The organism is Streptomyces sp. NPDC053079, assembly GCF_044546695.1.
Lineage (GTDB): Bacteria > Actinomycetota > Actinomycetes > Streptomycetales > Streptomycetaceae > Streptomyces.
This window is the reverse complement of sequence record NZ_JBITZJ010000005.1, coordinates 619,626-675,826: the sequence shown is the minus strand read 5'-3', so window position 1 is coordinate 675,826 and position 56,201 is coordinate 619,626. Positions and strand designations below refer to the sequence as shown.

At 72.5% G+C, this 56,201-nt stretch carries 49 protein-coding genes (1 of these 49 only partly in view); 27 read left to right on the top strand and 22 right to left on the bottom strand.

Annotation, left to right across the window (positions count from 1 at the left end; genetic code table 11):
• Nucleotides 1-93 precede the first annotated feature (93 nt).
• The 6 genes from ACIGXW_RS22110 (at nt 94) to ACIGXW_RS22085 (ending at nt 6,988) form a co-directional block, all read left to right on the top strand.
• Nucleotides 94-1,395, top strand: coding sequence for an extracellular solute-binding protein (locus ACIGXW_RS22110; RefSeq protein ID WP_399574611.1), 1,302 nt, complete (start codon nt 94-96; stop codon nt 1,393-1,395).
• 6 nt (nt 1,396-1,401) lie between these two features.
• Nucleotides 1,402-2,346, top strand: coding sequence for a carbohydrate ABC transporter permease (locus tag ACIGXW_RS22105; RefSeq protein WP_071962741.1), 945 nt, complete (start codon nt 1,402-1,404; stop codon nt 2,344-2,346).
• The gene (locus tag ACIGXW_RS22100; protein ID WP_399574610.1) at nt 2,343-3,197 is read left to right on the top strand and encodes a sugar ABC transporter permease; all 855 of its coding nucleotides are present in this window, start codon (nt 2,343-2,345) and stop codon (nt 3,195-3,197) included. Before ACIGXW_RS22105 ends, ACIGXW_RS22100 begins: the two co-directional genes overlap by 4 nt.
• A 75-nt stretch (nt 3,198-3,272) precedes the next feature.
• Nucleotides 3,273-4,922 (top strand): glycoside hydrolase family 13 protein, encoded by a 1,650-nt coding sequence (locus ACIGXW_RS22095; RefSeq protein WP_399574609.1) that lies wholly within the window; start codon nt 3,273-3,275, stop codon nt 4,920-4,922.
• Nucleotides 4,923-4,947: 25 nt separating this feature from the next.
• Nucleotides 4,948-6,024 (top strand): LacI family DNA-binding transcriptional regulator, encoded by a 1,077-nt coding sequence (locus tag ACIGXW_RS22090; protein ID WP_399574608.1) that lies wholly within the window; start codon nt 4,948-4,950, stop codon nt 6,022-6,024.
• Nucleotides 6,025-6,079: 55 nt separating this feature from the next.
• Entirely contained in the window at nt 6,080-6,988 is a 909-nt protein-coding gene (locus tag ACIGXW_RS22085; protein WP_071962740.1) for a phosphatase PAP2 family protein, read from the top strand.
• Here ACIGXW_RS22085 and ACIGXW_RS22080 read toward each other — a convergent pair.
• The 6 genes from ACIGXW_RS22080 to ACIGXW_RS22055 form a co-directional block, all read right to left on the bottom strand.
• Nucleotides 6,976-10,071, bottom strand: coding sequence for a bifunctional [glutamine synthetase] adenylyltransferase/[glutamine synthetase]-adenylyl-L-tyrosine phosphorylase (locus ACIGXW_RS22080; RefSeq protein ID WP_399574607.1), 3,096 nt, complete (start codon nt 10,069-10,071; stop codon nt 6,976-6,978). The genes ACIGXW_RS22085 and ACIGXW_RS22080 overlap by 13 nt on opposite strands.
• A gap of 44 nt (nt 10,072-10,115) precedes the next feature.
• Complete coding sequence (glnA, locus tag ACIGXW_RS22075; protein ID WP_071962738.1) at nt 10,116-11,477, bottom strand: type I glutamate--ammonia ligase; 1,362 nt, start codon at nt 11,475-11,477, stop codon at nt 10,116-10,118.
• Between the two features lie 260 nt (nt 11,478-11,737).
• Nucleotides 11,738-13,132 carry a cytochrome P450 gene (locus ACIGXW_RS22070; RefSeq protein ID WP_071962737.1) on the bottom strand — a complete coding sequence of 465 codons (1,395 nt, stop codon included), beginning with the start codon at nt 13,130-13,132 and terminating at the stop codon, nt 11,738-11,740.
• Between the two features lie 234 nt (nt 13,133-13,366).
• Nucleotides 13,367-13,846: a hypothetical protein gene (locus tag ACIGXW_RS22065; RefSeq protein WP_071962735.1), complete on the bottom strand. Its 480-nt coding sequence runs from the start codon at nt 13,844-13,846 to the stop codon at nt 13,367-13,369.
• 120 nt (nt 13,847-13,966) lie between these two features.
• The gene (locus ACIGXW_RS22060) at nt 13,967-14,839 is read right to left on the bottom strand and encodes an alpha/beta fold hydrolase (RefSeq protein ID WP_399574606.1); all 873 of its coding nucleotides are present in this window, start codon (nt 14,837-14,839) and stop codon (nt 13,967-13,969) included.
• A 49-nt stretch (nt 14,840-14,888) separates the two neighbouring features.
• A complete protein-coding gene (locus tag ACIGXW_RS22055) occupies nt 14,889-16,364 on the bottom strand; it encodes an APC family permease (protein WP_399574604.1) in 1,476 nt (491 codons plus the stop codon).
• 161 nt (nt 16,365-16,525) lie between these two features.
• Between ACIGXW_RS22055 and ACIGXW_RS22050 the strand changes: the two genes are divergently transcribed.
• The 3 genes from ACIGXW_RS22050 to ACIGXW_RS22040 all read left to right on the top strand — a co-directional run bounded on the left by ACIGXW_RS22050 (nt 16,526) and on the right by ACIGXW_RS22040 (nt 20,680).
• Nucleotides 16,526-17,116 carry a hypothetical protein gene (locus ACIGXW_RS22050; RefSeq protein ID WP_399574602.1) on the top strand — a complete coding sequence of 197 codons (591 nt, stop codon included), beginning with the start codon at nt 16,526-16,528 and terminating at the stop codon, nt 17,114-17,116.
• Between the two features lie 89 nt (nt 17,117-17,205).
• Nucleotides 17,206-18,813, top strand: coding sequence for a multicopper oxidase family protein (locus ACIGXW_RS22045; RefSeq protein WP_399574600.1), 1,608 nt, complete (start codon nt 17,206-17,208; stop codon nt 18,811-18,813).
• 112 nt (nt 18,814-18,925) lie between these two features.
• On the top strand, nt 18,926-20,680 hold the full coding sequence (locus tag ACIGXW_RS22040) for an NAD+ synthase (RefSeq protein ID WP_399574598.1): 1,755 nt from the start codon (nt 18,926-18,928) through the stop codon (nt 20,678-20,680).
• Nucleotides 20,681-20,707: 27 nt separating this feature from the next.
• Here the strand turns inward: ACIGXW_RS22040 and ACIGXW_RS22035 are convergent, their stop codons facing one another.
• The 4 genes from ACIGXW_RS22035 to ACIGXW_RS22020 all read right to left on the bottom strand — a co-directional run bounded on the left by ACIGXW_RS22035 (nt 20,708) and on the right by ACIGXW_RS22020 (nt 24,450).
• The gene (locus tag ACIGXW_RS22035) at nt 20,708-20,929 is read right to left on the bottom strand and encodes a DUF2277 domain-containing protein (protein WP_071962727.1); all 222 of its coding nucleotides are present in this window, start codon (nt 20,927-20,929) and stop codon (nt 20,708-20,710) included.
• 31 nt (nt 20,930-20,960) lie between these two features.
• Nucleotides 20,961-21,857: an endonuclease/exonuclease/phosphatase family protein gene (locus ACIGXW_RS22030; RefSeq protein ID WP_399574668.1), complete on the bottom strand. Its 897-nt coding sequence runs from the start codon at nt 21,855-21,857 to the stop codon at nt 20,961-20,963.
• Between the two features lie 224 nt (nt 21,858-22,081).
• The gene (locus ACIGXW_RS22025) at nt 22,082-22,837 is read right to left on the bottom strand and encodes a TetR/AcrR family transcriptional regulator C-terminal ligand-binding domain-containing protein (protein WP_399574596.1); all 756 of its coding nucleotides are present in this window, start codon (nt 22,835-22,837) and stop codon (nt 22,082-22,084) included.
• A complete protein-coding gene (locus ACIGXW_RS22020; RefSeq protein ID WP_399574594.1) occupies nt 22,834-24,450 on the bottom strand; it encodes an MFS transporter in 1,617 nt (538 codons plus the stop codon). The genes ACIGXW_RS22025 and ACIGXW_RS22020 overlap by 4 nt, the downstream gene beginning before the upstream one ends.
• Nucleotides 24,451-24,623: 173 nt before the next feature.
• On the opposite strand from ACIGXW_RS22020, the gene panB reads away from it, so the two are divergent.
• From panB to ACIGXW_RS22005, 3 genes are all read left to right on the top strand, one after another.
• Nucleotides 24,624-25,493, top strand: coding sequence for a 3-methyl-2-oxobutanoate hydroxymethyltransferase (gene panB / locus ACIGXW_RS22015; RefSeq protein WP_071962724.1), 870 nt, complete (start codon nt 24,624-24,626; stop codon nt 25,491-25,493).
• A gap of 147 nt (nt 25,494-25,640) precedes the next feature.
• Nucleotides 25,641-26,669 (top strand): ATP-binding cassette domain-containing protein, encoded by a 1,029-nt coding sequence (locus ACIGXW_RS22010; RefSeq protein WP_071962723.1) that lies wholly within the window; start codon nt 25,641-25,643, stop codon nt 26,667-26,669.
• A complete protein-coding gene (locus ACIGXW_RS22005; protein ID WP_071962722.1) occupies nt 26,666-27,490 on the top strand; it encodes an ABC transporter permease in 825 nt (274 codons plus the stop codon). The genes ACIGXW_RS22010 and ACIGXW_RS22005 overlap by 4 nt, the downstream gene beginning before the upstream one ends.
• 32 nt (nt 27,491-27,522) lie before the next feature.
• On the opposite strand, the gene ACIGXW_RS22000 is transcribed toward ACIGXW_RS22005, so the two are convergent.
• Nucleotides 27,523-30,990 carry an AfsR/SARP family transcriptional regulator gene (locus ACIGXW_RS22000; protein WP_399574592.1) on the bottom strand — a complete coding sequence of 1,156 codons (3,468 nt, stop codon included), beginning with the start codon at nt 30,988-30,990 and terminating at the stop codon, nt 27,523-27,525.
• A 126-nt stretch (nt 30,991-31,116) separates the two neighbouring features.
• Here ACIGXW_RS22000 and ACIGXW_RS21995 point away from each other — a divergent pair, with 126 nt between their 5' ends.
• On the top strand, nt 31,117-31,926 hold the full coding sequence (locus ACIGXW_RS21995) for a site-2 protease family protein (protein ID WP_399574590.1): 810 nt from the start codon (nt 31,117-31,119) through the stop codon (nt 31,924-31,926).
• Nucleotides 31,927-31,971: 45 nt separating this feature from the next.
• Here ACIGXW_RS21995 and ACIGXW_RS21990 read toward each other — a convergent pair whose 3' ends face one another.
• Together ACIGXW_RS21990 and npdG are read right to left on the bottom strand one after the other, a co-directional pair.
• Complete coding sequence (locus ACIGXW_RS21990) at nt 31,972-32,163, bottom strand: hypothetical protein (protein WP_399574588.1); 192 nt, start codon at nt 32,161-32,163, stop codon at nt 31,972-31,974.
• 132 nt (nt 32,164-32,295) lie between these two features.
• Entirely contained in the window at nt 32,296-33,009 is a 714-nt protein-coding gene (gene npdG, locus ACIGXW_RS21985) for an NADPH-dependent F420 reductase (RefSeq protein ID WP_399574586.1), read from the bottom strand.
• Nucleotides 33,010-33,143: 134 nt separating this feature from the next.
• On the opposite strand from npdG, the gene ACIGXW_RS21980 reads away from it, so the two are divergent.
• Both ACIGXW_RS21980 and ACIGXW_RS21975 read left to right on the top strand, forming a co-directional pair.
• On the top strand, nt 33,144-33,755 hold the full coding sequence (locus ACIGXW_RS21980) for a hypothetical protein (RefSeq protein ID WP_399574584.1): 612 nt from the start codon (nt 33,144-33,146) through the stop codon (nt 33,753-33,755).
• A 111-nt stretch (nt 33,756-33,866) separates the two neighbouring features.
• Entirely contained in the window at nt 33,867-35,180 is a 1,314-nt protein-coding gene (locus ACIGXW_RS21975; RefSeq protein ID WP_399574582.1) for an MFS transporter, read from the top strand.
• 78 nt (nt 35,181-35,258) lie between these two features.
• Here ACIGXW_RS21975 and ACIGXW_RS21970 read toward each other — a convergent pair whose 3' ends face one another.
• Nucleotides 35,259-35,477, bottom strand: coding sequence for a hypothetical protein (locus ACIGXW_RS21970; protein WP_399574581.1), 219 nt, complete (start codon nt 35,475-35,477; stop codon nt 35,259-35,261).
• Between the two features lie 66 nt (nt 35,478-35,543).
• Here ACIGXW_RS21970 and map point away from each other — a divergent pair, with 66 nt between their 5' ends.
• Nucleotides 35,544-36,401, top strand: coding sequence for a type I methionyl aminopeptidase (map, locus tag ACIGXW_RS21965; protein ID WP_399574579.1), 858 nt, complete (start codon nt 35,544-35,546; stop codon nt 36,399-36,401).
• 149 nt (nt 36,402-36,550) lie between these two features.
• Nucleotides 36,551-37,213, top strand: a complete 663-nt coding sequence (locus ACIGXW_RS21960) for a heme oxygenase (biliverdin-producing) (RefSeq protein ID WP_399574578.1) — start codon at nt 36,551-36,553, stop codon at nt 37,211-37,213.
• 69 nt (nt 37,214-37,282) lie between these two features.
• Here the strand turns inward: ACIGXW_RS21960 and ACIGXW_RS21955 are convergent, their stop codons facing one another.
• Complete coding sequence (locus ACIGXW_RS21955; protein WP_399574577.1) at nt 37,283-38,941, bottom strand: HtaA domain-containing protein; 1,659 nt, start codon at nt 38,939-38,941, stop codon at nt 37,283-37,285.
• 133 nt (nt 38,942-39,074) lie between these two features.
• On the bottom strand, nt 39,075-40,487 hold the full coding sequence (locus ACIGXW_RS21950; protein ID WP_399574576.1) for an HtaA domain-containing protein: 1,413 nt from the start codon (nt 40,485-40,487) through the stop codon (nt 39,075-39,077).
• Nucleotides 40,488-40,571: 84 nt separating this feature from the next.
• Between ACIGXW_RS21950 and ACIGXW_RS21945 the strand changes: the two genes are divergently transcribed.
• The 7 genes from ACIGXW_RS21945 (at nt 40,572) to ACIGXW_RS21915 (ending at nt 48,140) form a co-directional block, all read left to right on the top strand.
• Entirely contained in the window at nt 40,572-41,627 is a 1,056-nt protein-coding gene (locus tag ACIGXW_RS21945; protein WP_399574575.1) for a hemin ABC transporter substrate-binding protein, read from the top strand.
• A 1-nt stretch (nt 41,628) separates the two neighbouring features.
• The gene (locus ACIGXW_RS21940; RefSeq protein WP_399574573.1) at nt 41,629-42,780 is read left to right on the top strand and encodes a FecCD family ABC transporter permease; all 1,152 of its coding nucleotides are present in this window, start codon (nt 41,629-41,631) and stop codon (nt 42,778-42,780) included.
• A gap of 34 nt (nt 42,781-42,814) precedes the next feature.
• A complete protein-coding gene (locus ACIGXW_RS21935; RefSeq protein ID WP_399574571.1) occupies nt 42,815-43,663 on the top strand; it encodes a heme ABC transporter ATP-binding protein in 849 nt (282 codons plus the stop codon).
• Between the two features lie 125 nt (nt 43,664-43,788).
• Nucleotides 43,789-44,919 carry an iron uptake system protein EfeO gene (gene efeO, locus ACIGXW_RS21930; RefSeq protein WP_399574569.1) on the top strand — a complete coding sequence of 377 codons (1,131 nt, stop codon included), beginning with the start codon at nt 43,789-43,791 and terminating at the stop codon, nt 44,917-44,919.
• 18 nt (nt 44,920-44,937) lie between these two features.
• Entirely contained in the window at nt 44,938-46,242 is a 1,305-nt protein-coding gene (gene efeB, locus ACIGXW_RS21925) for an iron uptake transporter deferrochelatase/peroxidase subunit (RefSeq protein ID WP_399574567.1), read from the top strand.
• Between the two features lie 37 nt (nt 46,243-46,279).
• A complete protein-coding gene (efeU, locus tag ACIGXW_RS21920) occupies nt 46,280-47,257 on the top strand; it encodes an iron uptake transporter permease EfeU (RefSeq protein ID WP_399574565.1) in 978 nt (325 codons plus the stop codon).
• Complete coding sequence (locus ACIGXW_RS21915; RefSeq protein WP_399574563.1) at nt 47,244-48,140, top strand: hypothetical protein; 897 nt, start codon at nt 47,244-47,246, stop codon at nt 48,138-48,140. The genes efeU and ACIGXW_RS21915 overlap by 14 nt, the downstream gene beginning before the upstream one ends.
• 10 nt (nt 48,141-48,150) lie before the next feature.
• Here ACIGXW_RS21915 and ACIGXW_RS21910 read toward each other — a convergent pair whose 3' ends face one another.
• Both ACIGXW_RS21910 and ACIGXW_RS21905 read right to left on the bottom strand, forming a co-directional pair.
• Nucleotides 48,151-48,879: a bifunctional DNA primase/polymerase gene (locus tag ACIGXW_RS21910; RefSeq protein ID WP_071964285.1), complete on the bottom strand. Its 729-nt coding sequence runs from the start codon at nt 48,877-48,879 to the stop codon at nt 48,151-48,153.
• Nucleotides 48,880-49,000: 121 nt separating this feature from the next.
• Complete coding sequence (locus tag ACIGXW_RS21905; RefSeq protein WP_399574561.1) at nt 49,001-49,594, bottom strand: TetR/AcrR family transcriptional regulator; 594 nt, start codon at nt 49,592-49,594, stop codon at nt 49,001-49,003.
• A gap of 128 nt (nt 49,595-49,722) precedes the next feature.
• On the opposite strand from ACIGXW_RS21905, the gene ACIGXW_RS21900 reads away from it, so the two are divergent.
• Together ACIGXW_RS21900 and ddaH are read left to right on the top strand one after the other, a co-directional pair.
• Nucleotides 49,723-49,908 (top strand): DUF6243 family protein, encoded by a 186-nt coding sequence (locus ACIGXW_RS21900; RefSeq protein ID WP_071964283.1) that lies wholly within the window; start codon nt 49,723-49,725, stop codon nt 49,906-49,908.
• A 125-nt stretch (nt 49,909-50,033) separates the two neighbouring features.
• The gene (ddaH, locus tag ACIGXW_RS21895) at nt 50,034-50,855 is read left to right on the top strand and encodes a dimethylargininase (protein WP_399574559.1); all 822 of its coding nucleotides are present in this window, start codon (nt 50,034-50,036) and stop codon (nt 50,853-50,855) included.
• 60 nt (nt 50,856-50,915) lie between these two features.
• On the opposite strand, the gene ACIGXW_RS21890 is transcribed toward ddaH, so the two are convergent.
• From ACIGXW_RS21890 to ACIGXW_RS21880, 3 genes are all read right to left on the bottom strand, one after another.
• Nucleotides 50,916-51,926 carry a small ribosomal subunit Rsm22 family protein gene (locus ACIGXW_RS21890; RefSeq protein WP_399574557.1) on the bottom strand — a complete coding sequence of 337 codons (1,011 nt, stop codon included), beginning with the start codon at nt 51,924-51,926 and terminating at the stop codon, nt 50,916-50,918.
• Between the two features lie 10 nt (nt 51,927-51,936).
• On the bottom strand, nt 51,937-53,250 hold the full coding sequence (locus ACIGXW_RS21885) for a multidrug effflux MFS transporter (protein ID WP_399574555.1): 1,314 nt from the start codon (nt 53,248-53,250) through the stop codon (nt 51,937-51,939).
• Between the two features lie 129 nt (nt 53,251-53,379).
• A complete protein-coding gene (locus ACIGXW_RS21880) occupies nt 53,380-54,864 on the bottom strand; it encodes an alkaline phosphatase D family protein (RefSeq protein ID WP_399574553.1) in 1,485 nt (494 codons plus the stop codon).
• 199 nt (nt 54,865-55,063) lie between these two features.
• On the opposite strand from ACIGXW_RS21880, the gene ACIGXW_RS21875 reads away from it, so the two are divergent.
• Nucleotides 55,064-55,684 carry a hypothetical protein gene (locus ACIGXW_RS21875; RefSeq protein ID WP_399574551.1) on the top strand — a complete coding sequence of 207 codons (621 nt, stop codon included), beginning with the start codon at nt 55,064-55,066 and terminating at the stop codon, nt 55,682-55,684.
• 55 nt (nt 55,685-55,739) lie between these two features.
• Here ACIGXW_RS21875 and ACIGXW_RS21870 read toward each other — a convergent pair whose 3' ends face one another.
• Nucleotides 55,740-56,201: the 3' end of a PIG-L family deacetylase gene (locus ACIGXW_RS21870; protein ID WP_399574549.1), read on the bottom strand. Its footprint extends 1,731 nt past the window's final position; only the last 462 of its 2,193 coding nucleotides appear in the window; its start codon lies off the right edge, out of view; the stop codon is at nt 55,740-55,742.

Genomic DNA, 56,201 nt, shown 5'->3' with positions numbered 1-56,201 from the left:
AAGGTCTTTCGCAAGAGATTTCAGCCTGTTAGCTTCCTCCTCAGCTCGGGCCGCCCTGCCCCCTCCAGGCGGCCTTCTGAAAGAGGAGTCCATATGCGAAGAGGCATATCGGTCGCCGCCGTCGTCGGCGTGCTGGCCCTGACCGCGACCGCGTGCGGCGGTGGCGGCGACAGTGGGAGCGACGGCTCCAAGGCGGCGGCGGACCCGGGCAGTGTGAGCGGGACCGTCACCTGGTGGGACACCTCGGACGCCACCAACGAGGCGCCCGCGTTCAAGAAGCTGGTCGCCGCCTTCGAGGCGAAGTACCCGAAGATCAAGGTCGAGTACGTCAACGTGCCGTTCGACCAGGCGCAGCAGAAGTTCAAGACCGCCGCCTCCACCGGCAAGGGCGCACCCGACGTGCTGCGCTCGGACGTGGGCTGGACTCCCGGCTTCGCTCAGCTGGGCTACCTCAAGGACCTCACCGGCACCCCGGCACTCGACAAGTCGGAGGACTTCCTCGAGGGCCCGCTGAAGAACGCGGCGTACCAGGGCAAGACGTACGGCGTTCCGCAGGTCACCGACACCCTCGGGCTCCTCTACAACAAGGAGCTCCTCCAGAAGGCCGGCGTCGACAAGCCGCCGGCCAGCTGGAAGGAGGTCAAGGAGGCCGCCGAGAAGATCAAGGACAAGACGGGCGCCGCCGGCATCGGGCTCAGCCCGGACAGCTACTACTCGCTGCCCTTCCTCTACGGCGAGAACAGCGACATGGTCGACGCCGGCAAGAAGAAGATCACGATCTCCAACGCCGCGTCCCGCAAGGGCATCGAGACCGCCGTCGACCTGGTCAAGTCGGGTGCCGCGCCCAAGCCGGCAGGCACGGACGGGTACAACGCCCTCAAGACCGACTTCAAGAACGGCAAGCTCGCCATGATGATCGACGGTCCCTGGGCGACCAAGGAGATCTTCGGCGGCGACGCCTACAAGTCCCGTGACAACCTGGGCATCGCGCCCGTCCCGGCCGGCTCCACCGGCACCGCCGGCGCCCCGGTCGGCGGCCACAACCTGGTGGTCTACGCGGGTTCGAAGAACTTCGACGCCTCGTACCTGTTCACGAAGTTCATGACCGAGGCCGCGCAGCAGGAGAGCGTCTCGACCGCCATCGGCGTGCTGCCGACCCGCAAGTCGGCCTACACCAAGGACGTGCTGGCCGACCCGGTGCGCAGCGCCTTCCACAGCGCGCTGGACAAGGCCCACCCGCGGCCCCCGATCCCGCAGGGCGGCGACCTGTTCACCGACTGGCTGCAGCACTACACCAAGATCCTCACGCTGAAGGAGGACCCGAAGGAGGGTCTGGACGCCACGGCCAAGGCCTGGCAGTCCGCGCTCCTCAAGGACTACGGCATCGAGGAGTAGGACCTCATGTCCACAGTCGTTTCCCGGGTCAGGCGGTCGTTCGACACCCACTGGTATGCGTGGGCGATGGTGCTGCCGGTGGTCGTGGTGCTGGCGGTGCTCGTCGGCTATCCGCTGGGCAGGGGCATCTACCTGTCCTTCACCGATGCCAACGAGGCGAACGTCGGCCGCACCATCGGCGTCAACCACATCGAGGCCACATATCAGTTCGTCGGACTCGACAATTACTGGAAGGTGCTCTCCGGCCAGGAGGGCCACTTCTACTCCCGGCTGACCTGGACCGTCCTGTGGACCGCGTCCTGCGTCGTCCTGCACTACGCCATCGGCCTGGGCCTGGCGCTGCTGCTCAACCGCCAGGTGCGGTTCCGGGCGCTGTACCGGGTCCTGCTGATCCTGCCGTGGGCGGTGCCGGCGTTCGTCGCCACGTTCTCCTGGCGGCTGATGTTCAACGAGAAGTACGGCGTCCTCAACGCCTTCCTGACCGGTCTGGGGCTCGACCCCGTGGACTGGCTGGGCGACGCCACCCTGCAGAAGGTGTCGGCGGTCGCGGTCAACGTGTGGCTGGGTGTGCCGTTCATGATGGTGGCCATCCTCGGCGGCCTGCAGGCCATTCCGAGCGAGCTGCACGAGGCGGCCGAGATGGACGGGGCCTCCCCCTGGCAGCGGTTCCGGCACGTGACGCTGCCGGGGCTGCGGCCGGTGAGCGGGACGGTGATCCTGCTGGGCGTCATCTGGACGTTCAACATGTTCCAGGTCATCTACCTGCTCATCGGGCAGGGGGCCAGTTCGGAGAGCGAGATCCTGGTGACGTACTCCTACCGGCTCGCCTTCCAGGGCGTGCGCGACTACGCGGGCTCGGCGACCTACGGCATCCTCATCCTCTCCCTGCTGCTGGTCTTCGCCGTCTTCTACCGCCGGATGCTCGCCCGACAGGAGGCCACGTCGCGATGAGTTCCACCACGCCCAAGCCGCGCGAGCGCGGACAGCGCTCGCGCGGGGCCTCCATCGCCCTGCACACGGCGCTGATCTGCGCCTCGGCGATCGCGCTGTTCCCCGTCCTGTTCATCGTCTTCGTCTCGCTGCGCGGGCGGGACGGCTGGCAGGAGCCCACCCGCTTCGTCGGCTTCGACGTCTCCAACTACACCCACATCCTGGGCGAGACCAAGTTCCTGACCTGGTTCGCCAACTCGCTGATCGTGGCGCTGGGCGCGACCGTGCTGGGCGTGCTCATCGCGGCGACCGCCGGCTACGCCGTCTCGCGCATGCGCTTCCCCGGGCACCGGCCGCTGATGTGGACGTTCCTGGTGGTGCAGATGTTCCCGATGGCGGTGCTGATCGTGCCGCTCTACAACATCCTCGGCCAGCTGGAACTGCTGGACTCCTACGCGGGCCTGATCATCACCTACTGCTCGGTGTCCGTGCCGTTCTGCGCGTGGATGCTCAAGGGGTACTTCGACTCGATCCCCGCCGAGATCGACGAGGCGGGCCGGGTGGACGGGCTGACCCCCTTCGGCACCTTCTGGCGGCTGATCGTGCCGCTGGCCCGGCCGGGGCTGGCCGTCACCGGCTTCTACTCCTTCATCACGGCCTGGGGCGAGGTGGCCTTCGCCAGCCAGTTCATGAGCAGCGAGGACCACTACACGCTGGCCGTGGGCCTGCAGACCTTCGTGGGCCAGCAGAAGGCCGAGTGGGGGCTGATGACGGCGGCGGCCGTGCTCATCACGATCCCGGCCGGTCTGGTGTTCTTCATCGCCCAGCGGCACCTGGTCGCCGGGCTCACCGCGGGCGGCACCAAGGGCTGACCTCGAGCCGCCGGCGTCGTTGAGCCCATCGCACGCAACGCCCCCACTACGACACTACGAGCCGATAGGAAGTACATGACCCAGGATCTCGCGCCCTCCGTCCGCCCGGCCGCCGACGCATCCGCCGCGCGCGCCGACGGCTGGTGGCGCAGCGCCGTCATCTACCAGGTGTACGTGCGCTCGTTCGCCGACAGCGACGGCGACGGCATCGGCGACCTGCGCGGGATCCGCGAGCGGCTGCCCTACCTTGCGGACCTGGGCGTCGACGCGGTCTGGCTGACGCCGTTCTACGCCTCGCCGCAGGCGGACGGCGGCTACGACGTGGCGGACTACCGGGCCGTGGACCCGCTGTTCGGTCAGCTGTCGGACGCCGACGACCTGGTGCGGGAGGCCCACCGGCTGGGGCTGCGGGTGATCGTGGACATCGTCCCCAACCACACGTCCGAGCAGCACGCGTGGTTCAAGGCCGCGCTCGCGGACCGTTCTGGGGGGACGGCCCGCGAGCGCTACCACTTCCGTCCCGGCAAGGGCGAGCAGGGCGAACTGCCGCCGAACGACTGGGAGTCCATCTTCGGCGGCCCGGCCTGGACCCGTACGACCGGCCCGGACGGCACCCCGGGCGAGTGGTACCTGCATCTGTTCGCCCCGGAGCAGCCCGACCTCAACTGGGACAACCCCGAGGTGCGGGCCGAGTTCGACTCCGTGCTGCGGTTCTGGCTGGACCTGGGCGTGGACGGGTTCCGCATCGACGTGGCGCACGGCATGGTCAAGGCCGCGGGGCTGCCGGACATCGGCCTGAGCGAGCAGGCCAAGCTGATCGGCGCGCAGGTGCTGCCGTTCTTCGACCAGGACGGGGTGCACGAGATCCACCGCTCCTGGCGGCGGCTGCTGGACTCCTACGAGGGGCAGCGGATCGGGGTGGCGGAGGCGTGGGCGCCCACGTCCGAGCGGCTCGCGCTGTACGTGCGCCCGGACGAGCTGCACCAGGCGTTCAACTTCCAGTTCCTGACCTGCGACTGGGAGGCCGCCGCGATGCGGGAGGTCATCGACGGGTCGCTGGCGGCGACGCTGTCGGTGGGGGCGCCCACGACGTGGGTGCTCTCCAACCACGACGTGGTGCGGCACACCACCCGCTACGGCGGCGGCGACAGCGGGCTCGGCCTGCGCCGGGCCCGGGCCGCGGCGCTGCTGATGCTGGCGCTGCCCGGCTCGGCCTACGTCTACCAGGGCGAGGAGCTGGGGCTGCCGGAGGTGGTGGACCTGCCCGACGAGGTGCGCCAGGACCCGGCGTTCTTCCGGGGCGACGGCCAGGACGGCACCCGCGACGGCTGCCGGGTGCCGCTGCCGTGGTCGGGCGAGACGGCCCCGTACGGCTTCGGGCCGGGCGGCAGCTGGCTGCCGCAGCCCGAGGCGTGGCGGGAGCTGTCGGTGGAGGCGCAGTCCGGGGACCCGCGTTCGACGCTGGAGCTCTACCGCTCGGCGCTGGCGCTGCGCGAGGAGCTGCCGGGGCTGGGCGACGGGGAGATGACGTGGCTGGACGCGCCCGCGGGCGTACTGGCGTTCTCCCGGCCGGGCTTCGTGTGCACGCTGAACACGCTCGGCGACGAGGTGGCGCTGCCGGTGCCGGGCCGCCCGGTGCTGGGGAGCGTTGGGGTAGCAGACTTGGAATTCTCCGGTGGAACGGTCCGGATTCCTTCGGATACGTGCGTGTGGTGGGCAGTCTGAGATGCGACCGGTACAGTCACCTCCTGTGACCGCCCGGCTTGCCGATATCGCAGCTCAGGCGGGTGTCAGCGAAGCAACCGTCAGCCGCGTCCTCAACGGAAAGCCGGGGGTCGCCGCCTCCACCCGCCAGTCCGTGCTGGCCGCGCTCGACGTCCTCGGCTACGAACGACCGGTCCGGCTGCGGCAGCGCAGCGCGGGCCTGGTCGGGTTGATCACCCCCGAGCTGGACAACCCCATATTTCCCGCCTTCGCCCAGGTGATCGGGCAGGCGCTCACGCGCCAGGGCTACACGCCCGTCCTGGCCACGCAGACGCCGGGCGGCTCCACCGAGGACGAGCTGACGGAGATGCTCGTCGACCGCGGCGTCGCCGGCATCCTCTACGTCTCCGGGCTGCACGCCGACACCTCGGCGGACATGCAGCGCTACGAGCGGCTGCGTGCCCAGGGCGTGCCGTTCGTGCTGATCAACGGCTTCTCGCCGGAGGTGCGGGCGCCCTTCGTCTCGCCCGACGACCGGGCCGCGATGGGGCTGGCCGTCACCCATTTGGCCGCACTGGGCCACCGGCGCATCGGCCTGGCCCTGGGGCCCAAGCGGTACGTTCCGGTGCAGCGGAAGATCGAGGGCTTCCTGCTCGCCATGAAGGAGCGGCTCGGGGTGGAGGCCCCGGAGGCCGAGGCACTGATACAGCACTCGCTGTTCACCCTTGAGGGTGGTCAGGCGGCGGCCGGCGCCCTCATCGAACGGGGGTGCACGGCGGTGGTGTGCGCGAGCGACATGATGGCGCTCGGGGTGATCCGGGCGGCGCGTCAGAACGGCCTCGAAGTGCCCCGCGACATCTCGGTGGTGGGCTTCGACGACTCGCCGCTCATCGCCTTCACCGATCCGCCGCTGACGACGATCCGGCAGCCCGTGCAGTCGATGGGGCAGGCCGCGGTGGGCGCGCTGCTGGAGGAGATCGGCGGCACTCCGGCGCCGCACAGCGAGTTCGTCTTCCTGCCCGAACTCGTCGTCCGCGGCTCGACGGCGTCCGCTCCCGCGGAGCGTACGCGGGCTCGTACGGGTGCTCCCCAGGGTGGAGGGGAAGACGGCCGAAAGCGGTGAGGACCAGACCTTGGGATGATCTGCCGTCGGGCGCTTTCTGGCAGACTCTTTCCCTATGGGTGAAGCGACAGTAAGGACCCTGGAAGGCCGTTCGGCCGCTCCGCCACCCACCGAGGAGCGTGCGGCAGCGCCGTCGGCGGACCGTCGTTCCGCGCGCAGTCCGCGCCGCGTCCCACGGCGTCCTCGCCTGTGGTTCGAGGTGCTGCTGATCGCGATCAGTTACTGGACGTATTCGCTCGTCCGTAACGCCGTGCCCGAGCAGAGAGCGGCCGCGCTGCGCAACGCCGACTGGATCTGGCAGGCCGAGCGCACCTTGCACATCGCCGTCGAGCACACCGTCAACCAAGCCGTCAATTCGGTGACGTGGCTGGTCGTGGGCATGAACTACTACTACGCCACGCTGCATTTCGTGTTGACGATCGGTGTGCTCGTCTGGCTCTACCGCTGGCATCCGGGCCGCTACGCGGCGGCCCGGCTGGCGCTGTTCGCCACTACCGCCGTGGCGTTGCTCGGCTACTACCTGTATCCACTGGCCCCACCACGGCTGATGGAGGACCTCGGCTTCGTCGACACCGTCGTGGTGCACCACACCTGGGGCTCGATGGCCTCGGGCAATCTGGCCAATGTCTCGAACCAGTACGCGGCGATGCCGTCGATGCACATCGGCTGGTCGACGTGGTGCGGTCTGACGATCGCCATGCTGGCGCGGCCGGTGTGGGCGAAGGTGCTGGGGGCGCTGTACCCGGTGGTGACGCTGGTCGTGATCGTGTCGACCGCCAACCACTTCTGGCTGGACGCGGTGGGCGGCGTGCTCTGCCTGGGCTTCGGCTTCGTCCTGTCCTTCCTGTGGTTCGGGGCGTTCCCGTACCGGCTGGCCCGCCATGTGGCGGTCCGGGACGTCCGGCGGGATGCTGGAGACGGCTCCCGTCGCCCGGGAGCCGTGGACAGCGGTCAGGCGCCGTAGAACAGCTCCTCGACCACGGCCCGGGCCCGCCGCGTGGTGCGGCGGTAGTCGTCCAGCATGTCCCCGACGTGGCCCGGTTCGTAGCCGAGGTAGCGGCCGACGGCGGCCAGCTCGCGGGCGTCGCCCGGGAAGGTGTCCCCGGCGCGGCCGCGGACCAGCATCACGGCGTTGCGCACGCTGGTCGCCAGGACCCACGCCTCGTCCAGGATGCGGGCGTCCTCGGTGGAAATCAGCTCCGCGGCGCAGGCCGCGGCGAGCGCGTCGCGGGTGCGGGTGGTGCGCAGCCCCGGTTCGACCCAGCCGTGGCGCATCTGCAGCAGCTGGACGGTCCACTCCACGTCCGACAGGCCGCCGCGGCCCAGCTTGGTGTGGGTGGTGGGGTCCGCGCCGCGCGGCAGCCGCTCGGACTCCATGCGGGCCTTGAGGCGGCGGATCTCGCGCACCGCGTCTTCGCCCAGGCCCTCGGCGGGGTAGCGCAGCGGGTCGACCAGGTCGATGAACCGCCGTCCCAGGTCGGGGTCGCCCGCGACGGGCTCGGCGCGCAGCAGGGCCTGGCTCTCCCACACCAGGGACCAGCGCCGGTAGTAGGCGGCGTAGGAGGCGAGGCTGCGCACGATGGGCCCGGACTTGCCCTCGGGGCGCAGGTCGGCGTCGACGAGCAGCGGCGGGTCGGTGGTGGGCAGCTGCAGCAGCCGGCGCATCTCGCCGGCGACGGCGAACGCGGCCTTGGCGGCGTCCTCGTCGGAGACGCCCTCGCGCGGTTCGTGGACGAACAGGACGTCCGCGTCGGAGCCGTAGCCCTGTTCGTGGCCGCCGAAGCGGCCCATGCCGATGACCGCGAAGCGGGTGGGCAGGGTGTCGCCCCACTCGGCGCGCACGGCCGCGCGCAGGGCGCCGGCGAGGGCGGCGGCGTTGAGGTCGGAGACGGCGTCGCCGACGGTGCGGGTGCGCTCGCCCGGGTCGCTGCCGGCGGTCTCGGCGTGGCCGCGGGAGCCGGTGCCGTGCTCGCCGTTGGCGTGGGCGCCGTCGCGGGCGTGTCCGTAGGCGCCGATGATGTCGGCGGCGGCCGTGCGGAACAGCTCGCGGCGGCGCACGCCGCGCACGGCGACGATGGCGGCCTCGGCGTCCTCGGCGCGGTTCACCGCGGCCAGGACCTCCTGTTCGAGGGCTTCGCGGCCGCGGGGGCGCAGGCCGCCGGGGTCGCCGAGGAGGGCGACGGCCTCGGGGGCGCGCAGCAGCAGGTCGGGGGCCAGGCGGCCGGCGGACAGCACCCGGGCGAGGTTCTCGGCGGCGGCGCCCTCGTCGCGCAGCAGCCGTAGGTACCAGGGAGTTCTGCCGAGGGCGTCGGAGACCTTGTGGAAGTTGAGCAGGCCGGCGTCGGGGTCGGCGGAGTCGGCGAACCAGCCGAGCAGGACGGGCAGCAGGGTGCGCTGGATGGCGGCCTTGCGGGTGACTCCGGAGGCGAGGGCCTCCAGGTGGCGCAGGGCGGCGGCGGGGTCGGCGTAGCCGAGGGCCTTCAGGCGCTGGCCGGCGGCCTTGGGGCTGAGCCGGATCTCGCCGGGCTCCAGCTGGGCGACGGCGTCCAGCAGGGGGCGGTAGAAGAGCTTCTCGTGCAGCCTTCGCACCTCGCGGGCGTGCAGCTTCCACTGCCGGCCGAGCTCGGCGACGGGCTCCTTGCCGCCGGGCCACTGGTAGGTGCGGGCCAGCGAGCGGCCCAGGCGGCGCAGGTCGGCCTCGTTGTCGGGCACGAGGTGGGTGCGGCGCAGCCGGTGCAGCTGGATGTGGTGCTCCATGGCGCGCAGGAAGCGGTAGGAGGCGTCCAGGGCCTTGGCGTCCGCGCGGCCGACGTAGCCGCCCGCGGCGAGGGCGGCCAGCGCGTCGAGGGTGCCGCCGACGCGCAGGGTGGCGTCGCTGCGTCCGTGCACCAACTGCAGGAGCTGCACGGCGAACTCGACGTCGCGCAGGCCGCCGGGGCCGAGCTTGAGCTCGCGGTCGACCTGGGTGGCGGGGATGGAGGCGATGACGCGGCGGCGCATCTGCTGGACGTCGGCGACGAAGTTCTCGCGCTCGGCCGCCTGCCAGACCAGCGGGGAGAGGGCCTCCACATAGCTCTGCCCGAGGGCGAGGTCGCCGGCGACGGGCCGGGCCTTGAGGAGGGCCTGGAACTCCCAGGTCTTGGCCCAGCGCTGGTAGTAGGCCAGGTGGCTGGTCAGGGTGCGCACCAGGGGGCCGTTGCGGCCCTCGGGGCGGAGGTTGGCGTCGACGGGCCAGATGGTGCCCTCGGGGGTGACGTCGGAGCAGACGCGCATCATCCGGGACGCGAGCCGGGTGGCGGCCTGCAGGGCGGAGCCCTCGGGGGTGCCGTCCCGGGCCTCGCCCACGAAGATCACGTCTACGTCGGAGACGTAATTGAGCTCCTGGCCGCCGCACTTGCCCATGCCGATGACGGCGAGGCGGCAGGCGGCGGCGTCGGCCGGCCGCTCCTGGGCGGCGATCTCCAGTGCGGCCCGGAGCGTGGCGGTGGCCAGGTCCGCGAGCTCGGCGGCGGTCTGGGCGACGTCGATGGTGCCGCTGATGTCACGGGCCGCTATGGCCAGCAGGCAGCGGCGGTAGGCGGCGCGCAGCGCGTCGGGGGGCGTGAGCCCGGCGTCGCGCCCGGCCCGGGAGCCCTCGGCGAGGGCGCGTTCGAACTCCGGGGTCGTGGGGTGGAGGTCGACGGAGTCGAAGCTGTCCAGGGCGTGCCAGTCGGCGGGGTGGCGGGCGAGGTGGTCGCCGAGCGCCTCGGAGGCGCCGAGCACGCCCAGCAGCCGGTCGCGCAGCGGCTTGGCGGTGATCAGGGTGTCGAGCAGCGCCCGGCGCTCCCCGTCGCCGCCCGCGCCCTGCGCCTCCACCAGCCGTACGAGCCCGCGCAGCGCGAGGTCGGGGTCGGCGGTGGCGCCGAGCGCGTCGAGGAGCACCGGGTCGGACCGGACGGCCGCCAGCACCGGGTCGTCCAGGTGCCGTTCGGCGGCGGCCGGGTCGGTGAAGCCGTACCGCAGCAGGCGCGTGTACGTACTGCTGCGGCGCCCCTCGGGCACGGTCATCGGGCTCTCCTCGGGGCGGGGCCGGACCACTGGTCGGATACGGGTCAGAGCACCGGCAGCATCTTGCGCAGTTCGAACGCGGTGACCTCCGAGCGGTACTCCTCCCATTCCTGCTTCTTGTTGCGCAGGAAGAAGTCGAAGACGTGCTCGCCGAGGGTCTCGGCGACGAGCTCGCTGCGCTCCATCAGCTCGATGGCCTCGCCGAGGTTCTGCGGCAGCGGCTCGATGCCCATGGCGCGGCGCTCGGCGTCGGAGAGCGCCCAGACGTCGTCGTCGGCGCCGGCGGGGAGTTCGTAGCCCTCCTCGATGCCCTTCAGGCCCGCGGCGAGCAGCACCGCGTAGGTGAGGTAGGGGTTGGCGCCGGAGTCGATGGAGCGGACCTCGACGCGGGTGGAGCCGGTCTTGCCGGGCTTGTACATGGGCACGCGGATCAGCGCGGAGCGGTTGTTGTGGCCCCAGCAGATGTAGGAGGGGGCCTCGCCGCCGGCGCCGGCGGTGCGCTGGGAGCCGCCCCAGATGCGCTTGTAGGAGTTGACCCACTGGTTGGTGACGGCGGAGATCTCGCCCGCGTGCCTGAGCAGGCCGGCGATGAAGGACTTGCCGACCTTGGAGAGCTGGTACTCGGCGCCCGACTCGTGGAAGGCGTTGCGGTCGCCCTCGAAGAGGGAGAGGTGGGTGTGCATGCCGGAGCCGGGGTACTCGGAGAACGGCTTGGGCATGAACGTGGCCTGGACGCCCTGCTCGAGGGCGACCTGCTTCATCACGAGGCGGAAGGTCATGATGTTGTCGGCGGTGGAGAGCGCGTCGGCGTAGCGCAGGTCGATCTCCTGCTGGCCGGGGGCGCCCTCGTGGTGGCTGAACTCGACCGAGATGCCCATGGATTCGAGCATGGTGATGGCCTGGCGGCGGAAGTCCATGCCCACGTTCTGCGGGGTGTGGTCGAAGTAGCCGGAGGAGTCGGCGGGCACCGGGCGGGTGCCGTCGACGGGCTTGTCCTTGAGGAGGAAGAACTCGATCTCGGGGTGGGTGTAGAAGGTGAAGCCGAGGTCGGAGGTCTTGGCCAGGATGCGCTTGAGGACGTAGCGCGGGTCGGCGTAGGAGGGCGAGCCGTCGGGCATGAGGATGTCGCAGAACATCCGGGCGGTGCCGGGGGCCTCCGCGCGCCAGGGCAGGATCTGGAAGGTGCCCGGGTCGGGCTTGGCGATCATGTCGGATTCGTAGACCCGCGCGAAGCCCTCGATCGCCGAGCCGTCGAAGCCGATGCCCTCGTCGAAGGCCTGCTCGAGCTCGGCGGGCGCGACGGCCACCGACTTCAGGTAGCCGAGCACGTCGGTGAACCACAGCCGCACGAAACGGATGTCGCGCTCTTCGAGGGTACGGAGCACGAATTCCTGCTGCTTATCCATAACTGTCATCCTCGCTGGTCAGGCCGTCCGCTCCCAAGCAGCGGGCCACATCGGGGGCACATGAGCATCCCACCACACGATTTCGGCGGCGTTGCCTACGCGCGTCCGAACGTCTCGCGACGTGCGGGTGTCGCTCCACTGCCCATACTGCCTGCCGGGCCCGTGACCCGTGTACCCCATTGTGGGGCACCGCCCCGATCTTGGTCGACCTCGCCCTGCCCCGGGGCCCGGGGCAGGGCGGCGGCGCGCGCCCCCGGCGGTCAGCGGGCGCCGGGCGCGGGGCGTGCGGTGAGCTCCAGCAGGAGCCTCCTGGGGTGCAGGACGGTGGACAGCCGGGCGGGGCGGGCGTCGCAGCCGGGGGCGGGCCGCAGCCGCCATCGGGAGACGACGGTGGCCAGGGCGAGGGTGGCCTCGGCCATGGCGAAGTGGTCGCCGATGCACTTGCGCGGGCCCCCGCCCCAGGACAGGAAGGCCCCGCGGGGCAGCGCGGCGGCGCGCTCGGGCAGCCACCGGTCGGGGTCGAAGGCCGCGGGCCTTTCGTACAGGCCCGGGTCCCGGTGCAGGCCGGCGGGGGTGATGACCACGGTGGTACCGGGGGCGAGGCGGCGTCCGGCCAGCTCCACCTCCTTGCGGGTGATCCGGGTGAAGAGCCAGCCGGGCGGGTGCAGCCGCATCGCCTCGGTCAGTACGCGGCCGGTGAAGGGCAGCGCGGGCAGGTCGTCCCAGCGGGCGGGGCGGCCGCCGAGGACGGCGTCCACCTCGTCGTGGAGCCGCCGCTCCTCCCCCGGGTTCCGGGTCAGCTGGTGCAGGGCCCAGGACAGCGTGGCGCCGATGGACTCGGACCCGGCCATCATCATGGAGATGACCTGGTCGCGGATCTCCAGGTCGTCCGGGGCCGGCCCGCCGTCGGCGGCGCCGTCCCGGCCGCCGGCCAGGAGCACCGACAGCAGGTCGCCGGAGTCCTGGCGGCCGAGCCGTTCCTCGGCCCGGTAGTCGCCGATGATGCGGTCCACGCTGGCGAAGAGGTGCCGTCGGCAGCGCTCGTAGCGGCGGTTGCCGAGCGTGGGCAGGCGCAGCAGCGGCTCGGGGACGAACACCCGCTGCATCACCCCGCCGAGGACGGTCTCGAAGGACCGCTGTATGCCGTCGGCCGTGCGGCTGTCGATGTGCGCGGAGAACAGGGCGCGCAGCACCGAGCGCAGGGCGAACCGGTACATCAGGGGGAAGGTGTCGAGCACCTGCCCTTCCCGCCAGCTCCCGAGGAGCGTGGCGAGTTCCCCCTCCATGGCCTCGCCGTAGCCCTCCAGCCGGGTGCGGTGGAAGGCGGGCTGGATGAGCCGGCGCTGGCGGCGGTGGTCCTGGTGCGGGCAGGTGGCCACGCCGTTGCCCAGGATGTCCCGCAGGCGGTCGAAGAGCGGGCCGCCCTTGTCGAAGGTGCGGTCGTCGCGCAGCACCTGCCAGGCGAGCTCGGGGTGGCAGACGACGTAGGCGGGCTGGTGCCCGAGCTTGATCTGCACCAGGTCGCCGTGGCGGCGCAGGGACTCCAGGAACCCCAGCGGCTGTCGTAGCAGCTGCCAGCCGTGGCCGAGTACGGGAAGTGGTGACGGCGCCGCTCCTGCGGTGAACGCGGACGCGGACAGAACTACGTACGACATGCCCCCTCCAAGCGGTTGGTCGGCTAAGACCCATGTGGACCGATTTCCAACAAGACCCGCATCGACCCTTCGTAGGCAATCCCCACCGCGGGGCGCACGGAATCGGCGCGACGCATCGAATCCGCCCTGCACACGACAACGCTTGAGGAGTGCACGCGAGCGCCCCCGGATTTCCCGCGCGGCAGGTTTGGGGGGTAAGTGAGGGAGACAGGGACAAAGGGAACGGAGGGGCTGCTACGCGGGGGCCTTGAGCAGCTGCCACTCGTGGTCGGGGGCGCCGCCCTTGGGCAGCACCATCGCCAGGCCGTAGCTGCCATCGCCGGACCTGCGGCCCACGTGCACGGCGAGCTTGTCGGCGGTGGAGTGACGGTGGCTCATCAGGGCGCGGCCGGTCCAGTTCCAGCACTGGGCACGCTCGACGGGGGTGGCGAGGCGCCGCAGGACGGGACTGTGGCCGGCGGGGCCGAGCAGCAGGGTGAGCACGCGCGGCACGCACTCCTCGGCGTCGGCGGCGAGGGTGACGACGCCGGTCGTGGTGTCGATGTGCCATGCGTAGTGGTGCTCGGAGACCGTGTCGCGGTCCCGGACGTCGACGAAGCCCTCGGTGGCGTGGCCGCACAGGACGTAACGGGGGTCGGTCCGCCACTGGATGGCGTACTTCGCGCCCTGCTCGATCTCGCCGCCGAACGGGGTGTACTCGTGCTGCGTGCTCACCTGGGTGCTCCTCGCCTGCGAAACGACCCTCCCCTTTTCCGCTGCTCCCACCCTGGCGCACCCGCACGCCGGGCACCCACCGGCGGCCGCCGACCGGGTGGTGGCGTACGGCCGTCGGGGTCAGGGGCGCAGGAAGGGCGTGGCGAGGACCGCCGCGGCGATGGCCTGCGGCCGGTCGTACATCAGCAGGTGGCCCGCGGGGGCGACGGCCTCGAAGCGGCCGTCGAGGCGGTCGGCGAGGGCGCGCTGGCGCTCCAGCCAGCGCCGCTCGAGCCAGGAGCCGGTGCCCGGCGAGGCGGCGAGGACGGTGACCGGGGCGGGCGGCAGGCCGTGGTGGGCGCGCAGGTCCTCGAGCTCGGCGGCCACGTCGCGGTAGCGGGTGTTCTCCATGAGGACGGCGCGCGCCACGCGCCCGGTGCCGTAGGTGCGGCGGACCAGGTCCGCGGGGGCGGGGTCGTGGCGCTTGACGGAGGCGGAGCGGACGGAGAACCGGCGCAGGGCCGGGCCCAGGGCGCGGGGCAGACCGGCGGCGGCGAAGGCCAGGCCCCGCACATGGGCGGCGGCGGTGCGCAGCTCGGGGGCGGGGACCGGGCGGGCGTCCTCCTCCACGCTGCCGTCGACCAGGACGATTCCCGCCGTGCGCTCCGGGTACAGCCGGGCGAACGCCTCGGCGTGGAACCCGGCGAGGGAGTGGCCGACGACCGTGGCCGGGGCGGGCAGGTCCAGCGCGTCGAGGACGCCCGCTATGCGGGCGGCCTCCCCGGCGGCGGTGGGCACCTCGACGGGCGGGGCGCTGAACCCCAGCCCGGGGCGGTCGAAGCGGACCACCGTGCGGTGGGGGGTGAGCAGGGGGACGACCTGGTCCCAGTCGAACCACCCCATGCCGAGCCCGGCGCTGAGCACGCACACGGGGCCGGAGCCCTCGCGGAGGACGTGCAGCGTGACCCCGCCCACCCGCAGCATCCGCCCCGGTGGCCGTTCCGTACCGCCCATGCGGTGCTCCCCCTTTTGGTCCCGCCCTCTCCCGGAGGGCACGGACAAGCTACTCGACGGTGCCCTCCCGCCGGTGTTCGGCCGCCACCCAGTGCGGCTTGCGGAACTTCAGGAACGCCAGCGGCGCGAGGAAGCCGAGGGTCAGCAGGCCGCCGCCGACCATGAAGACGTAGCGCCAGAGGGGGCCGCCGCCGAACTGCTCGGGCGGTACGAAGCCGATGCACATGGCGCCGATGGAGGCCGCGAAGCCGATGCCGGCGACCAGGTGCACGGCGGGGACGCGGAAGCCGCGCGGCTGGTCGGGGCGGGTGGCGCGCAGCCGGACGACGGCGGCGAACATCAGCAGGTAGACGACGAGGTAGATCTGCGTGGTGACGACCGAGAAGATCCAGTAGGCGCTGGAGACGTCGGGGATGAAGGCGTAGAGCAGCGCGATGATCGTGGTGAGCACGCCCTGCGCCACCATGATGTTCCGCGGGACGCCGCGCTTGTTGAGCTTCTGCAGGACGGGCGGCAGGTAGCCCTCCTGCCGGGAGACCATCAGCAGGCCCTTGGAGGGCCCGGCCAGCCAGGTGAGCATGCCGCCCAGGGCCGCCGCGACGAGCAGGACGCCGACGACCTTGGTCAGCCAGCCCACGTGGAAGTGGTCGAAGAAGCCCTGGAAGGCCTGCATGACGCCGGCGGTGAGGCTGAGGTTCTCGCTCGGCATCACCCAGCTGATGGCCAGCGCGGGCAGGATGAAGATCAGCAGGACGAGGCCGGTGGCCAGGAAGACCGAGCGGGGGTACTGCCGGCCGGGCTCGCGCAGCGCGGAGACGTGCACGCCGTTCATCTCCATGCCCGCGTACGACAGGAAGTTGCCCACGATCAGCACGAGGCTGGCCAGCCCCGTCCACGGCGGCAGCACGTGCCCGCCGTCCATGGGCGCGGCGGAGGGGTTGCCCTGGGCGAGGAAGACCAGGCCGAGGGCGACGAGGACGACGCCGGGGATCAGCGTGCCGATGACCAGGCCCATGCTGGAGAGCCCGGCTACCGCCTTCGTGCCGCGCGAGGAGATCAGCACGCCGGCCCAGTAGATGACGACGATGACGATGGCGATGTAGAGGCCGTTGTCGGCGAGCGAGGGGTCGATGACGTACGCGAAGGTGCTCGCCACGTACGCCAGCAGGCTCGGGTAGTAGGCGATGGTCATCGCGAACTGGCACCACACGGCCAGGAAGCCCAGCGGCTTGGACAGCCCCTCGCTCACCCACCGGTAGACGCCGCCGGGCCAGCCGGACGCCAGCTCCGCCGAGACGAGTGCGGTCGGCAGCAGGAAGACGACAGCGGGCAGGAGGTAGAGGAAGACGGCGGCCAGTCCGTAGAGGGCCATCGAGGGCGAGGGGCGCAGGTTCGCCACCGAGGCGGTCGTCATCATCGCGAGCGTCGCCCACGAGATGAACTGCGCCTGGCCGGCCCCGGGGGCGGGGGCGGCGACGGCCGCGGTGGTGGGACGTTCGTCCCTAACCTGTTCCGTGCTGGTCATGGGGGGAGAGCGTCCTTCGGGCCGTGCGTCGTCAATCGTTTTCGCCCAATGATCGGGCCTTGGCACCGCTTCGTGCACATCCGCTCGGGCGGGGACCCCGCGGGGGCGATACCCCGTGGGGGTAAGGTGCGCGGAGGGTCGGGAGTCTCGGGAGGCAGACGGTGCAAGGACGGGGGGCCACCGCCTGGTGCGGCCGGCTGCTGCTGTTCGCGGCGCTGCTGCTGGGGATCGTGACCATGCACACACTCGGGCACCCGCGCGAGCACGGTGGGGGGCAGCACGGCGCGGGGCCGCACGCCGCGACGGTCCCGTCGGCGGTGACCGCCCCGGACGGGACGACGAACGGCGCACCGGGCCATGCCCCGGACGCGGCGACGGACAGCGCACGCGGCCACGCCCCGGACGGAGCGGCCGTGCCGCGTCCGGACGCCGCCGCTGCCGTCCCCGCGGTCGCGCCCGCCCTTGCCGTCGCACGAGTCCCTGCCGCCGCGCCCGGCCATGACGGCGCTCACGCCTCTGCCTCTGCCTCTGTCTCGGCCTCCGACCACGGGGACGGCATGGACCCCATGTCCGTCTGCCTCGCCGTGCTCGGCGCGGGCTGGACGGTCGCGCTCCTGCTCTCCCTCGCCGCGCTGCGCCGGCCCGCCGGTGCGGACGCGCCGGCGGGGCGGGCGTGGTTCCCGCGCGCTTTGTGGCCGCTGCCGCCACCCCGGCACAAGGCCCTCGCACGGTTGTCGGTGCTGCGCGTATAGGCGGCGCGGCCCGCCGCCGCCCTCCGGCGGCGCGGGCGCGCCCGCCCTCACGCCCACGTCACAGAACCGACACCACGAGGTGTTCTGCCATGCGCACCATCACCACCACCCGCCGCGCCGTGCTCGGCGCGGGCATCGCCGTCGCCGGCGGCGGCCTGCTGGCCGCCTGCTCGAAGGACGGCGCCGGCTCCTCCGCGGCGCAGCCCGCCGGCTACGTCTCCCCGGACGGCCGTGAGGTCGCCGCCGCCGAGGAGAAGCGGCGCCCGGGCCCCGTACGGAACGTCAGGCTCACCGCCACCGCCGCGACGCTGGATCTCGGCGGCGGCCGTACGGTCCCGACCTGGGCGTACGGCGACGCGCTGCCCGGCAGGGAGGTCCGGCTGACCGCCGGCGACACGCTCGCCCTCACCCTCGCCAACCATCTGCCCGAGCCCACGTCCGTGCACTGGCACGGGCTGGCGCTGCGCAACGACATGGACGGCGTCCCGGATCTGACCCAGCGGAACATCAGGCCCGGGGCGTCGTACGACTACCGCTTCGCCGTCCCGCACCCGGGCACGTACTGGCTCCACCCGCACTCGGGCACCCAGCAGGACCGGGGGCTGTACGCACCGCTGATCGTGGAGGACCCGAAGGAGCCGCTGCAGTACGACAAGGAGTGGGTCGTCGTCCTGGACGACTGGGTCGACGGGATCGACGGCAGCACGCCGGACGCGGTGCTCGCGGAGCTGAGCCGGGGCATGGGCGGCATGGACCACGGCGGCGGGGACCACGGCGGCATGGACCACGGCGGCGGCATGCAGCACGGCAGCGGCGGCCACGACATGTCGAAGATGTCCATGACCGCGGCCTCCCCCGCCCCCTCCGGCCCGCCCCGGATGCTGATGGGCGCCACGAGCGACCTCCTCGGCGGTGACGCCGGTGACGTCGCCTATCCGCACTACCTCGTCAACGGGCGCGTACCGCAGGACCCGCAGACCTTCACCGCGAAGCCCGGCGACCGTATCCGCATCCGCTTCATCAACGCGGGCGGCGACACCGCCTTCCGCGTGGCCCTCGGCGACCACCGCATGACCGTCACCCATACGGATGGTTTCCCCGTCGAGCATCAGCAGACGGACGCGCTCCTGCTGGGCATGGGCGAGCGGTACGACGTGCTGGTGGAGGCCAAAGACGGCGTCTTCCCGCTGACCGCCCTGGCCGAGGGCAAGAAGCGCACCGCGCTGGCCGTGCTGCGGACCGGCGCCGGCACCGCGCCCGGCGCGGACACGCGCCCCCGGGAGCTGGACGGCACGGTGCTGACCGCCGACCGCCTGAAGGCCGGCCGCGCCGTGGCGCTCGGGGACCGCCGGCCCGACCGCACGGTCACGCTGCGGCTCACGGGCTCGATGGCGAAGTACGACTGGGCCGTCAACGGCAAGAAGTACACGCCCGCGCAGCGCTACGGCGTGAGCGCGGGCGAGCGGGTCCGGTTGGTGTTCGTCAACGACACCGACATGTGGCACCCGATGCACCTGCACGGCCACACCTTCGCCCTGCCCGGCGGCGGGCCCCGCAAGGACACCGCCATCGTGCTGCCGGGCAAGCGGCTGGAGGTCGACTTCGACGCCGACAACCCGGGCCTGTGGATGCTCCACTGCCACAACGTCTACCACGCGGAGGCCGGGATGATGACGGTCCTGGGCTACCGCGCCTAGGCCCGGCCGGGACGCGAGGGGGCGGGGTCCACGGGCCCCGCCCCCGTCCCGGGGGAGCCGTCGTGGCACCGCTCACACCATATTGCGTCAGTCAGACGATTAGACTGGCGGCGTGGCTCAACTTCGTCTCGCCCTGAACCAGATCGACTCCCGCGTCGGCGACCTCGCCCGCAACGCCGAGTCGGTCGTCCGCTGGACCCGGCACTCCGCCGAGCAGGGAGCCCATCTGGTGGCGTTCCCTGAGATGGTGCTGACGGGCTACCCCGTCGAGGACCTGGCGCTGCGCTCCTCCTTCGTGACGGCCAGCCGGGACGCGCTGCGCTCGCTCGCGGCCCGCCTCGACGCCGAGGGCCTCGGGGAGCTGCCGGTGATCGTCGGCTACCTCGACCGCAGCGAGGAGGCCCGCCCCCGGCTGGGCCGGCCCGCCGGCGCCCCGCGCAACGCCGCCGCCGTGCTGCACCGCGGCGAGGCCGTGCTGACCTTCGCCAAGCACCACCTGCCCAACTACGGCGTCTTCGACGAGTTCCGGTACTTCGTGCCCGGCGAGACGCTGCCCGTGATCCGCGTCCACGGCGTGGACGTCGCCCTCGCCATCTGCGAGGACCTCTGGCAGGACGGCGGCCGCGTGCCCGCAGCCCGGTCCGCCGGCGCCGGGCTGCTGCTCTCCATCAACGCCTCCCCCTACGAGCGGGAGAAGGACGACACCCGCCTGGAACTGGTGCGCAAGCGCGCCCAGGAGGCCGGCTGCACCACCGCGTACCTCGCGATGACCGGCGGCCAGGACGAGCTGGTCTTCGACGGCGACTCCATCGTCGTCGACCGCGACGGCCGCGTCGTCGCCCGCGCCCCGCAGTTCGAGGAGACCTGCGTGGTGCTCGACCTCGACCTGCCGCGGGCCCCGGCCGAGGTGCCCTCCGGTGTCGTGGACGACGGTCTGCGCATCGAGCACGTCACGATCTCCGCCGACCCCCTCCCCGCGTACGAGCCGCAGTTCACCGGCGGCCTCGCCGACCACCTCGGCGACGACGAGGAGGTCTACAAGGCCCTGGTGACGGGCCTGCGCGCGTACGCGGAGAAGAACGGTTTCCGCAGTGTGCTCATCGGCCTCTCCGGAGGCATCGACTCGGCGCTCGTGGCGGCCGTCGCCTGCGACGCCGTCGGCGCGGAGAACGTCTACGGCGTGGCCATGCCCTCCCGTTACTCCTCCGACCACTCCATCAGCGACGCCGAGGACCTCGCCCGGCGCACCGGCCTCAACTTCCGGACCGTGCCGATCGCGCCGATGTTCGACGCGTACATGGGGGCGCTGGGGCTGACCGGCCTCGCGGAGGAGAACCTGCAGTCGCGGCTGCGGGGCACGATGCTGATGGCAATCTCCAACCAGGAGGGCCACATCGTGCTCGCGCCGGGCAACAAGTCCGAGCTGGCCTGCGGTTACTCCACGCTCTACGGCGACTCGGTGGGCGCGTACGGCCCCATCAAGGACGTCTACAAGACCGGCATCTTCCGCCTCGCCAGGTGGCGCAACCAGGCGGCGGCCGAGCGCGGCGAGACCCCGCCGATCCCGGAGAACTCCATCACCAAGCCGCCGAGCGCCGAGCTGCGCCCCGGCCAGGTCGACACGGACTCGCTGCCGGACTACGACGTGCTCGACCGGCTCCTGGAGCTGTACGTCGACCGCGACCAGGGCCGCGACGCGATCGTCGCGGCGGGCTTCGACCCGGCGCTGGTCACACGGGTCCTGCGGATGGTGGACCTGGCGGAGTACAAGCGGCGGCAGTACCCGCCGGGCACGAAGATCTCCGCGAAGGGCTTCGGCAAGGACCGCCGCCTGCCGATCACGAACGGCTGGCGCGAAGCCCTCTGACCGGGGCTCCGCCCCGGACCCCGGTCCTCAGGTGCGGGACGGGCCGGATCTCACGACCAGCCCGTCCAGCAGCCGCGCCGTGGCCCCGGCCACCGCGTCCACGGCCTCGTCGAAGACGGCCTGATTGTGCGCGGCCGGCGCATGGAAACCGGACACCTTGCGCACGTACTGCAGGGCGGCCGCCCGGATGTCGTCCTCGCCCACGTCGGGCGTCATCGGCGCCCTGAGCGTCTTGATGCTGCGGCACATGTCTCCAGTGTGCCGCGCGCCCCGCCCGGGGTCAGATCTTGACCCGGGCCGCCACCGGCAGGTGGTCGCTGCGCGTCGCGGGCAGCGTCCAGGCCGAGACCGGGTCCATGCCGCGCACCATGATCTGGTCGATCCGCGCCATCGGCATGCTCGCCGGCCAGCTGAAGCCGAAGCCGTCGCCCGCCGCGCCCTGCGCCGAGCGCAGCTGCGAGGTGATGGGGGCGAGCGAGCGGTCGTTCATGGTGCCGTTGAGATCGCCGAGGAGGACGACCCGCTTCTCCGGCTCCTGGGCGATGGCCCGGCCCAGTGCCTCGGCGCTGTTGTCGCGCTGCCCGGCGGTGAAGCCGGCGTTGAACTTCACCCGCACCGAGGGCAGGTGCGCGACGTAGACGGCGACGGGACCCTGCGGGGTCTTGACCGTGGCGCGCAGCGCGCGCACCCAGCCCAGGCGGATGTCGACGGGCTGGGTCAGCTCGAGCGGGTACTTGCTCCAGATCCCGACCGTGCCCTGCACCGAGTGGTACTTGTACGTGCCCGCCAGCGCCTTCTCGTACCGCGAGGCGTCGCTGAGCTCCTCCAGCGCCACGACGTCCGCGCCCGAGGCGGCGACGGCCCTGGCGGTGGCCGCGGGGTTGGGGTTCTCGGCGTTGACGTTGTGGGTAGCGACCGTGAAGTTGCCGCCCTTGCCGGACTTGTCGCTCAGCAGCCCGCCGAAGAGGTTGACCCAGACGACCGAGGGGAGCAGCAGGGCTATGAGGGCGGTGGCCGAGCGGCGCCACAGCGCCAGGGCGAACAGCACCGGCACCAGCAGGCCCAGCCAGGGCAGGAAGGTCTCGGTGAGGGAGCCGAGGTTGCCGACCCGGTTGGGGATGTCGGCGTGCACCAGCATCAGCAGGCCCAGCAGCACGGCGACCGCGGCGACGACCATGCCGCGCCGCCAGACGCCGCTGCCCGTCCACTGCTGCTTCCAGTCGCCCTTCTCCCGGTCCTGCCGGCGGCCCAGGAAGCGCCGGGCTCCGGAGCCGGCCCGCTCCGGCCCCGCTCCCTCGTGGCCCGTCTCCTCCATGTATGCCTGCGGCATCGGTTGTCCTCACTGCTCCGTCTGGCTGCGTCCCCGCCACCCGACCATAGGTGATCACGGTGTCGCGGGGCTTACCCGGACACCCCTGGCGGGGGCGTCGGGGAGGAGGACGAGCGTCCGGCGGGCGGGGGTTCCTGTCGACCGGGGTGCGAGGGGGGCTGTGACACAACGGGCACATTCGGGGCAGGTGCCGCGGACCGCCCTCCGGCGGGGGGTCGTACGCCCTCCAGCAAGGTGTCGACAATCCGCTCGGACAGCCCGTCCGGCAGCTCCTTCGACTCGTGGAAGAGGGCGCGCGAGAGCATCGGGCTGACGAACAGATCGGTCAGGAGCTCGGTGTCCACGTCGGCGCGGATCTCCCCCTCGGCCATGCCGCGCCGCAGCACCGCCTCGAACGCCTCGCGCCGGGCCCTGACGACCGTTGCGTGGTACTCGGCCCACAGCCGGGGGTGCGCCTGCACCTGGGCCACGACGGTGCGCAGCACGGCGGAGGAGCGCTTGGCCAGGCCGCGCCGGCGCAGGTACTCGAGGAGGGCGACGAGGTCGTCGCGGACGGGGCCGCCGGTGGGGCGGGGGCCGTCGTCGTCCAGGGAGCGCAGCACGTCGAGCATCAGCGCTTCCTTGCCCGCCCAGCGCCGGTAGACGGTGGCCTTGCCGACGCCCGCCCGGCGGGCTATGCCCTCCATCGACAGCTCGGCGACGGTGGCGCCGCCCTCCAGCAGGCGCAGCACGGTCTCGATGACGGTGGTGTCGACGGCGGCGCTGCGCGGCCGTCCGCGGCGCCCGTCCCGTGCCGTGGGCGCGCTGCGGGCTGCGGGGGCGTTCACTGTCCCGCTCCCGCCTGTTCCTTCTCCGCGCCCGGGCGGCCGGCGCCGGCCGGGGAGCGGGCGGCGTTCTTGGCCGGCAGGAACAGTACGGCGACGAGCGCCCCGAGCAGGGCGACGGCCGCGGCGCCGAGGACGGTGACGTGCATGGCGTGGACGAAGGCGTCCTGCGCCCGGCCCATGAGGTCCGCGCCCGCGGGGCCGAGCCGGCCGGCGACGGCGCGGGTGGCCTCGATGGACTCGCCGGCGGTGTGCCGGGCCTCCTCGCTCAGGCCGGGGACGGCCTCGAGCCGGCCGGAGACGCCGTCGCGGTAGACGGTGGAGAGCACGGAGCCGAGCACGGCCACCCCGAGGGCGCCGCCGATCTGCCGGAAGGTGTTGTTCACGGCGGAGCCGGAGCCCGCCTTCTCCCGGGGCAGCGACTGCATGATCGAGACGGTGGCGGGCGGGGTGATGTGGGCCATCGCGGCGCCCTGGAAGAGGAAGAGCACCTCAAGGACCCAGATCGGGGTGTGCGCGTCGAGCAGGGCGTAGCCGGCCATGGTCGCGGCCATCACGACCATGCCGCCGGTGCACACGGCGCGGGCGCCGAAGCGCTCGACGACGAGCCGGGCGCGCGGCGCGAAGATCATCTGGGCGGCGGCGAGCGGCAGCATCAGCAGCCCGCTCTGCAGTGGGGTGAAGCCGCGGGCGCTCTGGGTGTAGAAGACCATGAAGAAGGTCACGCCCATCAGCCCGAAGAAGACCAGCGCCAGCGAGGAGACGGCGGCGGAGAAGGCCGGGTTGCGGAAGTAGCGGACGTCCATCGCGGGGTGGGTGCTGCGCCGCTCGTGCAGCACGAACAGCACGAGGACGAGGAGGCCGCCGCCGACGGTGCCGTAGACCTCGGGGACGGTGAAGTCGGCCAGCTGGCCGCCCCGGATGATGCCGTAGACCAGCAGGACGAGCCCGATGACGGACAGCAGCACGCCGAAGGGGTCGAGCCGGCCGGGCCGGGGGTCCTTGGAGTCGGGGACGAGCACCGCCATCGCGATCAGGGCGGCGGTGACGATCGGGAGGTTGATCAGGAAGACCGAGCCCCACCAGAAGTGGCTGAGCAGGATGCCGCCGGTGATCGGCCCTATGGCGATGGCGAGCCCCACGGCGCCGGCCCAGATGCCGATGGCCTTGGGCTGCTCCTCCCGCTCGAAGACGTTCATGATGATCGCCAGCGTGGAGGGCATCACGAAGGCCCCGCCGAAGCCCATCAGCGCGCGGTAGGCGATCAGCTCGGCGGGCGAGCCGGCCATGGCGGCGAGCGCGGAGCCGACGCCGAAGACGGTCATGCCGAAGAGCAGGACCTTCTTGCGGCCCCACCGGTCGCCGAGCAGGCCCGCGGTGAACAGCATGCCGGCGAAGACCAGCGTGTAGGCGTTGATCGCCCACGCCAGCTCGCTCTGGGTGGCCCCGAGCCCGGTGGGGGCGGGGGCGGCGATCGTCTTCATCGCCACATTGAGGACCGAGTTGCCCAGGACGACCACGAGCAGGCTGCACAGCAGCACGGCCAGGACGGCCCACCGTCTGCGGTGGACGGCCTCGGGGACCTTGCGGGGCGGCGCGGAGTCGGAGGTTGCCATGGACACCACCCTAAATTATTTCGATACGGCACCGTCTCGCATGGGCGATTCTTGACCGGCGGCGGGACCGGCCGGGGGGCACTTCCGCGCCAGGACGCGGCGTGTCAGCATGGGAGGTGATCCGGGGACGCCGTCAGGGCGCCTCGAGACGACAGAACACAGGAGCCACGGCAATGACGCATGCCTTGAAGACCCCCGACAGCGGCCAGAAGAGCAACAAGGCGCTGTACGGCGGTACGAGTTCCCGTCGCATCACCGTCCGTGACATAGCCGCCGCCAAGGAGCGCGGCGAGAAGTGGCCCATGCTCACCGCCTACGACGCGATGACCGCCTCCGTCTTCGACGAGGCCGGCATCCCCGTCCTGCTGGTGGGCGACTCCATGGGCAACTGTCACCTCGGCTACGAGTCCACGGTGCCGGTCACCATGGACGAGATCACCCTCCTCTCGGCCGCCGTCGTACGGGGCACCAAGCGCGCCCTCGTCGTCGGCGACCTGCCCTTCGGCTCGTACCAGGAGGGCGCGGTCCAGGCGCTGCGCAACGCCACCCGGCTGGTGAAGGAGGCGGGTGTCGGCGCGGTCAAGCTGGAGGGCGGCGAGCGTTCGGCCCACCAGATCGAGCTGCTGGTCCAGGCCGGCATCCCGGTCATGGCGCACATCGGCCTCACCCCGCAGTCCGTCAACGCCTACGGCGGCTACCCGGTGCAGGGCCGTGGCGAGGAGGCGGCGGCGCAGCTGCTGCGCGACGCCAAGGCCGTCCAGGACGCGGGCGCCTTCGCGGTCGTCCTGGAGCTGGTCCCGGCGGAGCTGGCCGCCGAGGTCACCCGCACCCTGCACATCCCGACCGTCGGCATCGGCGCGGGCGTCGAGTGCGACGCGCAGGTGCTGGTGTGGACCGACATGGCCGGCATGACGTCCGGCCGCCTGCCGCGCTTCGTCAAGCAGTACGCGCAGCTGCGCGAGGCCCTCGGCGACGCGGCGAAGTCCTTCGCCGACGACGTGGTGGGCGGCGCGTACCCGGCGGAGGAGCACTCCTTCCACTAGAACCGGGGGCCGGTCGCCGGGCGGGCGGGGGCGTCCGCCCGTCCGGCGCCGGTCTGTCGGCGGCCTGTCGGTGATCTGTCGGTGATCTGTCGGCGCCGGCCGGTCGGTGTCGGCCCGCTGTCAGTGCCCGCTGGCACTGTTGAGGGCATGACGCGAAACGACATCCCCGAAAGCGGCGGGAACGCCGTCGAAGTACGGGGCCTGGTCAAGCACTTCGGCGAGACCAAGGCCTTGGACGGGGTCGACCTGGACGTACGCGAGGGCACCGTCCTCGGCGTCCTCGGCCCCAACGGCGCCGGCAAGACCACGCTGGTGAGATGCCTGTCCACCCTGATCCGCCCGGACGCCGGCAGCGCCCGGGTCGCCGGTTACGACGTGCTGCGCCAGCCCCGGCAGCTGCGCAGGGTCATCGGGCTGACCGGCCAGTACGCATCGGTCGACGAGAAGCTCTCCGGGCTGGAGAACCTCTACATGATCGGGCGGCTGCTCGACCTGTCCCGTAAGGACGCCCGGCGGCGGGCCGAGGAGATGCTGGAGCGCTTCTCGCTGACGGAGGCCGCCAAGCGCCCCGCCATGAACTACTCCGGCGGCATGCGCCGTCGGCTCGACCTCGCCGCCTCCATGATCGGACAGCCGGCGGTGCTCTATCTGGACGAGCCCACCACCGGCCTGGACCCCCGCACCCGCAACGAGGTGTGGGCCGAGGTCCAGCGCATGGTCGCCGAGGGCGCCACCGTGCTGCTCACCACGCAGTACATGGAAGAGGCCGAGCAGCTGGCGAACGAGCTGACCGTCATCGACCGGGGCCGGGTGATCGCCGGGGGCCGGGTCGACGAGCTGAAGGCCAAGGTCGGCGGGCGCACCCTGCAGGTCCGCCCGGCGGACCGCTCGGACCTGCCCCGGATGGTCGACGCCGTGGCCCGGGCCGGGCTGGCCGGGATCGCCGGCGCGACCGCCGACGAGGCGGAGGGCGTGGTCAACGTCCCGATCATCAGCGACGAACAGCTGACCGCCGTGGTGGGCATGCTGGGCGAGCGCGGCTTCGCCATCTCCGGCATCAGCACCCATCTGCCCAGCCTGGACGAGGTCTTCCTGGCCGTCACGGGCCAGAAGGCGTCCGTGGCGACGGCCGGCGAGGAGCAGCACACCGACAAGCTCGAGGAGGTCGCGGCATGAGCGCGGCGACGGTCAGCGCGCCCGCGACGGCGCCCGCCCACGACGGCCGGATCGGCCTGCGGGCCAATCTGCGGCACATCGGTGCGCTCGCGCGCCGCAACATGCTGCAGATCAAGCAGGACCCGGAGTCGATGTTCGACGCCGTCCTGATGCCGGTCATCTTCATCCTGCTGTTCACCTATGTCTTCGGCGGCTCGATCGCCGGCAAGGGCAACGAACAGGACTACGTCAACTACCTGGTGCCCGGCCTGATGGCGATGATGGGCATGAACATCGCCATGGCGGTCGGCACGGGCATCAACGACGACTTCAAGAAGGGGGTGATGGACCGCTTCCGCACGATGCCGATAGCCCGGTCCTCCGTCCTCATCGCGAAGATCGTCGTCGAGGTCGGCCGCATGCTCATCGCGACCTCGATCCTCCTGGTCATGGGCTTCGCCATCGGCCTGACCGTCAGCACCTCGGTGCTGCACCTGCTCGCGGCGGTGGCGCTCGCCATGGTCTTCGGCGCCTCGCTGATGTGGATCTTCATTCTGCTCGGTCTGACCATGAAGACGGCACAGGCCGTCCAGGGGGTCGCCATGCTCGTCCTGATGCCCCTGCAGTTCGGCAGCTCCATCTTCGCGCCGACGACGAACATGCCGGGCTGGCTGGAGGCGTTCACGAAGTACAACCCGCTCTCCAACCTCGCCGACGCCTCCCGCCATCTGATCAACGGCGGTGCGGTGGCCCACTCGGTGTGGATGACCCTGGCCTGGTCCGCGGCCATCACGCTGGTGACGGCGCCGCTGGCGGTCGCCAGGTTCCGCAAGAAGACCTGAGGTCCGCACCGGGGGGGCACCGGGTGCGCGCGTCAGACGAGGGCGACGGCCTCCGCCATGGAGAGCCGGCCGCCCTCGGCGTACGCGTGCTCGTAGGCATCGGCGCTCAGCGCGGCCCGTGTGCGGGCCTCCGTCCATTCCCGCAGCTCCCGCTCCGAGGAGGGAACGTGGAAGCCCGCCGGCCGCAGGGCGACGCCGGCCCCGAGCAGCCGGGCCGCCCTCAGCGCGTGCTCCTCGCCGCCGAGGGCGGAGAAGGCCTGGGCGGCGTGCATCAGCTGGATGGCCATCATGTGCGGCGCGATCACACCCGCGACCGGGTCGTCGCACTTCACCAGGGCGTTGCGGATCTTCGGCAGCGCCTCCCGGGGGCGGCCCTGGAGCGTGTCGACCCAGCCGAGCAGCCCGCTGATCAGCCCCTGGAAGAGCAGCATGGCACGGCTTCCGTATTCCCCGGCGAGCTCCTCCAGGAACTCCCTCGCCTCGGCCAGCCGCCCGGAACGCGCGATGTGGATGCCGAGCTGGAGGCGGACGAAGGTGGCGCTGTCGGGGCTGAGCCGCTCCATGCCCACGAGCGTCTCGCGCAGGGCACGCTCGCCCTCCTCCGCGTCGATCACGCCGTCCTCCATGAGCACCTCGACGAGGCGGGCCCGCAGCATCGGCACCTGCCCGGCGGACCCCAGTTCCTCGACGCGCTCGATGGCCTCCCGGTAGTCCGCCGCGGCGGCCGCGAACCTGCCGTACTTCTCCAGGGCCTCGCCGCGCCCGGACAGCGCCTCGGCCACGCCCCAGGAGTCGCCGAGGCGGCGGAAGATCTCCAGGCTCTCGTCGGCGTCCGCGATCCCCTGGTCGATCCGGCCGGGGCTGTCGTTGAGCAGCTTGGCGCGCAGCTGCAGCGCGTTGGCGAGCTCCCAGGTGTAGCCGAGCTCGCGGCAGCGGTCGACCGCGCCGTCGACGACCCCGTACAGGTCGTCGCTCGCGCCCGTCAGCAGGACCGCGTAGAACCACATCATGCCCGGCACCCGGCAGTTCTGCGGCAGACCGTCGCCGTAGGCGGCGACGATGCCGCGCAGCATGCGCTGCGTCTCGGGAGCGTTGATCATCCTCATGTTGGAGTCGGAGTGGGCCAGCGCGACCAGGCGTGCGCCGCGCCGCGCCTCCTCCAGCACGTCCGGCTCCATCGGCGGCGGCGCCTCGGTGCACGAGACGTACAGCGGCCGGGCCGGCGCGATGGGCTCCGCGAAGGGGTCCGGGCCCAGCGCGGCGGCGGCCTCCGCCCAGTGCCGGGCGTCCGCGCGGTGGTCGCGCAGCTGCCAGAACCAGCTCAGGGACAGCACGAGGCACAGCGCCTCCTGCTCGTCCCGCGCCGCGACGGCGCGCCGCAGCGCCGAGCGCAGGTTGTCGTGCTCCAGCTCCAGCCGCTCCAGCCAGGCGCGCTGCTCGGGGCCGCGCAGCAACGGGTCGCTGGTGCGGGCCAGTTCACGGTGGGCGACCAGATGCCGCCGTTCCACGGCCGCCCGCTCGCCGGCCTCGTCCAGCCGCTCGCCGGCGTACTCACCCACGGTCTCCAGCAGCCGGTAGCGCATCTGGCCGTCGGCGGCGGGGGCGGCGACCACCAGCGACTTGTCGACGAGCGAGCCGAGCAGCGCGGCGACGTCCGCGCCGTGCACGCCGGCGCCGGAATCGTCCGCGCAGACCTCTTCGGCGATCGGCAGGCCGCAGCCGCCCGAGAAGACGGACAGCCGGCGCAGCACGGCCCGTTCGGGAGCTGTCAGCAGGTCCCAGGACCAGTCGACGACCGCGCGCAGGGTCTGCTGGCGGGGCAGCACGGTGCGGCTGCCGGAGGTCAGCAGCCGGAAGCGGTCGTCCAGGCGGTCGGCGAGCCCGCGCGGGGTGAGCAGCCGCAGCCGGGCGGCGGCCAGCTCGATGGCGAGCGGCAGTCCGTCCAAGCGGCGGCAGATCTCGGCGCAGGCCGCCGGGTCGTCCTCGACCCGGAACCCGGGCAGGGCCGCCGCGCCCCGCTCGGCGAACAGCCGCAGTGCGACGGGGTCGGGCAGCGGATCCACGGGCCGCACCAGTTCGCCGGGGACGGCGAGGGGTTCGCGGCTGGTGGCGAGCACGGTGACGCCGGGGCAGTGCGCCAGCAGCGTCTCGGCGAGGAGGGCGGCGGCGTCGATCACGTGCTCGCAGTTGTCGAGTACGAGCAGCATCCGGCGCTGCGCGCAGTGTTCGGCGAGCCGGGCCAGCGGGTCGAGCGCGGAGGGGTCGGTGGCCGCCCGCAGCCCCTCCGCGGCGGTGCCGCGCACGACGGTCTCGCGCGCCCCGAGGGCCGTCAGTACGGCCTCGGGCACGGTGCCCGCGTCGTCCACGGGCGCCAGCTCCGCGAGCCACACCCCATCGGGCCAGGCCCCGTCCCCTTGGGCCGCCACCTCGGCAGCCTCCTGCGACAGCCGCGTCTTCCCGGCCCCGCCGGGCCCCAGCAACGTCACCAGCCGATGCCGCGCCAGATCCTCGCGGATCAGCACCAGCTCGTCCTCCCGCCCGACGAAGGACGTCAGCCGCGCCCGCAGATTGCCGCGCGTGCCGTGCGACGCGGGGGCGCCGTGGGGCACGGGGGCCGGTGCGGGTGCGCCGTGCGGCGCGGCCGGGCCGTCCGGGCCCTGGCCCGTACCCCGCGAGCCGCCGGGCACCGCTCCCGGCGCCGTGCCCGAGCCCTCGGGCGCCGGCACCGGGCCCGGGCTCGTACCCGGCGTGCCACCCCCCGCGTCGGACGGGGCCGGTTCCGGCGTCAGGAGTTCCGCGTGGAGGGCGCGGAGCTCCGGGCCGGGGTCGGTGCCGAGGCGGGTGGCTATGGCGTGGCGGACGTCCTCGTAGGCGGCGAGGGCCTCGGCGGGGCGGCCGGCCGCGCGCAGGGCGCGGAGGTGCAGGGCCTGGAGGGGTTCGTCGAGGGGGTGGGCCTCGCAGAGTTCGGCCAGGGCCGGGAGGGTCTGGGCCGCCTGACCCAGGGCCACGGCGGCGGCCAGCCGGCAGCGGCGGGCCGCGAGCCGGCGCCGCTCCAGCCGCAGGGCCGGCGCGGCGCGGCCCGGGAGGTCCGCCAGGGCGGGGCCCCGCCACAGGGCGAGGGCGTCGTCGAGGACGGCCGCCGCCTTCGCCGGGTCGCCGTCGGCCAGGGCCCGGTCGCCCTCGTCGGCGAGGCGCTCGAAGCGGTGCAGGTCGACGTCGTCGGGCTCGGCGCACAGCCGGTAGCCGCCGGCGACGGAGGCGACCGCGTCGCGGCCGACGGCCCGCCGCAGCCGCCCGACGAGCGCCTGCAGGGCACCCGCCGCGTCGGCGGGCAGCGGTCCGTCGCCCCAGACCTCGTCGATCAGCGCGTCCGCGCCACGCGTCCGCCCCGGGTACAGGGCCAGCGCCGCCAGGAGCGCGCGCAGCCGGACGCCGCCGAGGGCCATGGGGAGGCCGTCGTCGGTATGGACCTGGGTGGTGCCGAGGATGCCGTAACGCACCGGCCCATTCTCCCCCGGCCCGGACCGCGCGCTACGAATTATCGATGGCGACCGAGTACGGTCGCCCGGTACATCCGTGCGCCCCGGGCGATTCCCGGCGGCCCCACCCCCTGGAGCACTCACACAATGGCAACCCAAGCGGCCCGCGGCGAAGGGCGCGTGAGCCCGGTCTTCCTCGGCCTCGTCGCCATCATGGCGGTCTCCATATGGGCGGTGTGGACCGACTTCTCGGCGAGCCCCGGTTTCGCCGTGTTCCTGTTCGTGGTCTCGACGTGGATCGTCTCGCTCTGCCTCCACGAGTACTCCCACGCGCGCACCGCCCTGCACGGCGGCGACATCACCGTCGGGGCGAAGGGCTATCTCACCCTCGATCCCCTCAAGTACACCCACGCCCTGCTGAGCATCGTGCTCCCCGTGATCTTCGTGATCATGGGCGGCATCGGCCTGCCGGGCGGTGCGGTCTTCATCGAGCAGCACCGCATCCGCAGCCGCTGGAAGCAGAGCCTGGTCTCGGCGGCGGGACCGCTGTCGAACCTCGTCTTCGCGGGCATCGTCAGCGCCCCGTTCTGGCTGGGCCTGATGGACGGCGTGCCGGACAACTTCCGCTACGCGCTCGGCTTCGTGGTCCTGCTCGAGGTCACCGCCACGATCCTCAACGCCCTGCCGATCCCGGGCCTCGACGGCTTCGGCGTGATCGAGCCCTGGCTGTCGTACAACACGCGCCGCCAGCTGGCGCCGTACGCGTGGATCGGCCTGCTGGCGGTCTTCGGCTTCCTGCAGATCACCGCGGTGAACCACGCCTTCTTCGACATGATCGACGCGATCCTGCGCACCCTGGGCGTCACCGAGTGGGACACCTACTGGGGCCAGCAGCTCTTCCGCTTCTGGGAGGGGACACCGGACATCCCGTCGCTGAACACGATCGACTTCGGCTGACGGACCCGAACGGACCCCGACGGGCCCCGACGGACGCGGCCGGCCTCAGCCGGCCGAAGCGGACTCGGCGGCGCGGTCGTTCTTCGCCTTGCGCACGTAGTACCAGGCGATGTTCGACGCGACGCCGAACATCAGGATCCACACGATGCCGAGCCAGCTGCCCCGCGCGAAGGAGACGACGGCCGCCGCGACCGCGAGGGCGCAGACGGCGAGGGCGTAGAGAGCGAGGCGGGGCATGGGGGCGGCTCCTGTCCGGCATCCGGGGGCGCATGTGCGTACGATCCCGGTCATTGTCCCCCACGCCCCGGCCCGCCCGGACCCGGGCCGGATCCGGGGCGGACCCCGGCCGGTCACGGACCCGGAAGTGGATCAGATGTCCGTGACGCGCAGCCCGGCGTGCGCCTTGTAGCGGCGGTTCACCGAGATGAGGTTGGCGACCAGCGACTCCACCTGGTGGGCGTTGCGCAGCCGGCCCGCGAAGACGCCGCGCATGCCGGGGATGCGGGCGGCCAGCGCCTGCACGATGTCGGTGTCGGCCCGCTTCTCGCCGAGCACCATCACATCGGTGTCGATCTCGGCGATCTGCGGGTCGGAGAGCAGCACCGCGGACAGGTGGTGGAAGGCGGCGGTCACCCGCGAGTCGGGCAGCAGCGCGGCGGCCTGCTGGGCGGCGCTGCCCTCCTCCGGCTTCAGGGCGTAGGCGCCCTGCTTGTCGAAGCCGAGGGGGTTGACGCAGTCGATGACGAGCTTGCCGGCGAGCTCCTCGCGCAGCGACTCGAGGGTCTTGGCGTGACCGTCCCACGGCACGGCGACGATCACGATGTCGCTGCGCCGGGCGCACTCGGCGTTGTCGAGGCCCTCGATGCCCAGGCCCAGCTCGTCCGCCGCGGCCCGCGCCCGCTCGGCGGCGCGGGAACCGATGATCACCTGCTGGCCGGCCTTGGCCAGCCGGTAGGCGAGACCGCGGCCCTGGTCGCCGGTGCCACCGAGCACGCCCACCACAAGGCCGGAAACGTCGGGAAGGTCCCAAGGGTCCTTTGCGGGGGCCTTCTTCACGCCCTTCACGTCATCAGAAGTAGTCATGACAGCGATACTGTCACGCGCCTGCGGCGCCCGGCGGCGCCGGTGCGCCCGGCGCGACCGCCCCCTGCGCCCGAACGGGTGAGCAGGCGGACAACTCGGCTTGTGCCCGCGGCGGTTGGGGCAGGATGCGGCGCATGGACGCCGTACGGGTCGCGCTGCTGCGCGAGGCACTGGCCGGAACCGAGTTGTTGCAGGCCACCCGCCGGTTCGCGGGCGCGTTGCGGGCGTCGGTGGAAGCGCACGGCGGCGGTCTGCTCCTGGTCGGGACGGCGGAGTACGAGCCCTGGCACCTGGCCGCGCACCTGGACGACGAGGCCGCCTGGTCGGGGCTGCCGGAGCTGTCCCCCACGCTGGTGCGGCACCGGGTACCGCCCGGCGCACCCGCGCACCTGTCGGTCGGCCTCGGCCGCCTCGAGGCGGCCCGGCACGGGGAGACGCTGCTGGTGGTGGCGGAGGGCCGGCCCGGGGAGGGGCTGCTGGAGCGGGTGCACGACGCCCGGCGCGGCGGCGCGACCGTCCTCGCGCTGGACGGCGCTCCCCCCGCCCCCCACTCCGACCTGCGCGCGCTCGCGCACGACGCGCTGAGCGTGCCGGGCGCGGCGGAGCTCGGTCTCGACACCGTCCAGCACCTGGTCAGCGCCGCCGCCGGGGAGTACGGCCGGCCGGCCCCGCGCGGGCGTCGCTTCCGCGACCGCCTCTCCCGGCTCGCCGACCAGCTGTCCGCGCCGCCGCCGAACCGCTGGTGAGCGCCGGGCCGCGCCTCCGGCGGCACTCACGCTCGCCGAATCCGGCCGAAAGCGACCTCGCGGGGAAAATCGTTTGCCCGAGCGCGCCACGGGCCCGGACCATGGTGCCCCGTGACCGAGCACCATCCTCCCCCCGTATCCCGTACGAGCCGTCTGCGCGCTCTGCTGCCCGACCTGTCCCCCTGGCACTCCTCCCCCGACTTCCGCCGCATGTGGATCGCCGGGCTGGTGACGGTCTTCGGCGGCTTCCTGACCTTCATCGCGGTGCCGCTGCAGCTCAAGGAGCTGACCGGCTCGACCCTGGCGGTCGGCGCGGTCGGCGCGGTGGAGCTCGTACCGCTGATCGTCTTCGGTCTGTACGGGGGCGCGCTCGCCGACGCCCTCGACCGCCGCAAGCTGATCCTGTGGACCGAGGCGGGGCTCGGCTTCCTGAGCGGGATGCTGCTGCTCAACACGCTGCTGCCGCATCCGATGATCTGGCCCCTGTACGTGGTGGCCGCGCTCGTCAGCGCGCTGACCGGCCTGCAGCGCCCGGCCCTGCAGGCGATCGTGCCGCGGATCGTCCCCCACGAGCAGCTGCCCGCCGCGATCGCCCTGAACTCGATGCGCTGGCAGATCGGGGCCATCGCGGGCCCCTCCCTCGCCGGCGTGGTCATCGCCTTCGCCGGACTGCCGTGGGCGTACTTCCTGGACATCGTCTCCTTCGCCGTCTCCCTGGCCCTCACCGTGGGACTGGCCCCCTCCCCCGCCTCGCACGACGCGGAGAAGCCGTCGCTGCGCGGCATCCTCGAGGGCGCCCGCTACGCGTGGAGCCGCAAGGAGCTGCTCGGTACGTACGCGGTCGACATGGCGGCGATGTTCTTCGCCTACCCCACCGCGATCTTCCCGTTCCTCGCCGACGATCTGGACGCGACGTGGGCGCTGGGCCTGATGTACGCGGCCGGCGCGGTCGGCTCGCTGGTGGTGAGCCTGACCAGCGGCTGGGTCTCCCGCGTCCACCGGCACGGCCGCATGGTCGTCCTGGCGGCGGCCGCCTGGGGCCTGGCCATGGCCGTGGCGGGCTGGCTGCACAACATCTGGCTGGTGCTGCTGTTCCTGGCCGTGGCCGGCGGCAGCGACATGGTGAGCGGTCTCTTCCGTTCCGCCATGTGGGACCAGACGATCCCGGACGAGCTGCGCGGCCGCCTCGCCGGCATCGAGCTGCTCTCGTACTCCGTCGGCCCCCAGCTGGGCCAGGTCCGCGCGGGCGGCATGGCCGCGCTGACCAACGTCCGCGCCTCGGTGTGGACGGGCGGCCTGGCGTGCGTGGCCTCGGTGGGGCTGCTGGCCCTCTCGCTGCCGAAGCTGATGTCGTACGACGAGCGGACGGACGAGCACGCGCTGCGGATGCGCGCGAAGCGCGCGGAGGTGGCGGAGGCGGCTTGAGATCCGGGGCTCCGCCCCGGACCCCGGTCCTCGAACGCCGGACGGGCTTGAATCCAGCCCGTCCGGCGGCTCGAAACCTCAGGCCTTCGTGTCCCCGTCGTTCCAGCGCGGATCCTCCCGCCACTCCTCCTCGCGCTCGCGCGCCGTCTCCATCGCGTGCGCCGCCTCCTCGCGCGAGTCGTACGGGCCCATGCGGTCGGCGGCCCGGCACTCGGGGCCCTCCTCGACCGTGCCGTGCTTGAGGCAGTAGTACCACTCACCGGGTTTGCCGGCCGTGCGCCGCTTGAACAGTGCCATCAGGTCTCCTCCAGCGTGGGTGCTCGCCCACATGGTCCCCGATGTGCGCTGGCTACACTCGCTGACATGTCTGGCCAGTCGCTTCTTGTCCCGGGGACGCTCTCCCCCGCCCGCCCCGTCCCCGCCTCGATCCCGCGGCCCGAGTACGTCGGGAAGGACGCCCCCACCCCGTACACCGGCCCCGAGGTCCAGAGCGCCGAGACGATCGAGAAGATGCGGATCGCCGGCGGCATCGCCGCGCGGGCGATGGAGGAGGCGGCCAAGCACATCGCCCCGGGCGTCACCACCGACGAGCTGGACCGCGTCGCCCACGAGTACATGTGCGACCACGGCGCCTACCCCTCGACGCTCGGCTACCGCGGCTTCCCCAAGTCGCTGTGCGCCTCGGTCAACGAGGTCATCTGCCACGGCATCCCGGACTCGACCGTGCTGCGCGACGGCGACATCGTGAACCTCGACGTGACCGCCTTCATCGGCGGTGTGCACGGCGACAACAACGCCACCTACCTGTGCGGCGACGTCGACGAGGAGTCGCGCCTGCTCGTCGAGCGCACCCGCGAGGCGCTGAACCGGGCGATCAAGGCGGTCAAGCCCGGGCGCCGCATCAACATCATCGGCCGGGTGATCGAGTCGTACGCCAAGCGCTTCGGCTACGGCGTCGTCCGCGACTTCACCGGTCACGGCATCAACTCGTCCTTCCACTCCGGTCTGATCGTCCCCCACTACGACAGCCCGCACCACGACACCCTCATCCAGCCCGGCATGACCTTCACGATCGAGCCGATGCTGACGCTGGGGACGTACGAGTACGACATGTGGGAGGACGGCTGGACGGTCGTCACCAAGGACCGCAAGCGGACGGCGCAGTTCGAGCACACGCTCGTGGTGACGGAGACGGGTGCGGAGATCCTGACGCTGCCGTAGGGTTTTTACCGACAGCACGTCGGGAAGCAATTGACTTAGGTAAGCCTAAGTAGAGAGGATGGGCGGGAGCGACGCGCCCCGGTGCGCGCCGTCTGCTACCGCCCGTTTTCTCCTTTGTTTCCCGTCCCCTCGGTCACCGGAGGTCCGCCTTGGACTCGCCCGTCACGACTCCGTTCTCCACGCTGATCCGCACGGCCTCGCACGAGCAGCACACGGAAGCCGAGAACTCGTCGTTCATGAGCGACATGCTCGGTGGCCGCCTCGGCGTGAGCGCCTACCGCCGCTACACCGAGCAGCTGTGGTTCGTCTACGACGCCCTGGAGTCCGCCTCCGCGGCCCTGGCGAGCGACCCGGTGGCGGGCCCGTTCATACGCCCCGAGCTGGCCCGTAGCGCCCAGCTGGAGCGCGACCTGGCCCACCTCGGCGGCCCGGGGTGGCGTACGGGCCTTCAGCCGCTGCCCGCGACGGCGGCGTACGCGGCCCGGGTGAGCGAGTGCGCCCGCGACTGGCCCGCCGGCTACGTCGCCCACCACTACACGCGCTACCTCGGCGACCTCTCCGGCGGCCAGATCATCCGCGGCACCGCCGAGAAGACCTGGGGCTTCGCCCGCAAGGGCGACGGCGTCCGCTTCTACGTCTTCGAGGGCATCGGCAACCCCGCCGCCTTCAAGCGCGAGTACCGCGAGCTGCTGGACGCACTGCCGGTCGACGACCTGGAGAAGCAGCGGGTGATCGAGGAGTGCAAGCGCGCGTTCGCGCTGAACACCGCCGTCTTCCACGAGCTGGGCCGCGAATTCCCCCTCAGCGCCTGACGCCGTGAACCCGCGCCCCCCGGTGACCGTACCGGGGGGCGCGGGTGCGTGTGGGGCCTGCCTGCCCTGTCAGCCCTGGGTGCCGCGCCGGCGCCGGGTGGCGTAGACGGCGCCACCGCCCGCCAGGACCATCGCGCCGGCCGCGCCGAGGAGAGGACCGGTGGGGGTGTTCGCCCCGGTGGAGGCGAGGCTGCCGGAGGCGCCGCCGGTGTAGGAGCCGGTGCCGCCGGTGGTGGAACCTCCGGTGGTGGTCGAACCGCCGGTGGTGGAACCGCCACCTGTCGTGGAGCCGCCGGTGGTGCCCTTGCCGCCGGTCGTGCCGGAGCCGCCGGTCGTGGCCGAGCCGGAGTCCGGGCCGGACGGGGGCTCGGGGAGCTTGGCGTCCTTCTCGACCGCGACAGCCACGGTCACCGGGTCGAGGGCCGAACCCTCCTTGTAGAAGGCGCGCCCCTTGTACGAGAAGGCCTTCACACCCTCCTTGCTCAGCGTCGCGGGGACCGCGCTCAGCAGCACCACGCCGTCCTTGGCCTTGAGCCCGCCGGAGGGGAGCTTCAGGTCCGCGAGGATCGTGTCCTGGCTGACCTTGCCGGCGGACGAGACGTCGGCCCGGAGCGTTCCGGAAGTGCCGTCCACCTTCACCGTGAACTTGCTGAGTTTCAGGTCCAGCTCACCCTTGTGGCCGGTGAAGTTCACGGCCCCCTCGAACTTGGCCTCCAGCTTGGACGTCTTGGCGTCGAACGAGCCGTCCTTCCCCTTGGAGAAGCGGAAGCCGGCGCCGGTCTTCACGGCGCCGCCGGACACCTCGATCTTGCCCTCGGCGCCCCCATCGACGACGTAGTCCCGGAAGCCCTTCTTCACACCCCAGTCCAGGTTGCCGTCGTAGAGGGCACCCTGGATCTTGCCGTCACCGGTCTGCGTGCCACCACCGGTGGTCTCGCCACCCGTCGTCGCGCCACCGGTCGCACCGCCGCCGGTCGTACCACCGCCCGTCGTACCACCGCCGGTGGTGCCGCCGCCGGTCGTGCCGCCGCCCGTGGTCTCACCACCGGTCGTGCCACCACCCGTGGTGGCACCGCCACCCGCCGGCGGCGCGGTCACGGTCTTCGCCGTGAAGGACGCCTTGTCGAGCTCGGTACCCGCCTTGTAGAAGGCGCGCCCCTTGTACGAGAAGACCTTCGCACCCTCCTCGGTCAGCTTCGCGGGTATCTCGCCGAGCGTGACCGCGCCGCCCTGGTCGCTTCGCTTCGCCGCCCCCAGGTCCAGCGACGCGATGGGCACGTCGTCCTGGGTCTTGCCGTCCTTCGTGACATCGGCGGTGATACGGCCGGCCTTGCCGCCCGCCTCGCCCGTCAGCTTCAGGTCCGCGAACTTGAGGTCGAGCTCGCCGTCGTGAGCGGTGAATCGCACACTGCCCTTGAAGGTGGTCGTCACCGCCTGGGACGACGAGTCGTACGTACCTGTACCTTCGACGAACGTGAAGGGGCCGTCACCGGTGCGCTGGGCCCCGTCGGCGACCTCGACCTTGCCGCCCCCGAAGCCTACTTCGACGTACTCGACGAACTTCTTCTTCAGGCCCCATTCCAGCTTTCCGTCCTTCAACTGCATCTGCGGCGGCGGGCCGTCCCCGGCGTGGGCCGCCGGGACGGTCAGGACGGTGGCGCCCAGGGCGGCGACCGTGGCGACGGCCGCCGAGAGGGCGAGGGGACGTCGACGTGCGGTGGCGGTCATCGTCTGTTCTCTCCTAGAGGGACGTGAGGTAAGTGAGACAAATGTGCGGCCTCCATGACATCAGGGAGGCGAAGCCGCGGGGAAGGTCCGGGCGGGGGTGCCGGGTGCGGAGTGCGCCACACCCGATGGGGAGTCAGGAGGGTGTCGCGGTGCGGCGCTTGCGCGCCAGGAGGTACGCCGCCCCCGCCACCACCAGCACCCCGGCACCGATCGACACCGCAAGCACCGGGAAGGACGAGGAAGAAGCGGAATCCGAGGAAGAGGAAGCGGAAGAGGCGTTCCGCGAAGCGACCTCGACACCGGCCGACGGCGACGCCGTCGACACCGGCCCACTGCCCAGGTCCGGCAGCGCCGGCAGCCGCGCCCCGGCGTCGAGGGGGACGGCGAGCGAGACGGGGTCCATGTCCGCGCCCTCCCGGTACATGCCGCCGAACACCTCGGCCCCCCGGGCCGTCAGCTTCGCCGGGGCCTCGGCGACGGCGACGAGCCCGTCCTTCTCCTTGAGCCCGGAGGCGTCGAAGGAGACGAGCGGAACGTCCTTCTCCGTCCGGCCGCCGCCGCGCGTCACGTCCGCCGACAGCGCGCCCCTGCCGTCCTTCGCCGCCACCTTCACCCCGCCGAACGCGAGGTCGAGGTCCTTGCCGGTGAAGCGCAGGGTGCCCGCGAAGGCCGCGTCGAGCCTCGCCGCGCCGGCGTCGTACGTCCCCTTCCCGGCCGGGAAGCGGAAGAGCGCGCCACCGTCTTTGGCCCCCTCCCCCAGCTTCCAGGAGCCCTGGGCGAGGGAACCGGTGACGTACTCCCGGAAGGTCCGGCGGACGCCCCAGTCGACGGCCGCACCGGTGAACTCGCCCCGGGGCCTCCCCTTCTCCTCCGGCGGGCCGGAAGGGCTCGCCGCAGGAGAAGGCGACCCCCCGGCGCCGGCGACGACGTCGGCGGAGAGGCTGACGGGGTCCAGGGCCGTGCCCTCGGTGTAGTAGCCCGCGAAGGCCTTCGCGCCCTGCGCGGTGAGCGTGGCCGGAACGTTCGCGAGGGTGACGGCCCTGCCGCCGCCGCGCAGGTCGATGCCCGCGAGGTTCAGCGCGGCGAGCGGCACCTGACGGGCCATGGTGACCTCGCCCGTGCCCTTGGCCTTGCTCCTCATGTCGGCGTAGAGGGTGCCGCCGCCGCCCGAGAGCCTGACGGCGGGGCTGCTGATGGTGAGATCGAGCTCGTGGGAGCCGTCCGGCTTGCGGTGCCCGGTGAAGTGCACCCCGCCGGAGAAGGCGGCCTCGAAGGCGCCGTCGCCGGGCCGGTAGGAGCCCTTGGCGGAATGGAAGCGGAACTGACCGCCGCCGACCGTCGCCGCACCGCCCTGGAGTTCCGAACTCCCCTGCGCCACCGGCCCGGTGACATAGCTCTGGAAGGAGGACTTGACGCCCCAGTCCAGCCGCCCGCCGGACACCTCGCGGGCTTCCGCCGCACGCGAGACGCCCGTGGGGAGCAAGGCCGCCAGCAACGCCCCGAAGAGCGCGACGACCGGCGCGCGGGCAGGTCTGAACGGCAGCATCAAGGACCCCTCTCGGGCGATAGTAATTTAGGTAAGGCTAACCTAAGCTATATCCGGAATCCTTCGCTATGGAAAGGCGGGAACGTGTCTCAACGCCAGTCGGTGGGCGGGGCGATACGCCTCCCGCGCCTCCCGCGCCTCCTCGGCGCCCTCGCCGCCCTGCTGGCCCTGGCCGCCGTCCTCACCGGCTGCGGCACGGGCGGCGGCACCCCGTCCGACGGGCCGGGCGGCACCGCGAGCGGCCGGCGTGCGGCGGCCGACCGCGTCGAGCCCCTGGCCGGGACGCCCACGCCCCGACTGCCCGTCACCGTGCGGTCCGCCGACGGCCGTGACGTCGACGTGCAGGCCACAGACCGGATCGTCCCACTCTCCGGCTCGATCTCCGAGGTGGTTTTCGGCCTTGGTCTGGGCGAACGAGTCGTCGCCCGCGACATCACCGCCACGTTCGAGCAGGCGCGCCGGCTGCCCGTCGTCACGCGCGGACACGACGTCTCGGCCGAGAGCGTGCTCTCCCTCAAGCCCACGCTCGTCCTCGCCGAGGCCACCACCGGCCCCGCCGAGGCCATCGGCCAGATCCGGGCCGCGGGCGTACCCCTCGTCGTCCTCGACCCGGCGAAGAAGCTCGACGACGTTGCCGCGCGCATCGACAAGGTGGCCGCCGCGCTTGGCGTCCGCGACGCCGGCGACCAGTTGCGCGGGCGCACCGAACAGCGCCTGGACGCCGCGAAGAAGGGCATCCCCGGCGGCGGCGCGAAGAAGCCGCGCGTCGCCTTCCTCTACCTGCGCGGCTCGGCCTCCGTCTACCTCCTGGGCGGGGCGGGCTCGGGGGCGGACTCGCTGATCGAGGTGGCCGGCGGCGTGGACGCGGGCAAGGAGTCCGGCCTGAAGAAGGACTTCACCCCGATCACCAGCGAGGCGCTGGCGAAGGCCGCGCCGGACGTGATTCTCGTGATGAGCAAGGGGCTGGAGTCGGTCGGCGGGGTGGACGGGTTGCTGAAAATCCCCGGCGTCGGTCAGACCCCGGCCGGCCTGGACCGCCGCGTCGCCTCCGTCGACGACGGCGTCCTGCTGAACTTCGGGCCCCGCACGGACGCGGTGCTCACCTCCCTCGTCGAGCAGATCCACGAAGGCGGCCGCTGACATGGGCCGCCGCCCGGTCAGAACCCCGGCCCCCGTGGCGGATACGGCGCCCGGCCCGCCGCCGGCGACGGCCGAAGGCCCCGCCGCCGACACCGACGCCGGGGCCCGGCAGCGGCTCCGCCCCCGTCGCCGGGCCGCCGGCCCCCTCGCCCTGGGCATGGCCGTCGCGCTCGCCGTCCTGTGCCTGCTGTCCGCCGGACTCGGCGCGTACGACATCCCCGTCGGCGACGTGCTGGGCTCGCTGCTGCACCGCGCGGGCCTGGGCGGCGCCGCGCTCGACCGGGTCGGCGAGAGCGTGCTGTGGAACGTACGGCTGCCGCGCGTGGCGCTGGCGCTGCTGGTCGGGGCCTCGCTGGGCTGCGCGGGGGCCCTGATGCAGGGCGTGTTCGGCAACCCCCTCGCCGAGCCCGGCGTCATCGGCGTCTCGTCGGGCGCGGCGGTCGGCGCGGTCGCCTCGATCGCGCTGGGGCTGAGCTTCTTCGGCAACTGGACCGTGACGGCCTGCGCGTTCACGGGCGGACTGGTGACCGTCCTGCTCGTCTACGCGCTCTCGCGCTCGGGCGGCCGTACGGAGGTGGTGACGCTCATCCTCACCGGCATCGCCGTGAACGCCTTCGCCGGCGCGCTCATCGGGCTGTGCGTCTTCCTCGCCGACAACGCGCAGGTCACACAGATCACCTTCTGGCAGCTGGGCTCGCTCGCCCAGGCGACCTGGCCGAAGGTGCTCGCGGTCCTGCCGTGCGCCCTGGCCGGCCTGGCCGTCGCCCCCTGGTACGCCCGCAAGCTCGACCTCCTGGCCCTCGGCGAACGCCCGGCGCGCCACCTGGGGGTGGACGTCGAGCGGCTGCGGCTCGTGCTGGTGCTGGTGGTGGCCCTGCTGACGGCGGCCGCGGTGGCCGTGGCCGGGATCATCACGTTCGTGGGCCTGCTGGTGCCGCACCTGCTGCGCATGGCGGCGGGCCCGGGGCACCGCTTCCTCGTACCGGGCAGCGCGCTGGGCGGCGCGCTGGTCCTGGTGGCCGCCGACCTCGCGGCCCGCACGGCCGCCCAGCCGGCGGAACTCCCCCTGGGAGTCCTGACGGCCCTGTTCGGCAGCCCGTTCTTCTTCTGGCTGCTGCGACGCACGCGGCGCAAGCAGGGGGGCTGGGCATGACGACCCGCACACGCCACGCGCAAGGGGGCTGGGCATGACGCGCTCGTTCTTCGGTCGGCGGGCCGGGCGGATTCCCTCCCCCGTGCCCCCCGGCACCGTCCTGGCCGAGGTCCGTGGGCTGCGGGTGCGGCTCGGGGGGCGGGTCGTGCTCGACGGGGTCGACCTGCGCGTCGCCGCGGGCGAGGTCGTGGCGCTCGTCGGGCCCAACGGGGCCGGGAAGTCCACGCTGCTCGCCGCCCTCGCCCGCGATCTGCCCGCCGAGTCCGGCGAGGTGACCGTCGACGGGCTCCCCGCCGCCGCGTGGAGCGCGGGCGAACTGGCCCTGCGCCGGGCCGTGCTGCCGCAGGCGGCCGAGCTGTCGTTCCCCTTCGCGGTCGAGGAGGTCGTACGGATGGGCCGCGCGCCCTGGGCCGGGACGGCGGCCCGGGACGAGGACGACGCGGCGGTGCGGGCCGCCATGGCCGCCACCGAGGTGGCCGGATTCGCCGCCCGCCCGTTCGCCGCGCTGTCCGGCGGCGAACGGGCCCGGGTCGCCCTGGCCCGGGTCCTCGCGCAGCGCGCCCCGCTGCTGCTGCTCGACGAGCCGACGGCCGCGCTGGACCTGCGCCACCAGGAACTCGTGCTGCGCGTCTGCCGCGAACGCGCCGCGGCCGGCGACGCGGTGGTGGTCGTCCTGCACGACCTCGGCCTGGCCGGCGCCTACGCGGACCGGGTCGCCGTCCTGCACGAGGGGCGCATAGCGGCCGAAGGTCCCCCTATTCGTGTCTATGAGCCCGAATTGCTGAGTCGTGTCTATTCACAGCCGGTCGACGTAATTGATCATCCGCTGACGGGAGAGCCTTTGGTGATCCCGAGACGGGTGGGCCGAGATTTTGCCTCGTGAGAGCAGAATCACGTACCCACCGGGGAACAAGGTAGGCAAGGCTCAGATAAGTTAGGGCGGCCTAATTCGGCCATGCCGTTTTCGGCCACGTCCCCTTCCGCTCTCCGAGCAAGCTGGAGCCCTGCATGCGAGTCCTCCGCTCCTCCGCCGTCGTCGCCGTCGCGGCCGCGGCCCTGACCGCCGTGTCCGGTTGTGCCGAGAAGTCGGACGGCAAGGACGCGGACGCCCTCAAGGTCACGGCCTCCGACGACAAGTGCGAGGTCTCGGCGACCACGATCGCCGCCGGCCACGTCAAGATCAATGTCGAGAACAAGGGCGCCAAGGTCACCGAGGTCTACGTCTACGCCCCCGGCGACCGCATTGTCACCGAGCGGGAGAACATAGGCCCCGGCACCAAGGCCGAGATCACCGCGACGATCAAGAAGGCCGGCACGTACGAAATCGCCTGCAAGCCCGGAATGAAGGGCGACGGCATCCGCCAGAAGATCACCGTCACGGGTGGCGACAAGGCGGAGAAGAGCAACCCGGAGCTGGACAAGGCGGTCGCCGAATACCGCAAGTACGTGCAGCAGCAGGCCGACGAGACGATCCCCGCCACGCAGAAGTTCGCCGACGCCGTCAAGAACGGCGACGTGGACGAGGCGAAGAAGCTCTACGCCGTCTCCCGCATCGGCTGGGAGCGCACGGAGCCCGTGGCGGAGTCCTTCGGTGACATCGACCCCAAGGTCGACGTCCGCGAGGACGGCCTGGAGAAGGACCAGAAGTGGACCGGCTGGCACAAGCTGGAGAAGTCCCTCTGGGAGGACAAGGCGATCACCGAGGACGACAAGAAGCTGGCCGACCAGCTGATGACGGACCTCAAGGACTGGCAGAAGGTCGTCGGCTCCGCCGAGATCACCCCCACCAGCATGGCCAACGGCGCCAAGGAGCTGCTCGACGAGGTGGCCACCGGCAAGGTCACCGGTGAGGAGGAGCGCTACAGCCACACCGACCTGGTCGACTTCCAGGCCAACGTCGAGGGCGCCGAGAAGTCCTACGAGCTGCTGAAGCCGGTCGCCGCCAAGAACGACGCCGCGCTCTCCAAGGAGCTGGACAAGCAGTTCGCGGAGCTGAAGAAGCTGCTCGGCGACTACCGCGAGGGCGACGGCTTCAAGGCGTACGACAGCGTCGGCAAGGACGACCGCAAGAAGCTCTCCGACGCCGTCAACGCCCTGGCCGAGCCGCTGTCCAAGCTCGCCGGCGCGGTCGCCAAGTAGCAGGGGAACGGACTTTCCATGGCTGAGGACATCCGCGAGAGCGTGACGGACGACGACGCGGCGGACGGCACGGAGACGGCCGCACGGACCGCTCCCTCCCGTCGTTCCGTGATCGGCTGGGGCGGTGCCGGGCTCGCGCTCGGCGCGGTCGCGGCCGGCGGCACCGCCGCCGCGCTGCGCACGGGCGAGGACGCCGCACCGGCCGCCTCGGCCGGTGACGCGGTGCCGTTCCACGGCGCCCACCAGGCCGGCATCGCCACGGCCGTCCAGGACCGGCTGCACTTCGCCGCGTTCGACGTGACCACGACCGACCGCGCCGCGCTGGTCAAGCTGCTGCAGGAGTGGACGGCCGCCGCCGCGCGGATGACGGCCGGTCACGAGGTCGGCGAGGGCGCCTACGGCGGCCAGGAGGAGGCGCCGCCGGACGACACCGGTGAGGCGCTGGGCCTCAAGCCCTCCCGGCTGACCCTGACCTTCGGCGTGGGCCCCGGCCTGTTCGAGAAGGACGGCAAGGACCGCTTCGGGCTGAAGTCCCGGCGGCCGCAGGCCCTGGTGGACCTGCCGGTCTTCCCCGGCGACAACCTCGACGCGGCCCGCAGCGGCGGCGACCTGTGCGTCCAGGCCTGCGCCGACGACCCGCAGGTCGCGGTGCACGCGATCCGCAACCTCGCCCGCATCGGCATGGGCAAGGTCGCCATCCGCTGGTCGCAGCTGGGCTTCGGCAAGACGTCCTCGACGACCCCGGACGCCCAGACCCCGCGCAACATGATGGGCTTCAAGGACGGCACCCGGAACATCTCGGGCACCGACAAGGCCGCCCTCGACAAGCACGTGTGGGTGGGCGAGAAGGACGGCGCCGGCTGGATGACCGGCGGCTCCTACCTCGTCGCGCGTCGCATCCGGATGCACATCGAGACCTGGGACCGCACCTCGCTGGCGGAGCAGGAGGACATCTTCGGCCGCGACAAGGGCGAGGGCGCCCCCGTCGGCAAGCAGAAGGAGCGGGACGAGCCCCTCCTGAAGGCGATGAAGCCGGACTCCCACGTCCGTCTCGCCCACCCCGACAGCAACAACGGCGCCACGATCCTGCGCCGCGGCTACTCCTTCACCGACGGCACGGACGGCCTGGGCCGGCTGGACGCGGGCCTGTTCTTCCTCGCCTACCAGCGCGACGTGCGGGACGCCTTCATCCCGCTGCAGAGGAACCTCGCGCGCAACGACGCGCTGAACGAGTACATCCAGCACGTGGGTTCGGCGATCTTCGCCGTTCCGCCGGGCGTCCGGGACTCCGGCGACTGGTGGGGCAAGGCCCTGTTCGCGTGACCGGCGGACGCTGCACGCAAACGGAAGAGGAGGCCGCGTGTTCGGCAACTACCTGATCGGCCTGCGCGAGGGCCTGGAGGCCAGCCTGGTCGTCTGCATCCTCGTCGCGTATCTGGTGAAGACCGGGCGCAGGGACGCCCTGCCCCCGGTCTGGCTGGGCATCGGCGTGGCCGTGTTGCTGAGCATGGGCTTCGGCGCGGTGCTGCAGTTCGGCTCGCAGACCATGACGTTCGAGGCGCAGGAGATGCTCGGCGGCTCGCTGTCGATCGTCGCGGTGTGCCTGGTGACGTGGATGGTCTTCTGGATGCGGCGCACCGCGCGGCATCTGAAGGCCGAGCTGCACGGCAAGCTCGACGCGGCGCTCGCTATGGGCACGGGTGCGCTGGTCCTCACCGCCTTCCTGGCCGTGGGCCGGGAGGGCCTGGAGACCGCGCTGTTCATCTGGGCGGCGGCGGAGGCCACCGACGACGGCGTACGGCCGCTGATCGGGGCGGTGCTGGGGCTGCTGACGGCGGTGCTGCTGGGGTGGCTGTTCTACCGGGGCGCGCTGCGCATCAACCTGGCGAAGTTCTTCACGTGGACCGGCGGCATGCTCGTCGTGGTCGCGGCGGGCGTGCTCGCGTACGGCTTCCACGACCTGCAGGAGGCCGACATCCTGCCGGGCCTGCACGAGAGGGCCTTCGACGTCAGCGAGCAGATCCCGGCCGACAGCTGGTACGGCACGCTGCTGAAGGGCGTGTTCAACTTCCAGCCGGACCCGACGTGGGTGCAGGTCGCGGTGTGGTCCCTGTATCTGGTCCCGACCCTGGTGCTGTTCTTCGCGCCGGGCAGGCCGGGTAGGGTGGCGCCGTCCCGAGCAGTCACCAAGGAGTCCAAGCGCGATGAGACGCCGGCCGCCACGTCCAGTGTTCCCGGCTCTGGCAGCAGCTCTGACGGTGTCGTCGCTGCTGACGCTGACGGGGTGCGTGACGGTGCACGGCGAGCGGGCGATCGTCCCGTCGGTGAGCAAGGCTGAGGCCCCCAAGGTCCTGAAGCGGTTCACCGAGGGCTACAACACCGCGTACCGCAAGCTCGACCCGGCCCTGGTGGACCGGGTCGAGACCGGTGCGCTGGCGGAGATAGGCCGGGCCGACCTGGTCGCCCAGCGTGCCGTGACGCCGGGCGGCAACCCCGGCTATCCCGCGCTCGCGCTCGAGGACGCGCGGTTCACGATCCCCAAGATGGCGGGCTGGCCGAAGTTCTTCGTCGCCGACACCCGCAGCAACCGGGACCGCAACCGCTGGGTCCTGGTGTTCACGCGCGCGGGGGCGAAGGAGCCCTGGAAGGCGGCCTACCTCTCGCTGCTGGGCGAGTCGAAGGTGCCGCGGTTCGCCGTGGACGGGGACGGTTACGCCGAGGCGGTGCCCGCCCTCGGCAAGGACACCCCCGACGCCAAGGGTTCGGGCTCGGGCCTCATAGCCGACCCGGGCGCCCTGAGCCCGTCGTACACCGACTATCTGCGCACCGGTCAGGGCAGGACGTTCGCCGCCGGCGGGGCGACCACGCTGCTGCGGGAGGAGCGCGCCAAGCTGGCGCGGACCCCGACGTTCTGGTCGGAGTACATCGACACGCCCGAGAAGGCCCCGGGCTTCCCCCCGCTGGCGCTGCGCACCCGGGACGGCGGTGCGCTGGTCTTCTTCACCGCTCACCACCGGGAGCGGCGCACCATGGTCAAGGGTGTGCGCCCGGAGGTGACCGACCCGCGGACGAAGGCGCTGCTGCGGGGGGAGCTGAAGCAGGCGGTGACGTACACGCGGATCTCGGAGTCGGCGGTGCAGGTGCCCCGGCGGGCGGCCGACGGCGGCCAGGTCGTCTTCCTCAACCGGATCGAGTCGCTGACCGCCGCCAGGGGCGAGTAGGGGCCCGGGCTCAGCGGCCGATGGGCCAGGGGTGGGCCGGCTCGTGGTCCGCGCGCTCGCCCGCGTACTGGGCGCAGGCGTCGGTGAGGGTCTCCAGCAGGGTCAGCGGGTCGGGCAGCGGGCGCTCGGGGCCGTGCAGCCAGGCGACGCCCTCGTCACCGGGGAGCCGGGAGGGCGGCAGCAGGACGTAGCTGCCGCGGCAGTGCCAGCGCAGGCCCGGATGCTCGTCCATCGTCTCGGGATGGCAGTCCAGCTCGCACGGCCACCACTCGTCCTCGTCGTCCGGGGTGCCGCGGGTGGCGGTGAAGAACAGCATGCGGTCGGGGGCGACGGTGGCCACGGGGCCGACCTCGACGCCGGCCGCGGTCAGCCGGTCCAGGGCCTGCCGGCCCGCCTCGGCGGGGACGTCGAGGACGTCGTGGGCGATGCCGGTGGCGGTGACGAAGTTGGCCTCCGGCTGGCCGCGCAGCCATTTGGTGACCTTCTCGGCGTCGGTCGTGGCGAGGGTCTGCCAGGCGAACGAGACGGGGTGGCGGCCGGGCGTGGGACAGCCGATGCGTTCACAGGAGCAGCCGTACCCGGACGGGTGCGCGGCGGGGGCCAGCGGGAAGCCGGCCGCCGCGGCGGCCAGGAGCAGCTCCTCGCGGGCGGCGGCGGTCGCCGCCCCCGCCCCCGTATCGCCGCCCGCTCCGCTCCTGGGGCGGCGCAGCCATTGGGAGAACCTGCTCTTGCGTTCCATCTATCCCCTCACTTCGACCGCGGTCTCCGGTCAATGCTGCCACCATCCTGCTCCTGGTGTGACCGCCGAACGCATCCGGGGGGTGTGAGACCGGCCGCCCCGGCGCCGCGCGCGGGGGGTCTCAGCGGGTGGCGATGCCGCGCAGGACCTGCTCCACGAGGGTGTCGGTGAACTCGTGGGTGAGCGGGCCCGAACGCATGAGCCAGCGCTGGGCGAAGGGGCTGACGAGCATCTCGGCGGCGATCCGCAGATCGGTGTCCGCGGCGATCGTGCCGGCCTCGCGGGCCTTGTGCAGCCGGTTGACGTAGGCCTGGACGCCGGTGTCCTGCAGCCTGCTGACGAACTGCCGGGACAGCTCCGGGTCGTTCGCCCCGGCGATGGCCAGTGCGCGGTAGGGGGCCTCGAAGGAGGGGTCGTTGAATTCGTCGGCGGTCGCGCGCAGGACGAACTTCAGGTCGGCCTCGAGGTCTCCGGTGTCGGGCAGCTCGGCCTGCTCGTCCCCCGCGTCGCCGATGAAGGCGTCGAGGAGGACGGCGGCCTTGGAGGGCCACCAGCGGTAGATCGTCTGCTTGCCCACGCCGGCGCGGGCCGCGATGCCCTCGATGGTGAGCTTGTCGAAGCCCACCTCGCCCACGAGTTCGAGGGCGGCGTCGAAGATCGCACGGCGGGAGCGCTCGCTGCGGCGGGCGGCGTCGGGGGTCTTGGGGTTGGCCATGCCGGGCAGTCTAGCGAGGCGCAGAGGCGAAACGTATCGTCTCAGGAAGGTTGACAAGACGAACCGTCTCGTTCAGAGTGGAGGCATCGCGAGACGCACCGTCTCGCTCAATCGGGAGGAGAATCCCCATGACCCGCGGCAATTCGGGCAACATGCTGGGCGTCGGCGGCACCCGCAGCAACCTCTCCCGCTCGACACTGCGCGGCGCGGGCCGCGGCGGCCGGGGGGCCGGGGCCGGCCTGGACGCGAACGCGCAGAAGCGGGAGCTGCTGCGGGCCCTGAGGGAGGGCCGGGCCGGTCGCTCCGGTGCGTAGCGCGCACCCCGGTGGACGGCGGGTAAACCACCCGTACGGTTCATGCGCGAAGGTCGCGCAGCATGGACCATTTGGGCACGCACGACAACCACGTGCGTGCCCAACGCCACTGTGAGGAGCGCGACTTGCGTACAGTCCCGCGTGCATCCACCCCTCGCCGCTATCTGATGTGCCCGCCCACGTACTTCAGGGTGACGTACTCGATCAACCCCTGGATGGACCCGGGCAAGCCGGTCGACCTCTCGCTGGCCCTCGCACAGTGGGAAGAGCTCCGCGACCGCTACCGCGCCCTCGGGCACACGGTCGAGGAGCTGGCCCCCCGCCCGGACCTGCCCGACATGGTCTACGCCGCCAACGGCGCCACCGTGGTCGACGGCCGCGTCCTGGGCGCCCGCTTCGCCCACCCCGAGCGCTGGGCCGAGGCCGGGGTGCACCGCGAGTGGTTCCGCGCGCACGGCTATACGGACGTCCGCGAACCGGAGCACATCAACGAGGGCGAGGGGGACTTCGCCGTCACCGCCTCCTGGCTGCTGGCCGGCCGCGGCTTCCGCAGCAGCCCGCTCTCACACCCGGAGGCGCAGGAGTACTTCGGCCGCCCGGTGATCGGCCTGGACCTGGTCGACCCGCGCTACTACCACCTGGACACGGCACTGTCCGTCCTCGACGGGGGTGAGGACGACGTCATGTACTACCCCGGCGCCTTCTCGCCGGGCAGCCGGGAGGTGCTCCGCAGGCTCTTCCCCGACGCGCTGATCGCGACCGAGCAGGACGCGGCGGCGCTCGGGCTCAACGCGGTGTGCGACGGACGGCACGTGCTGCTGCCGCAGGCCGCCGTGGGCCTCTTCGAGCCCCTGCGCGAGAGGGGCTACGAACCGATCGGGATGGACCTCGGCGAACTGCTCAAGGGCGGCGGCAGCGTCAAGTGCTGCACGCAGGAGCTGCGCTGAGCCGTCCGTTGATTGTCATGCACGGGCCCGGAAGCCCCGGGTCCGTGCATCCTGGCGTCCTCAGGGACCGGCCGGCGGCCACTCGTCGCCCCAGTCCGCGTCGCGCGCGGACCGGTAGAGGGAGCCGTGGCGCTTGCTCACCGTCTCGCGCGCCAGCCCGTCCTCGGGCGTGCACAGCTCCAGCAGGACCTGGCCCTTGCGGATCTGCGGCTTGCGGACGATCCGGGCGGGCGCCGGCGGCACCTCCTCGTCCCGTACCGCCGCCACGTACGAGAACTTCTCGTCCTCGTACGGCAGCGAACCGCCCTTGACCTGCCGGTGCAGCGAGGAGCGGCTGACCCGGGCCGAGAAGTGGCACCAGTCGCTGCCCGGCTCTATCGGGCAGGCGGCGCTGTGCGGGCAGGGCGCGACGACACGGAAGCCGGCCGCGATCAGACGGTCGCGCGCCTCGATGATCCGCAGATAGCCCTCGGGCGTGCCCGGCTCGATCAGGACGACGGCCCGGGCGGCGCGGGCCGCCTCGTCCGTCACGGCCCGGCGGGCCGCCTCGGTGAGCTCGCCCAGCACGTACGAGACGGTGACGAGGTCCGTGCCGGAGGGGATCGCCAGACCGCTGCCGATCGTCTGCCGCTGCCACTCGGCGGTGCGCAGCGCCTGGGAGTGCGCGGCGCCGGCCAGCTCGCGGCCGAGGGCGAGCGCGGGCTCGGCCCAGTCCAGGACCGTGGTGGTGTGCCGCCCCTCCGGCCACGCCGCGGCGACCGCCCAGGTCGCGGCGCCGGTGCCGCCGCCCACGTCCACGTGCGAGGCGGGCGTGAAGGAGGGCAGGCGGTCGCGGAACGCCTCCAGCGCGGACCGCACGGCCTCGAAGGTGGCCGGCATCCGGTACGCGGCGTAGGCGACGACGTCGGAGCGGTCGCGCAGCACCGGGGTGTGGGTGGGGGTGCGCCCCCGGTAGTTGGCGATCAGGCGCTCGACGGCCTGGGTGGCCTGGCTGGGCGGCAGTCCGTCGAGGAGGCCGGCGAGGGCGGCGCGCAGGTTCTCGCCGGTCGGCGCGGGTGCGGGGGCGTGCATTGGATGGATTCTAGGCGCCCTCGGGCGCACCCGTGCGCTGCCACGGACGGCACAGCCCGAGGAAGCAGCCCACACCGGCCAGTGCGCAGAAGAGCTGGACGAGCGCCATCGGCACCGCGGTGTGCTCGCCGGCGATGCCCACGAGCGGCGAGGCGACGGCGCCCAGCAGGAAGGTGGAGGTGCCCAGCAGCGCGGAGGCGGAGCCGGCGGCTCCGGCGGAGCGCATCAGGGCCTGGGCGTTGGTGTTGGGCATGGCCAGGCCCATCGCGGACATCAGCACGAAGAGCCCGGCGGCGACCGGCACCAGCCCCGCCTCGCCGAGGACGCCGGAGGCCATGACGAGCAGGGCGGCGGCGGCCAGGGTGATGACGCCGAGGCCGACGGCCAGGACCTTGTCCATGCTGACGCGCCCGACCAGCAGCTTGCCATTGATCTGGCCGACGAGGACCAGGCCCACGGAATTGACGCCGAAGAGCAGGCTGAAGGTCTGCGGGGAGGCGCCGTAGATGTCCTGGACGACGAAGGGCGACGCGGCGATGTAGGCGAACAGCGCGGCGAAGACGAAGCCGCCCGAGAGCATGTAGCCGGTGAAGACGCGGTCCGCGAGCAGGCCGCGCATGGCGCGCAGGGCCGCGCCGAGGCCGCCCTCCTGGCGCTGCTCGGGCGGCAGGGTCTCGTGCAGGCACCGCCAGGCGACGATCGTGAGGAGGATGCCGATGGCGGTGAGGACGACGAAGACGCCCCGCCAGTCGGTCAGCCGCAGGATCTGGCCGCCGATGAGCGGGGCGACGACGGGGGCGACGCCGGATATCAGCATGAGCGTGGAGAAGAAGCGGGCCATGGCCACGCCGTCGTAGAGGTCGCGGACGACGGCGCGGGCGATGACGATGCCCGCCGCCCCGGCCAGGCCCTGGACCAAGCGGAAGCCGATGAGCAGCGCGGCGCTGGAGGCGAACGCGCACACGGCGGTGGCCAGGACGTAGACGACCATGCCGGCGAGCAGGGGGCGACGGCGTCCCCACTTGTCGCTCATGGGGCCGACGACGAGCTGGCCGAGCGCCATGCCCATGAGGCAGGCGGTGAGGGTGAGCTGGACGGTCGCGGCGGGGCTGTGCAGGGCGTCGGTGACCTCCGGCAGGGCCGGCAGGTACATGTCCATGGACAGGGGCGGCAGGGCCGTGAGGCCGCCGAGGGCGAGGGTGACGATCAGGCCGGTGCGGCGGGCGGCGGCGCTCGCCGGAGCGCCGGTCGCGCGGCCGTCGGCCGCCCCGGCCTCGTCGGAGCCCTCCGGGGGCTCGGTCATCGCGAGGCCGGGGTCCGTCATGCGTCACCACTCCAGGGATTTCTCAAACTTTCAAGTTATCCCATGGTGTCATGACCACCCATGATCAGTGGCCCTTACATGAAGTGATGTGCGCTACTGCCGGGACGCCCGGTGCGGGCCGGGCGCGGACTAGGCGCGGCTGAATCCGGGGTCCCCGGCCTCCGAGACGAAGCGGGCGGCCGTGGTGACGGGGGCGCCGGGGATGACGACGCCGGTCAGGGTGCGGTAGTCGGCCTGCAGACGGGTGTCGTCGAGCGTGACGACCGCATAGCCGCGCCGGCCGTCGTAGTACTTCATGTGCGGGTTGGCGGCGAGCAGCAGGTTCCAGTCCTCCGGCCGCGCCTCGCCGTCGGACCCGCTGGAGACGGAGGTGCCGACCACCTCGACACCGAGGGTGCGCGAGGCGGGATCGTCGAAGTCCGCCTTGATGTCCATGGCGTAGTGCACGTGCACGTCACCGGTGAGGACGACCAGGTTCTCCACGCCCGCCGCCGCCACTCCGGCCAGGACGCGCGAGCGGGAGGCCGGGTAGCCGTCCCAGGCGTCCATGGACAGCCGGGAGCGGGCGGCGGTGGTGTTCTTGCGCCGGCAGAAGACGACCTGCTGCGCGAGGACGTTCCAGCGGGCGGCGGAGGCGCGCAGCCCCTCGAGCAGCCAGCGTTCCTGCGCCTCGCCGGTGATCGTACGGGCGGGGTCCTCGGAGTCGGGGCCCGGGTACTTCCAGCCGTCGCCGTACGCCTGGTCGGAGCGGTACTGCCGGGTGTCGAGGATGTCGAACTGCGCGAGGCGCCCGTAGCAGAAGCGCCGGTAGAGCGACATGTCGGGGCCCACGGGCCGGTGCGCCTCGCGCAGCGGCATGTTCTCCCAGTACGCGCGGTAGGCGGCGGCGCGGCGGGCGCGGAAGGTGTCGCGGGGGTCGTCGTTCTGGGAGACGTCGCCGGCGTAGTTGTTCTCGACCTCGTGGTCGTCCCAGGTGACGAACCAGGGGTGGGCGGCGTGGGCGGCCTGCAGGTCGGGGTCGGACTTCCCCAGGGCGTAGCGCAGGCGGTAGTCCGTCAGGTTCCACGTCCAGTGGTCGAAGACCTCCGGGAGCGGGGTGTCGGTGTAGTTCCGGGCGCCGGCCCGGGCGTCGATCGCGTTCTCGTAGATGTAGTCGCCGACGAAGAAGACGGCGTCGAGATCTTCCCGGGCGAGGTGGGCGAGGGCGGTGTAGTACCCGTCGTCGTACTGCTGGCAGGACAGCAGCCCGAAGGCGGCGCCGTCCGGGCGGGCGTCGGGGGCGGGGGCGGTGCGGGTGCGGCCGACGGCGCTGATCCACCGGCCGGTGCGGAAGCGGTACCAGTAGTCGCGGCCGGGTTCGAGGCCGCGTACGTCGAGGTGGACGGTGTGGTCGTCGACGGCGGGGGCGGGGACGGTGCCGTTGAGGGCGAGCCGGCGGAAGGAGGCGTCGTGGGCGAGTTCCCACTGGACGTCGACGGCACCGTCGCCGGGTAAGCCGCCCCCGGGTTCGTAGGGCCGGGGGGCGAGTCTGGTCCACAGGACGACGGAGTCGGGGAGCGGGTCGCCGGAGGCGACGCCGAGGGTGAAGGGGCTTTGCGCCAGGAGGGGGGTCATGCCCACAGATTGCGCGTGGCTGGGGTGACTGTGAAGGCCCGTGGTGCCGAACGTTTCATGACGTGCGATGGCGCGCGGACGAACAGGGGGGCGCACGCTCCCAGCTCGCGCCCCCAACGTCCTTTTCCCCAGGGCTGAATGGCTGGTTCCGGGTGTAGCTTCCTCACATGCGAGGGGTAACGCCGAGGGGGGTGGCCGCATGAGCCCGGACGGAGACCCTCCACCACCGCCGCCCAATCCACCACCGCCTCCGCACCCGCCCGGCCCGCCCGACGGCCGCTTCTGGTCGCGCGTGTGGACGTACTGGGTGACCGGCGGCCTGGCCGTGGTCCTGGCCGCCGTGATCCCGGTACTGGCCAAGGCGGGCCCCTTCGCCCCCGACCCGGACCCACCCCCGACGACGGCACCCCCCACCGCGACCGCGACCCCCGAGGCCTCACGGAGCCCCGCTCCCGCGCTGTCGACGACCACCCCGGTCCGCGTATCAGCGAAGATCAACAGCGTGACTCCACTGGGCGCGGTCACCCCGACCGTCACCAAGGTGCAGGTCAACGTGACCTTCGCGGGCCTGAAGGGCAAGTCGGCCTACATCAAGTGGCACACCTACAACGACGCCACCAAGCTCACCATGAGCGAGGACAGCACCATCAGCTCCCCCGTCCTCAACTGGGACAGCACGGACTGGAAGCCGACCTTCATCGTCCCGACGCCCAGCGTCCACTGGCAGCTCCAGGTGACGGCGTACGCCCCGGACGGGACGCAACTGGCTACGGGGCACTCGAACTTCACGTTCAATTCGTCGACGGGCACCAACTCGTAAGGTGGCCTGTTCCCCACCACGGACGTGGTGGGGTCCAACCCCTTCGCGTCTGCCGCTACTTGAACTCCAGCCGCCCCGCCTGCAGCGTCCCCTCCGGGGTGAGCGAGGCGGCGACCAGCCGGCCCTTGGCGTCCACGGCGACGGCCGGCGGGCCCACCACGTGGGTGCCGAACGTCGACCAGCGCTGCTTGGCGCCCGTTCCGATGCCGCTCGCGCTCAGGGTGCCCGAGCTGTTGCGGGTCACCAGGACCGCGCGCGAGGGGTCGGCGGGGTCGCCGGCCAGGGCCATCACGCCGTAGCCGCGGCCCGAGAGGCCCAGGTGGAGCGGCTGCCACTGGTTGCCGACGGCGTCCGGGAGGCGGTACGCCAGGGGCTTGGACGTCTTCGGTTCCCGGTAGGTCAGCAGCAGCGAACCGTCGGGCTGGGCGAGCAGCGTCGGCGGGTCGGCCGGGGTGGGCAGACGGCCGTCGTAGGACGGGGTGAGGTCGCCGCCGGGCTTCTCCTGCGCCCAGTGCAG

What these genes read in the sequence shown, in the direction of transcription:
- ACIGXW_RS22110 (WP_399574611.1), top strand. Translation starts at nt 94, where the DNA reads ATGCGAAGAGGCATATCGGTCGCCGCCGTCGTCGGCGTGCTGGCCCTG.
- ACIGXW_RS22105 (WP_071962741.1), top strand. Translation starts at nt 1,402, where the DNA reads ATGTCCACAGTCGTTTCCCGGGTCAGGCGGTCGTTCGACACCCACTGG.
- ACIGXW_RS22100 (WP_399574610.1), top strand. Translation starts at nt 2,343, where the DNA reads ATGAGTTCCACCACGCCCAAGCCGCGCGAGCGCGGACAGCGCTCGCGC.
- ACIGXW_RS22095 (WP_399574609.1), top strand. Translation starts at nt 3,273, where the DNA reads ATGACCCAGGATCTCGCGCCCTCCGTCCGCCCGGCCGCCGACGCATCC.
- ACIGXW_RS22085 (WP_071962740.1), top strand. Translation starts at nt 6,080, where the DNA reads ATGGGTGAAGCGACAGTAAGGACCCTGGAAGGCCGTTCGGCCGCTCCG.
- ACIGXW_RS22080 (WP_399574607.1), bottom strand. Translation starts at nt 10,071, where the DNA reads ATGACCGTGCCCGAGGGGCGCCGCAGCAGTACGTACACGCGCCTGCTG.
- glnA (WP_071962738.1), bottom strand. Translation starts at nt 11,477, where the DNA reads ATGGATAAGCAGCAGGAATTCGTGCTCCGTACCCTCGAAGAGCGCGAC.
- ACIGXW_RS22070 (WP_071962737.1), bottom strand. Translation starts at nt 13,132, where the DNA reads ATGTCGTACGTAGTTCTGTCCGCGTCCGCGTTCACCGCAGGAGCGGCG.
- ACIGXW_RS22060 (WP_399574606.1), bottom strand. Translation starts at nt 14,839, where the DNA reads ATGGGCGGTACGGAACGGCCACCGGGGCGGATGCTGCGGGTGGGCGGG.
- ACIGXW_RS22055 (WP_399574604.1), bottom strand. Translation starts at nt 16,364, where the DNA reads ATGACCAGCACGGAACAGGTTAGGGACGAACGTCCCACCACCGCGGCC.
- ACIGXW_RS22045 (WP_399574600.1), top strand. Translation starts at nt 17,206, where the DNA reads ATGCGCACCATCACCACCACCCGCCGCGCCGTGCTCGGCGCGGGCATC.
- ACIGXW_RS22035 (WP_071962727.1), bottom strand. Translation starts at nt 20,929, where the DNA reads ATGTGCCGCAGCATCAAGACGCTCAGGGCGCCGATGACGCCCGACGTG.
- ACIGXW_RS22030 (WP_399574668.1), bottom strand. Translation starts at nt 21,857, where the DNA reads ATGGTCGTCGCCGCGGTCGCCGTGCTGCTGGGCCTGCTGATGCTGGTG.
- ACIGXW_RS22020 (WP_399574594.1), bottom strand. Translation starts at nt 24,450, where the DNA reads ATGGCAACCTCCGACTCCGCGCCGCCCCGCAAGGTCCCCGAGGCCGTC.
- panB (WP_071962724.1), top strand. Translation starts at nt 24,624, where the DNA reads ATGACGCATGCCTTGAAGACCCCCGACAGCGGCCAGAAGAGCAACAAG.
- ACIGXW_RS22010 (WP_071962723.1), top strand. Translation starts at nt 25,641, where the DNA reads ATGACGCGAAACGACATCCCCGAAAGCGGCGGGAACGCCGTCGAAGTA.
- ACIGXW_RS22005 (WP_071962722.1), top strand. Translation starts at nt 26,666, where the DNA reads ATGAGCGCGGCGACGGTCAGCGCGCCCGCGACGGCGCCCGCCCACGAC.
- ACIGXW_RS21995 (WP_399574590.1), top strand. Translation starts at nt 31,117, where the DNA reads ATGGCAACCCAAGCGGCCCGCGGCGAAGGGCGCGTGAGCCCGGTCTTC.
- ACIGXW_RS21990 (WP_399574588.1), bottom strand. Translation starts at nt 32,163, where the DNA reads ATGCCCCGCCTCGCTCTCTACGCCCTCGCCGTCTGCGCCCTCGCGGTC.
- npdG (WP_399574586.1), bottom strand. Translation starts at nt 33,009, where the DNA reads ATGACTACTTCTGATGACGTGAAGGGCGTGAAGAAGGCCCCCGCAAAG.
- ACIGXW_RS21980 (WP_399574584.1), top strand. Translation starts at nt 33,144, where the DNA reads ATGGACGCCGTACGGGTCGCGCTGCTGCGCGAGGCACTGGCCGGAACC.
- ACIGXW_RS21970 (WP_399574581.1), bottom strand. Translation starts at nt 35,477, where the DNA reads ATGGCACTGTTCAAGCGGCGCACGGCCGGCAAACCCGGTGAGTGGTAC.
- map (WP_399574579.1), top strand. Translation starts at nt 35,544, where the DNA reads ATGTCTGGCCAGTCGCTTCTTGTCCCGGGGACGCTCTCCCCCGCCCGC.
- ACIGXW_RS21955 (WP_399574577.1), bottom strand. Translation starts at nt 38,941, where the DNA reads ATGACCGCCACCGCACGTCGACGTCCCCTCGCCCTCTCGGCGGCCGTC.
- ACIGXW_RS21950 (WP_399574576.1), bottom strand. Translation starts at nt 40,487, where the DNA reads ATGCTGCCGTTCAGACCTGCCCGCGCGCCGGTCGTCGCGCTCTTCGGG.
- ACIGXW_RS21940 (WP_399574573.1), top strand. Translation starts at nt 41,629, where the DNA reads ATGGGCCGCCGCCCGGTCAGAACCCCGGCCCCCGTGGCGGATACGGCG.
- ACIGXW_RS21935 (WP_399574571.1), top strand. Translation starts at nt 42,815, where the DNA reads ATGACGCGCTCGTTCTTCGGTCGGCGGGCCGGGCGGATTCCCTCCCCC.
- efeO (WP_399574569.1), top strand. Translation starts at nt 43,789, where the DNA reads ATGCGAGTCCTCCGCTCCTCCGCCGTCGTCGCCGTCGCGGCCGCGGCC.
- efeB (WP_399574567.1), top strand. Translation starts at nt 44,938, where the DNA reads ATGGCTGAGGACATCCGCGAGAGCGTGACGGACGACGACGCGGCGGAC.
- ACIGXW_RS21910 (WP_071964285.1), bottom strand. Translation starts at nt 48,879, where the DNA reads ATGGAACGCAAGAGCAGGTTCTCCCAATGGCTGCGCCGCCCCAGGAGC.
- ACIGXW_RS21905 (WP_399574561.1), bottom strand. Translation starts at nt 49,594, where the DNA reads ATGGCCAACCCCAAGACCCCCGACGCCGCCCGCCGCAGCGAGCGCTCC.
- ACIGXW_RS21900 (WP_071964283.1), top strand. Translation starts at nt 49,723, where the DNA reads ATGACCCGCGGCAATTCGGGCAACATGCTGGGCGTCGGCGGCACCCGC.
- ACIGXW_RS21890 (WP_399574557.1), bottom strand. Translation starts at nt 51,926, where the DNA reads ATGCACGCCCCCGCACCCGCGCCGACCGGCGAGAACCTGCGCGCCGCC.
- ACIGXW_RS21885 (WP_399574555.1), bottom strand. Translation starts at nt 53,250, where the DNA reads ATGACGGACCCCGGCCTCGCGATGACCGAGCCCCCGGAGGGCTCCGAC.
- ACIGXW_RS21880 (WP_399574553.1), bottom strand. Translation starts at nt 54,864, where the DNA reads ATGACCCCCCTCCTGGCGCAAAGCCCCTTCACCCTCGGCGTCGCCTCC.
- ACIGXW_RS21875 (WP_399574551.1), top strand. Translation starts at nt 55,064, where the DNA reads ATGAGCCCGGACGGAGACCCTCCACCACCGCCGCCCAATCCACCACCG.